58 protein-coding genes (2 of these 58 only partly in view) are annotated in these 54,895 nt (G+C 73.2%); 24 read left to right on the plus strand and 34 right to left on the minus strand.

The annotated features are described in order from the left end of the window. Positions 1-213: the 5' portion of a phage holin family protein gene (locus ACSNOA_RS01695; protein ID WP_436655489.1), read on the minus strand. The gene continues 171 nt to the left of window position 1, outside the view; only the first 213 of its 384 coding nucleotides appear in the window; it begins with the start codon at positions 211-213; its stop codon lies off the left edge, out of view. Positions 214-350: 137 nt separating this feature from the next. Here ACSNOA_RS01695 and ACSNOA_RS01700 point away from each other — a divergent pair, with 137 nt between their 5' ends. Then, positions 351-563, plus strand: a complete 213-nt coding sequence (locus ACSNOA_RS01700; RefSeq protein WP_436655491.1) for a hypothetical protein — start codon at positions 351-353, stop codon at positions 561-563. Between the two features lie 33 nt (positions 564-596). Here ACSNOA_RS01700 and ACSNOA_RS01705 read toward each other — a convergent pair whose 3' ends face one another. Beyond that, the gene (locus ACSNOA_RS01705) at positions 597-1,661 is read right to left on the minus strand and encodes an LCP family protein (protein ID WP_436655493.1); all 1,065 of its coding nucleotides are present in this window, start codon (positions 1,659-1,661) and stop codon (positions 597-599) included. Next, entirely contained in the window at positions 1,658-2,143 is a 486-nt protein-coding gene (locus ACSNOA_RS01710) for a SigE family RNA polymerase sigma factor (protein ID WP_436655495.1), read from the minus strand. Before ACSNOA_RS01710 ends, ACSNOA_RS01705 begins: the two co-directional genes overlap by 4 nt. A 180-nt stretch (positions 2,144-2,323) precedes the next feature. Here ACSNOA_RS01710 and ACSNOA_RS01715 point away from each other — a divergent pair, with 180 nt between their 5' ends. Further along, positions 2,324-3,901 (plus strand): LPXTG cell wall anchor domain-containing protein, encoded by a 1,578-nt coding sequence (locus ACSNOA_RS01715; RefSeq protein ID WP_436655497.1) that lies wholly within the window; start codon positions 2,324-2,326, stop codon positions 3,899-3,901. A 188-nt stretch (positions 3,902-4,089) separates the two neighbouring features. Continuing rightward, positions 4,090-4,803, plus strand: coding sequence for a DedA family protein (locus ACSNOA_RS01720; protein WP_436655499.1), 714 nt, complete (start codon positions 4,090-4,092; stop codon positions 4,801-4,803). 58 nt (positions 4,804-4,861) lie between these two features. On the opposite strand, the gene ACSNOA_RS01725 is transcribed toward ACSNOA_RS01720, so the two are convergent. From ACSNOA_RS01725 to ACSNOA_RS01765, 9 genes are all read right to left on the minus strand, one after another. Then, positions 4,862-5,239 (minus strand): ArsR/SmtB family transcription factor, encoded by a 378-nt coding sequence (locus tag ACSNOA_RS01725; protein WP_076468717.1) that lies wholly within the window; start codon positions 5,237-5,239, stop codon positions 4,862-4,864. Between the two features lie 57 nt (positions 5,240-5,296). Next, entirely contained in the window at positions 5,297-5,833 is a 537-nt protein-coding gene (gene pyrE, locus ACSNOA_RS01730; RefSeq protein ID WP_436655501.1) for an orotate phosphoribosyltransferase, read from the minus strand. 167 nt (positions 5,834-6,000) lie between these two features. After that, positions 6,001-6,807, minus strand: coding sequence for an SDR family NAD(P)-dependent oxidoreductase (locus ACSNOA_RS01735; protein WP_436655503.1), 807 nt, complete (start codon positions 6,805-6,807; stop codon positions 6,001-6,003). A gap of 10 nt (positions 6,808-6,817) precedes the next feature. Next, positions 6,818-7,459 (minus strand): hypothetical protein, encoded by a 642-nt coding sequence (locus tag ACSNOA_RS01740; RefSeq protein WP_436655505.1) that lies wholly within the window; start codon positions 7,457-7,459, stop codon positions 6,818-6,820. A 71-nt stretch (positions 7,460-7,530) separates the two neighbouring features. Then, positions 7,531-8,310 (minus strand): hypothetical protein, encoded by a 780-nt coding sequence (locus ACSNOA_RS01745; RefSeq protein ID WP_436655507.1) that lies wholly within the window; start codon positions 8,308-8,310, stop codon positions 7,531-7,533. An 85-nt stretch (positions 8,311-8,395) separates the two neighbouring features. Beyond that, the gene (locus ACSNOA_RS01750; protein ID WP_436655509.1) at positions 8,396-9,010 is read right to left on the minus strand and encodes a DUF4178 domain-containing protein; all 615 of its coding nucleotides are present in this window, start codon (positions 9,008-9,010) and stop codon (positions 8,396-8,398) included. A gap of 105 nt (positions 9,011-9,115) precedes the next feature. Beyond that, positions 9,116-9,496, minus strand: coding sequence for a hypothetical protein (locus ACSNOA_RS01755; protein WP_436655511.1), 381 nt, complete (start codon positions 9,494-9,496; stop codon positions 9,116-9,118). Between the two features lie 136 nt (positions 9,497-9,632). Then, positions 9,633-12,224, minus strand: a complete 2,592-nt coding sequence (gene clpB, locus ACSNOA_RS01760) for an ATP-dependent chaperone ClpB (RefSeq protein ID WP_436655513.1) — start codon at positions 12,222-12,224, stop codon at positions 9,633-9,635. An 84-nt stretch (positions 12,225-12,308) separates the two neighbouring features. Further along, entirely contained in the window at positions 12,309-12,965 is a 657-nt protein-coding gene (locus ACSNOA_RS01765) for a TetR/AcrR family transcriptional regulator (RefSeq protein ID WP_436655515.1), read from the minus strand. Between the two features lie 83 nt (positions 12,966-13,048). Here ACSNOA_RS01765 and ACSNOA_RS01770 point away from each other — a divergent pair, with 83 nt between their 5' ends. After that, positions 13,049-14,185, plus strand: coding sequence for an epoxide hydrolase family protein (locus ACSNOA_RS01770; RefSeq protein WP_436655517.1), 1,137 nt, complete (start codon positions 13,049-13,051; stop codon positions 14,183-14,185). Between the two features lie 70 nt (positions 14,186-14,255). Here ACSNOA_RS01770 and ACSNOA_RS01775 read toward each other — a convergent pair whose 3' ends face one another. Beyond that, the gene (locus ACSNOA_RS01775) at positions 14,256-14,519 is read right to left on the minus strand and encodes a hypothetical protein (protein WP_436655519.1); all 264 of its coding nucleotides are present in this window, start codon (positions 14,517-14,519) and stop codon (positions 14,256-14,258) included. A gap of 233 nt (positions 14,520-14,752) precedes the next feature. Between ACSNOA_RS01775 and ACSNOA_RS01780 the strand changes: the two genes are divergently transcribed. From ACSNOA_RS01780 to ACSNOA_RS01795, 4 genes are all read left to right on the plus strand, one after another. Further along, the gene (locus tag ACSNOA_RS01780) at positions 14,753-14,989 is read left to right on the plus strand and encodes a winged helix-turn-helix domain-containing protein (protein WP_436655521.1); all 237 of its coding nucleotides are present in this window, start codon (positions 14,753-14,755) and stop codon (positions 14,987-14,989) included. Between the two features lie 166 nt (positions 14,990-15,155). Further along, complete coding sequence (locus ACSNOA_RS01785) at positions 15,156-15,656, plus strand: cation:proton antiporter regulatory subunit (protein ID WP_436655523.1); 501 nt, start codon at positions 15,156-15,158, stop codon at positions 15,654-15,656. A gap of 7 nt (positions 15,657-15,663) precedes the next feature. Next, positions 15,664-16,869 (plus strand): cation:proton antiporter, encoded by a 1,206-nt coding sequence (locus ACSNOA_RS01790; RefSeq protein ID WP_436655525.1) that lies wholly within the window; start codon positions 15,664-15,666, stop codon positions 16,867-16,869. Between the two features lie 180 nt (positions 16,870-17,049). Further along, a complete protein-coding gene (locus ACSNOA_RS01795; RefSeq protein ID WP_436655528.1) occupies positions 17,050-17,481 on the plus strand; it encodes a hypothetical protein in 432 nt (143 codons plus the stop codon). A 102-nt stretch (positions 17,482-17,583) separates the two neighbouring features. On the opposite strand, the gene ACSNOA_RS01800 is transcribed toward ACSNOA_RS01795, so the two are convergent. From ACSNOA_RS01800 to dnaK, 5 genes are all read right to left on the minus strand, one after another. Continuing rightward, a complete protein-coding gene (locus ACSNOA_RS01800; RefSeq protein ID WP_436655530.1) occupies positions 17,584-17,766 on the minus strand; it encodes a hypothetical protein in 183 nt (60 codons plus the stop codon). Positions 17,767-17,882: 116 nt separating this feature from the next. Then, on the minus strand, positions 17,883-18,326 hold the full coding sequence (locus ACSNOA_RS01805; protein ID WP_436655532.1) for a heat shock protein transcriptional repressor HspR: 444 nt from the start codon (positions 18,324-18,326) through the stop codon (positions 17,883-17,885). A gap of 29 nt (positions 18,327-18,355) precedes the next feature. Next, entirely contained in the window at positions 18,356-19,543 is a 1,188-nt protein-coding gene (gene dnaJ, locus ACSNOA_RS01810; protein WP_436655534.1) for a molecular chaperone DnaJ, read from the minus strand. Between the two features lie 85 nt (positions 19,544-19,628). Beyond that, positions 19,629-20,384 carry a nucleotide exchange factor GrpE gene (grpE, locus tag ACSNOA_RS01815; protein ID WP_436655536.1) on the minus strand — a complete coding sequence of 252 codons (756 nt, stop codon included), beginning with the start codon at positions 20,382-20,384 and terminating at the stop codon, positions 19,629-19,631. Between the two features lie 42 nt (positions 20,385-20,426). Beyond that, the gene (dnaK, locus tag ACSNOA_RS01820; RefSeq protein ID WP_436655538.1) at positions 20,427-22,292 is read right to left on the minus strand and encodes a molecular chaperone DnaK; all 1,866 of its coding nucleotides are present in this window, start codon (positions 22,290-22,292) and stop codon (positions 20,427-20,429) included. Between the two features lie 221 nt (positions 22,293-22,513). On the opposite strand from dnaK, the gene ACSNOA_RS01825 reads away from it, so the two are divergent. The 3 genes from ACSNOA_RS01825 to ACSNOA_RS01835 are packed head-to-tail and all read left to right on the plus strand — an operon-like array spanning position 22,514 to position 27,276. Further along, positions 22,514-24,328, plus strand: coding sequence for an ABC transporter (locus tag ACSNOA_RS01825; RefSeq protein ID WP_436655540.1), 1,815 nt, complete (start codon positions 22,514-22,516; stop codon positions 24,326-24,328). A gap of 17 nt (positions 24,329-24,345) precedes the next feature. Then, positions 24,346-26,010, plus strand: a complete 1,665-nt coding sequence (locus ACSNOA_RS01830) for a GTPase (protein ID WP_436656186.1) — start codon at positions 24,346-24,348, stop codon at positions 26,008-26,010. 54 nt (positions 26,011-26,064) lie between these two features. After that, positions 26,065-27,276 (plus strand): hypothetical protein, encoded by a 1,212-nt coding sequence (locus ACSNOA_RS01835; protein ID WP_436655542.1) that lies wholly within the window; start codon positions 26,065-26,067, stop codon positions 27,274-27,276. Between the two features lie 127 nt (positions 27,277-27,403). On the opposite strand, the gene ACSNOA_RS01840 is transcribed toward ACSNOA_RS01835, so the two are convergent. The 3 genes from ACSNOA_RS01840 to ACSNOA_RS01850 form a co-directional block, all read right to left on the minus strand. Continuing rightward, on the minus strand, positions 27,404-28,027 hold the full coding sequence (locus tag ACSNOA_RS01840; protein WP_436655544.1) for a phosphatase PAP2 family protein: 624 nt from the start codon (positions 28,025-28,027) through the stop codon (positions 27,404-27,406). 46 nt (positions 28,028-28,073) lie between these two features. Further along, the gene (locus ACSNOA_RS01845; RefSeq protein WP_436655546.1) at positions 28,074-28,394 is read right to left on the minus strand and encodes a hypothetical protein; all 321 of its coding nucleotides are present in this window, start codon (positions 28,392-28,394) and stop codon (positions 28,074-28,076) included. 242 nt (positions 28,395-28,636) lie between these two features. Beyond that, positions 28,637-29,620, minus strand: coding sequence for a hypothetical protein (locus ACSNOA_RS01850; protein ID WP_436655548.1), 984 nt, complete (start codon positions 29,618-29,620; stop codon positions 28,637-28,639). Between the two features lie 522 nt (positions 29,621-30,142). Here ACSNOA_RS01850 and pdhA point away from each other — a divergent pair. The 6 genes from pdhA (at position 30,143) to ACSNOA_RS01880 (ending at position 38,945) form a co-directional block, all read left to right on the plus strand. Continuing rightward, positions 30,143-31,318 (plus strand): pyruvate dehydrogenase (acetyl-transferring) E1 component subunit alpha, encoded by a 1,176-nt coding sequence (pdhA, locus tag ACSNOA_RS01855; RefSeq protein WP_436655550.1) that lies wholly within the window; start codon positions 30,143-30,145, stop codon positions 31,316-31,318. Beyond that, the gene (locus ACSNOA_RS01860) at positions 31,318-32,316 is read left to right on the plus strand and encodes an alpha-ketoacid dehydrogenase subunit beta (protein ID WP_436655552.1); all 999 of its coding nucleotides are present in this window, start codon (positions 31,318-31,320) and stop codon (positions 32,314-32,316) included. The genes pdhA and ACSNOA_RS01860 overlap by 1 nt, the downstream gene beginning before the upstream one ends. A gap of 5 nt (positions 32,317-32,321) precedes the next feature. Continuing rightward, complete coding sequence (locus ACSNOA_RS01865) at positions 32,322-33,806, plus strand: dihydrolipoamide acetyltransferase family protein (protein WP_436656187.1); 1,485 nt, start codon at positions 32,322-32,324, stop codon at positions 33,804-33,806. A 223-nt stretch (positions 33,807-34,029) separates the two neighbouring features. After that, the gene (locus ACSNOA_RS01870) at positions 34,030-34,167 is read left to right on the plus strand and encodes a hypothetical protein (protein ID WP_436655554.1); all 138 of its coding nucleotides are present in this window, start codon (positions 34,030-34,032) and stop codon (positions 34,165-34,167) included. Between the two features lie 346 nt (positions 34,168-34,513). Continuing rightward, positions 34,514-36,985 carry an LppU/SCO3897 family protein gene (locus ACSNOA_RS01875; protein WP_436655556.1) on the plus strand — a complete coding sequence of 824 codons (2,472 nt, stop codon included), beginning with the start codon at positions 34,514-34,516 and terminating at the stop codon, positions 36,983-36,985. 127 nt (positions 36,986-37,112) lie between these two features. Continuing rightward, positions 37,113-38,945 (plus strand): NHL domain-containing thioredoxin family protein, encoded by a 1,833-nt coding sequence (locus ACSNOA_RS01880; RefSeq protein ID WP_436655558.1) that lies wholly within the window; start codon positions 37,113-37,115, stop codon positions 38,943-38,945. A gap of 60 nt (positions 38,946-39,005) precedes the next feature. Here ACSNOA_RS01880 and ACSNOA_RS01885 read toward each other — a convergent pair whose 3' ends face one another. From ACSNOA_RS01885 to ACSNOA_RS01895, 3 genes are read right to left on the minus strand one after another with little or no spacing between them, the layout of a single operon-like run. Beyond that, on the minus strand, positions 39,006-39,758 hold the full coding sequence (locus ACSNOA_RS01885; RefSeq protein ID WP_436655560.1) for a LamB/YcsF family protein: 753 nt from the start codon (positions 39,756-39,758) through the stop codon (positions 39,006-39,008). Beyond that, positions 39,742-40,608, minus strand: coding sequence for a biotin-dependent carboxyltransferase family protein (locus tag ACSNOA_RS01890; protein WP_436655562.1), 867 nt, complete (start codon positions 40,606-40,608; stop codon positions 39,742-39,744). The genes ACSNOA_RS01885 and ACSNOA_RS01890 overlap by 17 nt, the downstream gene beginning before the upstream one ends. Further along, positions 40,605-41,234 (minus strand): 5-oxoprolinase subunit B family protein, encoded by a 630-nt coding sequence (locus ACSNOA_RS01895; RefSeq protein WP_436655564.1) that lies wholly within the window; start codon positions 41,232-41,234, stop codon positions 40,605-40,607. Before ACSNOA_RS01895 ends, ACSNOA_RS01890 begins: the two co-directional genes overlap by 4 nt. 95 nt (positions 41,235-41,329) lie before the next feature. On the opposite strand from ACSNOA_RS01895, the gene trhA reads away from it, so the two are divergent. After that, positions 41,330-42,007: a PAQR family membrane homeostasis protein TrhA gene (gene trhA / locus ACSNOA_RS01900; protein WP_436655566.1), complete on the plus strand. Its 678-nt coding sequence runs from the start codon at positions 41,330-41,332 to the stop codon at positions 42,005-42,007. 153 nt (positions 42,008-42,160) lie between these two features. Here the strand turns inward: trhA and ACSNOA_RS01905 are convergent, their stop codons facing one another. Next, positions 42,161-42,448, minus strand: a complete 288-nt coding sequence (locus ACSNOA_RS01905) for a DUF6458 family protein (protein ID WP_436655568.1) — start codon at positions 42,446-42,448, stop codon at positions 42,161-42,163. A 113-nt stretch (positions 42,449-42,561) separates the two neighbouring features. On the opposite strand from ACSNOA_RS01905, the gene ACSNOA_RS01910 reads away from it, so the two are divergent. Next, positions 42,562-43,098, plus strand: a complete 537-nt coding sequence (locus tag ACSNOA_RS01910) for a SixA phosphatase family protein (RefSeq protein WP_436655570.1) — start codon at positions 42,562-42,564, stop codon at positions 43,096-43,098. Between the two features lie 39 nt (positions 43,099-43,137). Here the strand turns inward: ACSNOA_RS01910 and ACSNOA_RS01915 are convergent, their stop codons facing one another. The 4 genes from ACSNOA_RS01915 to ACSNOA_RS01930 all read right to left on the minus strand — a co-directional run bounded on the left by ACSNOA_RS01915 (position 43,138) and on the right by ACSNOA_RS01930 (position 47,526). Beyond that, the gene (locus tag ACSNOA_RS01915) at positions 43,138-43,407 is read right to left on the minus strand and encodes a DUF6458 family protein (protein ID WP_436655572.1); all 270 of its coding nucleotides are present in this window, start codon (positions 43,405-43,407) and stop codon (positions 43,138-43,140) included. 266 nt (positions 43,408-43,673) lie between these two features. Further along, on the minus strand, positions 43,674-45,530 hold the full coding sequence (locus tag ACSNOA_RS01920; protein ID WP_436655574.1) for an acyl-CoA dehydrogenase: 1,857 nt from the start codon (positions 45,528-45,530) through the stop codon (positions 43,674-43,676). A 126-nt stretch (positions 45,531-45,656) separates the two neighbouring features. After that, a complete protein-coding gene (locus ACSNOA_RS01925; protein WP_436655576.1) occupies positions 45,657-46,784 on the minus strand; it encodes a PP2C family protein-serine/threonine phosphatase in 1,128 nt (375 codons plus the stop codon). Between the two features lie 100 nt (positions 46,785-46,884). Continuing rightward, positions 46,885-47,526: a septal ring lytic transglycosylase RlpA family protein gene (locus tag ACSNOA_RS01930; RefSeq protein WP_436655578.1), complete on the minus strand. Its 642-nt coding sequence runs from the start codon at positions 47,524-47,526 to the stop codon at positions 46,885-46,887. A 185-nt stretch (positions 47,527-47,711) separates the two neighbouring features. Here ACSNOA_RS01930 and ACSNOA_RS01935 point away from each other — a divergent pair, with 185 nt between their 5' ends. Next, complete coding sequence (locus ACSNOA_RS01935) at positions 47,712-48,263, plus strand: phosphoribosyltransferase family protein (RefSeq protein ID WP_436655580.1); 552 nt, start codon at positions 47,712-47,714, stop codon at positions 48,261-48,263. Between the two features lie 135 nt (positions 48,264-48,398). Here the strand turns inward: ACSNOA_RS01935 and ACSNOA_RS01940 are convergent, their stop codons facing one another. Continuing rightward, positions 48,399-48,920 carry an alpha/beta hydrolase gene (locus ACSNOA_RS01940; protein WP_436655582.1) on the minus strand — a complete coding sequence of 174 codons (522 nt, stop codon included), beginning with the start codon at positions 48,918-48,920 and terminating at the stop codon, positions 48,399-48,401. A gap of 149 nt (positions 48,921-49,069) precedes the next feature. Between ACSNOA_RS01940 and ACSNOA_RS01945 the strand changes: the two genes are divergently transcribed. Beyond that, positions 49,070-49,486 carry an ASCH domain-containing protein gene (locus ACSNOA_RS01945; protein WP_436655584.1) on the plus strand — a complete coding sequence of 139 codons (417 nt, stop codon included), beginning with the start codon at positions 49,070-49,072 and terminating at the stop codon, positions 49,484-49,486. 117 nt (positions 49,487-49,603) lie between these two features. Here the strand turns inward: ACSNOA_RS01945 and ACSNOA_RS01950 are convergent, their stop codons facing one another. Then, positions 49,604-50,482, minus strand: coding sequence for an LLM class flavin-dependent oxidoreductase (locus ACSNOA_RS01950; RefSeq protein ID WP_436655586.1), 879 nt, complete (start codon positions 50,480-50,482; stop codon positions 49,604-49,606). A gap of 76 nt (positions 50,483-50,558) precedes the next feature. Between ACSNOA_RS01950 and ACSNOA_RS01955 the strand changes: the two genes are divergently transcribed. Together ACSNOA_RS01955 and ACSNOA_RS01960 are read left to right on the plus strand one after the other, a co-directional pair. After that, positions 50,559-50,879 carry a PadR family transcriptional regulator gene (locus tag ACSNOA_RS01955; protein ID WP_436655588.1) on the plus strand — a complete coding sequence of 107 codons (321 nt, stop codon included), beginning with the start codon at positions 50,559-50,561 and terminating at the stop codon, positions 50,877-50,879. Positions 50,880-50,890: 11 nt separating this feature from the next. Then, positions 50,891-51,994 carry a hypothetical protein gene (locus ACSNOA_RS01960; protein WP_436655590.1) on the plus strand — a complete coding sequence of 368 codons (1,104 nt, stop codon included), beginning with the start codon at positions 50,891-50,893 and terminating at the stop codon, positions 51,992-51,994. A gap of 80 nt (positions 51,995-52,074) precedes the next feature. Here ACSNOA_RS01960 and ACSNOA_RS01965 read toward each other — a convergent pair whose 3' ends face one another. The 3 genes from ACSNOA_RS01965 to ACSNOA_RS01975 form a co-directional block, all read right to left on the minus strand. Then, positions 52,075-53,253 (minus strand): CU044_5270 family protein, encoded by a 1,179-nt coding sequence (locus ACSNOA_RS01965; protein WP_436655592.1) that lies wholly within the window; start codon positions 53,251-53,253, stop codon positions 52,075-52,077. Further along, on the minus strand, positions 53,250-53,810 hold the full coding sequence (locus tag ACSNOA_RS01970; protein ID WP_436655594.1) for an RNA polymerase sigma factor: 561 nt from the start codon (positions 53,808-53,810) through the stop codon (positions 53,250-53,252). The genes ACSNOA_RS01965 and ACSNOA_RS01970 overlap by 4 nt, the downstream gene beginning before the upstream one ends. A 299-nt stretch (positions 53,811-54,109) precedes the next feature. Then, the gene (locus ACSNOA_RS01975; protein ID WP_436655596.1) at positions 54,110-54,484 is read right to left on the minus strand and encodes a hypothetical protein; all 375 of its coding nucleotides are present in this window, start codon (positions 54,482-54,484) and stop codon (positions 54,110-54,112) included. Between the two features lie 325 nt (positions 54,485-54,809). Here ACSNOA_RS01975 and ACSNOA_RS01980 point away from each other — a divergent pair, with 325 nt between their 5' ends. Then, a protein-coding gene (locus ACSNOA_RS01980) for a hypothetical protein (RefSeq protein ID WP_436655598.1) crosses the window boundary here: on the plus strand, positions 54,810-54,895 show its start. The gene runs 319 nt beyond the window's last position; 86 of the gene's 405 nt are visible here — the first part of the coding sequence; it begins with the start codon at positions 54,810-54,812; its stop codon lies off the right edge, out of view.

The following is a 54,895-nucleotide window of genomic DNA, read 5'->3' on the forward strand; positions in this document are numbered from 1 at the left end:
GAACAGGCCCAGAGTCAGCAGGTAGAAGATGCAGCCGACCACCTTGATCACCGGCTTGAGGACCGCGTTCACGATGCCGAAGATCACCGCGACCACGACCAGGGTGAGCGCCGTGTTGGCGCCGCCGCGGCCGCCGACGTCGACGCCGGGCACGACCAACGTGGTGATCCACAGCGCCACCGCGGTGATCGCCAGCCGGATCAGGAAGCCCACGCTCCCATCCTGGCATCGGCCGTACGCCCGGTGGTCCGATTCGGTCGACTCGACTTCGCCGCGCCGCGCCGAGCGCGCGGCGGGTGGAGCCCGTACGGTGTGTGGGGTAACCCGTCCGCCGAGATCAGGGAGGGACGATGGGGCAGCCCGGCGAGGACTTCGCGCCCAGCGACCACCTCAACCCGGAGGAACGCGACCTGGAAGCGGAGCCGGCCGACGCGATGGAGCAGGCCGTGGCCGTCGACCCGGTCGACGGCGAGGCCGAGCCGCACCGCGGCCTCGAGGTCGACGACTGGGACGCGATGGAGCAGGCACGCGTGGTCGTCGGCGACGAGGACGACTACCGCTGACACCGCGCCCGACGATTGGGCTCGGGAGCCCTCTCAGCGGGTCACCCGGTCCGGGTTCGCCGCGACCCACTGGGCCAGCCGGTCCTCCCGCAACGCGGTGAGGAAGGCCGGCGCCGTCCGCGGGTCGACACGCAGTCTGCTCGTGCTGCGCGTACCGGTTGCCTCCGGCCACCGCACCGGCAGGCTGAGCCCGACCGGATCGGCCGTCGAGAGTTCCGGCACCACCCGCAACAGGTCCGGCACCGACGCGCCGTTCGCCACCGTGAGCTGCGGTGCGACCGCGGCGAGAAGCCGGGACATCTTCATGGGGTCGGTCAGGACGTTCTGCTCGCCGGCCCGCCGCACCACGCCGGCCGCGAAGCGCTGCGCGTTGCGGTCGCGGTCCAGTGCGCCGTCCGGGAGCCCGTACCGCTGTCGCAGCAGGTCCAGGGAGGCGGCCCCGTCGAGGCGCTGGCACCCCGCCGCGAAGACCCGCCTGCTGTGGTGCGACCGGACCTCGCGGGGCAGGCAGACGTCCACCCCGCCGAGCGTGTCCGTCACCTTCCGCAGCGCGGTGAATGTGAGGACGACGCCGGCGTCGATGCGTACACCGGTCAGGTCGGCCACGACCCGGCGGGTCAGCTCGTACCCCTTGCCCCGGTCCGGGTGCGTGCTTCCGGCGCCGTACGCGAAGGCCGCGTTGAGCTTGTCCCGGTGGAATCCCGGGATGTCGACCTCCAGATCACGAGGCAGCGAGATCAGGTAGGGCCGGCTGCGGTCGGCCGGGATGTGCAGGATCAGCACCGAGTCGGCCAGCGGCGGGGCTTCCTCTGACCTCGTGTCGAGGCCGAGCACCAGCAGGTTCAACGCCCCGGCCGGTGCCTGCGACGCCGGCGCGGCGACCGTCGTGCTCTCCGGCGGAACGCGGTCGGGCGCGAACCGCGGTATCCCCACCCCGAGCGCGCCTACCACGGCGAGCGCGACGCCGGCGGCCCGGACCCGCTGCCGGCGGCGACGGCGCACGGCGGCCATCCGGTCGATCGCGGCACGCACCGGGCCCGCCGGCGGGGTCGACGCCTCGTGCCGGGCGAACGCGGCACGCAGCTCATCCTCGGTCACGAGAACGCCTCCACATACTCGGTACGAAGGGTTGCGAGGGCCCGCGAGATGGACGACCGGACGGTGCCGACGGCGCACCCGAGAATCTCGGCGATCTCCGCGTCCGGCAGGTCCTCGTAGTAGCGCAGGACGAGCGTGGCCCGCTGCCGGCGCGGCAGCCGGGCCAGCCAGGACCAGACCTGGTCCCGGTCCACCGCGGACTGGGCATGGTCCGTCGGCGCCGGCACCGTCTCGTCGGGCTCCGCGCGCAGCAGCACCCGACGCATCCACGACCCGCGCCGCCAGTCGATGTACTGGTTGGTCAACATCCGGCGGACGTACCGCTCGGGCGAGTCCGCCCGGGCGACCCGACGCCAGTGGAGCTGGACGCGCACCATCGTCTCCTGCACCAGGTCCTCGGCCTGATGCGGATCGCCGGTCAACATGACCGCGTACCGCAGCATCGCGGCCAGCCGCGCGTCGACGAACTCCTCGTACGTCACCACACCTCCCGGGGCTCCCTGCTCCTGACGACGGGTACGGGCAGCCGGAACGTTGCGGCGATGCTGATCAGCCGTTCGGCTGGTTCTGGCTGCCTGCGGCCGGTCGGGGCAGCGCGGAACCTTAACGGATCCTTAAGATCCCCTGGCTCCATCTTTCGTCCCCCGAAACGAGGGAACTCCATGCTCAAGCACTCCACCCGGCGTTGGCTCGCCGGGCTGGGCGTCGCAGGCGCGCTCGTCGCCGCCTCCGCCTCCCCCGCCGCGGCCGAAGAACCGGCCGTCCATCTGGGCATCTACATGAACGACACGACGGTCGCCGTCGGCAGCGAAGGCAAGATTGAATCACCGACGCTGTACGCGTCCGAGCCGGTCGTGGTGCAGGGGCTCACGGTCCGCTACGACTACCGCGACCTCGACGGCAAGGTGAAGGTCACTCCCGAGTTCGCCAGTGAGTGTGACGCCTCCGAGACGGGTGTCCTGGTCTGTCAGGACCCGTTCGAAATCGGCCTCGACGACTGGGGCAGCGGCGGCCTTTTCGGCGTGGTCATCAAGCCCACCGCGAAGGCGGTGGACGGCGACTCCGGCGACCTGAAGGTGACCGTGAGCGCTGAGGGCATGACGCCCGCCAGCCACACTGCCACCGTGAAGATCGGCGAGGGCGTGGACCTCGCCGGCGGCCCGGAGGTCAGCCTCACCGCCAGCCCGGGCGGCGGGTTCACCGCGCCGCTCGTGCTGAGCAACGTCGGTGAGACCGCAGCGAAGGGCGCCGTGGTCGTCTTCGACCACGACTACGCGATCCAACCCGGAAAGCACTACAGCAACTGCACGTACGAGGGCGACCAGCTGCGCACCTGCCGGTTCACGGACGAGGTCGCGAGCGGCGACACTCTCACCGCCAGCGTGCCGTACGTCCTCGGCAAGGACACGTACGCCCCGGGCCGGGAGTACGGCTACCACAACTGGATGACTCCCTCCGAGTTCGACGACTTCGTCGGCTACCTCGGCGACCAGGGCGTCACCATCGGCAAGCCCGGCACCGACGGTCCGCTGGTGCTCGCCAAGAAGTCGACGATGAAGGCCAGCTCGTTCCAGGCCGACGTCGACCCGAGCAACAACTGGTCCGGCATGGAGATCACGGTCACCGGCAAGAACGGGGCCGACCTCGTCGCGATCGGCGACAAGCTCACCGGCAAGGCCGGTGACGTGGTTACCGCCACGGTGGGCGTGCGCAACAACGGGCCGGCGTCGCTCGACTTCGGCCGCTCGGGGACGCCGGTCACGAAGATCGACGTCACCGTCCCGACGGGCACCACGGCCGTCGAGGTGCCGGGGGACTGCGTCCCGATGGACGGGGACGACGCGAACTGGGAGCAGGCGGGTGAGCCGGGCGCGAAGAAGTACCGCTGCTACCCCGACATCTTCATCGCCGCCGGCGAGGAGCAGACCGTCGAAATTGGCCTGCGGGTCGACAAGGTCGTCGCCGACGCGACCGGCACCGTGGTCATCAACGCCAAGTGCGAGTGCGAGGGCTTCACCGAGGACACCAACCCCGCCAACGACAGCGCCAAGATCCTGGTGAACGCCACCACCACCGGCAGCGGCGACGGCGGCCAGGGCGGCGGGAACGGTGACGGCGGCTCGCTGCCGATCACCGGTTCGTCCACCGGCCTGATCGCCGGCATCGGCGCCCTGCTGCTCGTCGCGGGCGCCGGCGGCTACCTGGTGGCCCGCCGCCGCAGGACCCGCTTCGTGGCCTGATCCGTACCACCACCCGGTGCCCCGCCGACCCGCACGGTCGGCGGGGCACCGTCGTTTCCGTGGGCGGGGGGATGGCGCGGCTGTGACGTCGAGCACCGGCCGTTCCCGACGGCCACCTAGACTACGGTCGTGCCGTCGCCGAGGGCGACCTGGCCACCAACCCCACTGGCAGACACCGGAGGTCGCTCGTGCCGACGCCCACCACCACCCTGGCCCTCGGGCCGGACTGGCTCGACCCGGAGTGGTTGATCTCGACGTTCGGGCTGCTCGGCATCCTCGCCATCGTCTTCGCCGAGTCGGGCCTGCTCATCGGCTTCTTCCTGCCGGGCGACTCGCTGCTGTTCACGGCGGGTCTGCTCACCGCCGACGGGCAGTACATCACCTGGCCGCTGTGGGTGGTCTGCCTGCTCATCACGATCGCGGCGATCGCCGGCGACCAGGTGGGGTACGCGTTCGGCCGCAAGGTGGGCCCGTCGCTGTTCCGTCGACCCAACTCGCGGCTGTTCAAGCAGGAGAACGTGCTCAAGGCGCACGAGTTCTTCGAGAAGTACGGCGCCCGCTCGATCGTACTGGCCCGCTTCGTGCCGATCGTGCGGACGTTCACGCCGATCGTGGCGGGCGTCAGCCGGATGAACTACCGCACCTTCGTGACGTACAACATCATCGGCGGGGCGCTCTGGGGCAGCGGCGTGACGGTGCTCGGCTACTTCCTCGGCCAGATCCCGTTCGTGAAGGAGCACATCGAGCTGATCCTGATCGCGATCGTCGCGGTGTCGGTGATCCCGATCGTGGTCGAGCTGCTCCGGGCGCGGATCGCGGCCAAGCGTGGCACGACGGCCGCCGAGCGCGCGGCGGCCGAGGAGGCGATCCGGGAGACCCGGCAGCACTACGGCAAGCACTGACCGGCCGGCCGTCCGGCGCCGTCCCTGCTCGGGGATGGCACCGGACAGTCGGTACGGGTCAGCGAGCCTTCTTCGTGGCCCGCTTCCGCGGCGGGGTCAGCAGGTCGGCGATCGTGGCGATCGCCGTCGGCACCAGCCGGTAGTACGCCCACACACCGCGCTTCTCCCGCTCCAGCAAGCCGGCCTCGGTGAGGATGCGCAGGTGGTGGCTGACCGTCGGCTGAGAGAGGCCGAGGGGCGCGGTCAGGTCGCACACGCACGCCTCGCCCTCGGGGGCCGACTGGATCAGGCTCAGCAGCCGCAGCCGGGCAGGGTCGGCGAGGGCCTTGAGAACCCCGGCGAGACGCTCGGCATCGGCACGTTCGATTGGCTCGCCGGCAAGCGGCGAGATCTGAGGCATAGTCATTTCAGCCAACGCAGTTCCCACGTTTTCCATCCTTCCACCAGCAGCATCGATCCGCCTGCATATCAGCAGATCCGAATCGGCAGACTTTTACGCCACAAGGCCGAGGTCAGCCAACGTATAGGCCGCCCGATACGGCAGTCCGGCGGCTCGCACCGCGTCGCCGGCGCCTCGATCAACAATAACCGCCACCCCCACGACGTCGGCCCCGGCCTCGCGGAGCGCTTCGACAGCGGTGAGCACACTCGACCCCGTCGTCGATGTGTCCTCCACCGCCAGGACACGGCGACCGGCCACGTCGGGACCCTCGATTCGTCGCTGCATGCCGTGCGCCTTGCCGGCCTTGCGCACCACGAAGGCGTCCAAGGCCCGGTCGAGCGGGGCAGCGTGCAGCATCGAGAGCGCGATCGGGTCGGCGCCCAGGGTCAGTCCGCCAACGGCGTCGTACTCCCAGTCGGCGGTGAGGTCGAGCATCACCCGGCCAACCAACGGCGCAGCCTGGTGATGGAGCGTGACGCGTCGCAGGTCGACGTACCAGTCCGCCTCGCGGCCGGAGGAGAGCACCACCCGGCCGTGGACCACGGCCAGATCAGTGATGAATTTACGCAGGTCGTCGCGGTCCCCCATGGCGATAGAGGGTACTGCGCAAGTCTGGGAGCCGCGTGCGGGGTCCACCCACCTCCCACCGGTGGGCGACCGATGGATGGCGATGTACGACTACTCTGAGCGACTGAGCCCGATCCGATCGCCACGGGCGCCGGAGCGACCGTCCGACGGCGACTCCGGCGAAGCGGTCAGGCTTCGTCGCGGCCGATCCGGCCGCGGGTGTCGCGGGCGACAGCCTGCAGCAGCCGGCGCGGCGCGTGGCGCAGACCGGCGACGGCCAGCTTGTACTTCCATGCCGGGACACTGACCAGCTTGCCTTTTCGCAGGTCACGCAGGGCCTCGGCGACCACGTCGTCGGCCCGCAGCCACATCCACTCCGGCGTCTTCGACATGTTGATGCCGGCCCGATCGTGGAATTCGGTGCGGGTGTAGCCGGGGCACAGCGCCATCACGCGTACGCCGAACGGCCGCGCCGACTGGCCCACGGACTCGCTGAAGTTGGTGACCCACGCCTTGCTCGCCGAGTACGTCGAGCCGGGCATGACCGCCCCAAACCCCGCGACGGAAGAGACATTTATCACTGCCCCGCGTCGCCGCTCGGTCATCGGTCGCAGCGCGGCGAGGGTCAGCCGCATCACCGCGTGCACGTTGAGGCGCAGGAGCCGGGCCTCGTCGTCCGCCGAGGATCGCAGGAACGGCTTGTTGAGGCTGATCCCGGCGTTGTTGACGAGCAGGTCGACCGGGTTGCCCGAGGTCAGCCGGCCCTCGACGAGCGCGCAACCGTCGTCGGTGGACAGATCGGCCGAGATCGTCTCGACCTCCCGGCCGTGCCGGCCCTTCAGCTCGGCCGCCATCCCGGCGAGTCGGGCGGCATCCCGGGCCACGAGGACGAGGTGCCAGCCGTCGGCGGCCAGCCGGCGCGCGAACGCTGCACCGATGCCGGCGGTCGCACCGGTCACCAGAGCCCGCTGCTCGGCCGTGGTGGAGTCGGGCATCGGGCGGTCCTCAGCTGGGCGGGTACGGGGTCATGGGCGGCTGGTGCGGAGCGGGCGGAAACGCGGGTGGGGCGGCCGGCGCGGACGGGCGCCGGCGGAACCAGGCGTTCGCCGCCGGCAGCGCCAGCAACGTGGCTACCACAAGGTAACCGAGCGCCTGGCCTACCGAAAGCCCTCCGTTCAACGGGATCCACCACGACGGGTAGGCGTCGCCGACGAGGCCCAGCAGCTCCCCGGTGGCGCGATCACCGTCGCCCAGTTGGAGCGGGGCGGCCCGCTGCCCGACGAGGAGCGCCAGGGCGCAGCAACCGCACAGCAGCCCGAGGCCGCAGACGACCCAGGTCGCGACCCGTGCCCCCGGCCGGCCACTGCCCAGACCGATGGCGAGGCCGGCGAGGAGGAGAGCGGCCAGCACGGACAGCACGGCGGACAACACCGCGGAGGCCCGCAGCAGCGCCACCACGCCGTCGACCTGCTCGGCCGTGGCGGCGGCGCCGGTCGCGGCGGACCGGAACCGGTCCACCGTGCCGCCGAGCACGAGCAGGCCGGCCACGGCGTACGCGAACGCGACGACCGCCATCAGCAGCAGGACCGCCGTCGCGAGCGCCACCACGCCGGGACGGCGGGCCGGCGCCTGTTGCGGGTACGACACGACGGATCCCTCCGGTAGGCGTCGGCTTGCAACCTACTCGGAGGGATCCTCGACGTCGTCGTCGTCCCGGATCAACTCCCCGACGGCGGGGTCGGGCCCGGCCGGTCCGACCCGGACGGCTGGTCGCCCGGCTGGCCGGGCTGACCCGGCGGCGGGTAGCCGGGGGTCGGCGGGTAACCGGGCTCGGCCTGCGAGTAGCCGGGCTGGCCGGGCACCTGCGGGTAGCCGGGAGTCGACGGGTACGCGCCGCCGGGAACCGGCGGCTCCCATCCGGCCTGCGGCTTGCGGAAGAACTCGTTCGCCTTCGGCAGCGCCAGCAGGATCAGCGCGGCGAGCAGCGCGAGCACGCCGATCACGCCGAGCAGGGTGTTCACCGGGTTGAACCAGCCGGGAAGCGCCTCGTCGAGGCGGCGCTGGATCTCGTCCGGGCTCGGCGCGTCACCGGTGCTGCTGCTGCCGCCCGCAGCGCCGCCGAAGCCACCCGCCGCGCCGCTGATCAGGCCGCCACCCGTGCAGCAGACCAGGATGCCGCCGAGGATCCAGGTGGTGATCCGGGATCCGTTCTTGCCGCGGTTGTTGAGCACGGCCAGCACGACCAGCACGATCGAGAGGAGCAGGATGAAGATCGCGCTGCCGATGCCGATGGCGAAGGTGACGTCGGCGACCGTGTTGGCCGCGTTGGCGGAGGTGCCCTGGTACGCGTCACGCATCACGTCGCGGATGGTGCCGATGGTGGTAAGCGTGATGATCAGGCTGATGACCTGGACGACGGCGAAAAGTATCAGCAGGTAACTGGAAATCGTCACCACGCTCGGCCGTGTCCGTGCCGGCGTGCTGTGGGGATCGACCACGATGCTCCTTCCCTAGATCGCGCCCACACCGTATCGGCAACGGGCCAATCCGGCAGGCCGCGACGCGGCCCGCATCGGGGAAGGGCTACTTCTCGCCGCTCCGCGGGCGGACGACCACCTCGGCGGGGTCCAGCACCTCGCCCCGGGCCACCTCCCAGCCCGCCTCGCCGTACGCCTCGAAGGAGAGCCGGGCGCCGCCGGCCGACTGGTAGTCGTGGTACCGCATCGTGCCGGACGGCTCGCGGCCGGTGCCGTCGGTGGCCGTGTAGCGCGCCTCGCCCGACTCGATCCAGCCGTAGCGCTGCCCCGCGAGCGCGATGGTCGGCGCGCCCGGGGTGACGGTCGCGCCGGGCTCAGCGGCCCACAGCACGAGTTCCAAATCCCGGTCCTCCTCGACCGAGAGCCGGCGCCGGACGCCGTCGGCGTCGTCGAGCAGGTGCTCCGCCCAGCTCCAGCCCCCCTCGACCAGGCGGATCGTGCCGCGGACCGGATGGGGCACGCCGCGGATCTCGACGACGTCGCCGGGGCTGATGCCGCGCAGGGCGTCCCCGTCGGTCGGCGTGCGGCCGCTCCCGGTGGACGGGCGGCCGCTTCCCCGGGCCGGGCCGGGCCGGGAGCGGCGCACCACCGCCACGACGATCGCGGCCACCACGACCAGGCAGGCCAACGCCACCGCCAGGTACGCCAACCACCCGTTCACCCGGCCACCCTCCCCTGGTCCCGCCGGCGCAGACGCTAACAACCCTGTGCACCGGGACGTACCTGTCGACCGCGAAGTGAGCGCCCGGTCACCGGCGACCGGCCGTCACGCCCCGGCGAGGCGCTCCGCGGCGTACGTTCCGAGCGCGGACCGACCCATCACGCACCCCGTGAACGTGGTGAACTCGCCTGGGTCGTCGCGCAGCGCCGTCCACGCCTCCCGGCCGGCCGCCGGGTCGAGGTGTTCCAGCAGCGTCGCCGCGTACGCCCGGCCGGCCGGCGAGCCGCGGTCGAGCAGCCGGTCGACGTGCCCGCGTACCTCCTCGGGACGCGCGCCCAGCGCGGCCTCGACGCGTTGGTACGCCTCGGTCACCGGCAGCACCGTCCCCGCGAAGCCGACGCCGCCGAAGGCGAGCGTGTCCGCCCGCGCGAGTTCCTCGACGGCGTCCTCGATCTCCCGATCCCGCCTCTTCCCGAGCCCGAACATGTCCCACCCTTTCCCCGCGACGCCCGCTCTCACCCCTCCGAGCCCGTCCTCGGCCGGTCGATCATGAGGTTGACGGCGACGATGAAGATCGAAGCCGCCGTCAACCTCATGATCGACGCGATCAGGGAGTGCCGGGTCAGGCGGGGGTCACCGTCAGGGTGTTCTGGTCGGCCGAGAGGTCGACCTTGACCGTGTGGCCGTCGCGGATCTGGCCGGCCAGCAGGGCCTTGGCGAGCTGGTCGCCGATGGCGGACTGCACGAGCCGCCGCAGCGGACGCGCCCCGTAGATCGGGTCGTACCCGTGCTCGGCCAGCCACTGGCGGCCGGCCTCGGTGATGTCCAGCGCCAGCCGGCGGTCCGCGAGACGCTTGCGCATGCGGTCGAGCTGGATGTCCACGATGGCCCGCAGGTCGTCCCCGCGGAGCGCGGCGAAGACCACCACGTCGTCGAGCCGGTTGAGGAACTCCGGCTTGAAGTGCGACCGGACGACCGTGAGCACGCCCTCACGGCGCTGCTCCTCGGCGAGCGTCAGGTCGCTGATCACCGACGACCCGAGGTTCGAGGTGAGGATCAGGATCGTGTTGCGGAAGTCGACCGTACGACCCTGACCGTCGGTGAGCCGACCGTCGTCGAGCACCTGGAGCAGGATGTCGAAGACGTCCGGGTGGGCCTTCTCCACCTCGTCCAACAGGATCACCGAGTACGGCCGGCGGCGCACCGCCTCCGTGAGCTGCCCGCCCTCCTCGTAGCCGACGTAACCGGGCGGCGCACCGACGAGGCGCGCCACGGAGTGCTTCTCGCCGTACTCGCTCATGTCGATGCGGACCATGGCGCGCTCGTCGTCGAACAGGAACTCCGCGAGCGCCTTCGCCAGCTCCGTCTTGCCGACACCCGTGGGGCCGAGGAACAGGAAGCTGCCCGTGGGCCGGTCGGGGTCCGCGACACCGGCACGCGCGCGGCGTACGGCGTCGGACACCGCGGCCACGGCCTCGCGCTGGCCGACCACCCGGGCCCCCAGCGAGTCCTCCATGCGCAGCAGCTTCGCCGTCTCGCCCTCCAGCAGGCGGCCGGCCGGGATGCCCGTCCAGGAGGCCACGACGGCGGCGATGTCGTCCGCGCCGACCTCCTCCTTGAGCATGGCGCCGTCGGCCTGCAGCCGGGCCAGCTCCTCCTCGGCCTGCTTCAGCTCGGCCTTGAGGGCCGGGATCCGGCCGTACCGCAGCTCGGCGGCGCGCTCCAGCTCGCCGTCGCGCTCGGCGCGCTCGGCCTCGCCGCCCAGCCGCTCCAGCTCCTCCTTGGCGCTGGAGAGCTTGGTGATGTGGTCCTTCTCCAGCTTCCAGCGGTCGGCGAGCGCCGTGAGCTGCTCGCGCTTGTCGGCCAGCTCCTTGCGGAGCCGCTCCAGCCGCTCGGCGGAGGCGTCGTCCGGCTCCTTGGCCAGCGCCATCTCCTCGATCTCCAGCCGACGGACGGCGCGCTCGATCTCGTCCACCTCGACCGGACGGGAGTCGATCTCCATCCGCAGCCGGGACGCGGACTCGTCCACCAGGTCGATGGCCTTGTCCGGCAGGAAGCGGTCGGTGATGTAGCGGTCGGAGAGGGTGGCGGCGGCGACCAGCGCGGCGTCGGTGATGCGTACGCCGTGGTGCACCTCGTAGCGCTCCTTGAGCCCGCGCAGGATGCCGATGGTGTCCTCGATCGTCGGCTCGCCGACCAGCACCGGCTGGAAGCGCCGCTCCAGGGCCGGGTCCTTCTCAATGTGCTCCCGGTACTCGTCGAGGGTGGTCGCGCCGACCATCCGCAGCTCGCCACGGGCCAGCATCGGCTTGAGCATGTTGCCGGCGTCCATCGAGCCCTCGCCCTTGCCGGCGCCCACCACGGTGTGCAGCTCGTCGAGGAACGTGATGACCTGCCCGTTGGAGTTCTTGATCTCCTCGAGCACGGACTTCAGCCGCTCCTCGAACTGGCCGCGGTACTGCGCGCCGGCCACCATGGCGCCCAGGTCGAGCGAGACGAGCTTCTTGTCCCGCAGCGACTCCGGCACGTCGCCGGCGACGATCCGCTGGGCCAGCCCCTCGACGATCGCGGTCTTGCCCACGCCCGGCTCGCCGATGAGCACGGGGTTGTTCTTCGTACGCCGGGACAGCACCTGGATCACCCGGCGGATCTCCGAGTCCCGGCCGATGACCGGGTCGATCTTGCCGTCGCGGGCGCTCGCGGTCAGGTCGACGCCGTACTTGGCCAGGGCCTGGTAGGTCTGCTCCGGGTCGGCGGTCGTCACCCGACGGTCCCCACCACGGACGGTCGGGAACGCGGCGACCAGGGTCTCCTCGGTGGCCCCGGCCGTCTTCAGCGCGTTGGCCACCGCGCCGCCCACCCGGGCCAGACCGGCCAGCAGGTGCTCGGTGGAGGTGTACTCGTCACCGAGCGGCCGGGCGATCTGCTCGGCGGCGCCGATGGCGTTGACGAACTCCCGGGCCAGGGTCGGCTCGGCGATGCTGGAGCCGCGTGCCGCGGGAAGCGCGTCGACCGCGCGCTGGGCGGCCCGGCGCAGCTCGGCGGGGTCGGCCCCGACGGCGCGCAGCAGGCCGGGGGCGGTCGAGCCCTCGGTGTCGAGCAGTGACAGCAGCAGGTGCCAGGGCTCCACGGTGGCGTGGCCGCGCTGGTTCGCCAGCGCGACGGCACCGGTGATGGTTTCGCGGCTCTTGGTGGTGAGACGTTCCGTGTTCATGACTCCCCCGGATCGACAGGTCCGCTAGGAAGGACACAACCAGAGTTGAGCCTATTCCGCTCAACCCTAGCGCTGTGACCCCCGTCACTCCCGACGCCGCCAGCGCCAGTCGAACTCACCCGCCGCGGGCGGCGGCCCCGGCAACGGCTCGGCGTCCGCGCCGACCGACAGGCCAGCCAGCAGCACCGCGAGCTGACGGCGGCGTAGCTGCCGGGTGCGGTCCGGATCGGGTACGCGCACCGCGGCGCACGCCTCCAGCAGCAGGCCGAGATCCTGCACCACCACGTCGGGCCGGAGCCGTCCGCCGGCGTGCGCCCGCTCGACCAGTTCGGCGGCCAGCTCGTTGGCGCGGACCGCGTCCCGGCCCATCTCCTCCGTCGGGGTGAACGTGCCGGCCAGGTGCACGGTCAACGAGTGCACGTCGGCGTCGACCACCCGGGCGAGGAAGCCGGTGAGGGCCCGCCACGGGTCCGGCTCGGCCAGGACCGCCTCGGCCTCGGCGACGTACCGCCGCAGCCCGTCGTGGCAGAGCCGGCGCAGCAGGTCCTCCTTGCCCGCATACCGCCGATAGAGGGCGCTGATGCCGACGCCGGCGCGCTCGGCGACGGCGGCGATGGGCGCCTTCGGGTCGGCGAGGAAGACGGCGCGGGCGGCTTCCAGGATCACCTCGTCGTTGCGGGCCGCCTGGGCGCGGCGCCCGGCGAGGGGCCCGGCGACGGGGCCTGCGGTCGGGTTCGACATGCCTCCAGGTTACCAGTGGAACGGATCGTTCCGGTCTGCTATGTTAAAGCAGAACGAAGCATTCCGTTCCGAAGGAGTGAGCCATGACCGGCACCGCGATCCGCCCGTTCCGCGTGGAGGTCCCGCAGACCGCCCTCGACGACCTGGCCGACCGGCTGCGCCGGACCACCTGGCCCGGAGATCTGCCCGGCGCCGGCGACGCGTACGGCATGCCCACCCGCCGGGTCCGCGACCTGGTCGAGCACTGGCTGGAGCGGTTCGACTGGCGGGCCGTCGAGGCGCGGCTGAACGCGCACCCGCAGTTCGTCACCGAGATCGACGGCGCGGAGCTGCACTTCCTGCACGTCCGGTCCTCAAGGGCGGACGCCACCCCGCTGGTGCTCACCCACGGCTGGCCGGGCTCGGTCGTCGAATACCTCGACGTGATCGCGCCGCTCACCGAGCCGACCGACCGGGCGGCGCCCGCCTTCCACCTGGTCATCCCGTCGCTGCCCGGCTTCGGCTTCTCCGGCCCCACCCGCAGCGCCGGCTGGAACCGCTACCGCACCGCCCGCGCCTGGAAGGAGCTGATGAGCCGGCTGGGGTACGAGCGGTACGGCGCGGTCGGCAACGACGCCGGCTCGATGGTCGCGCCGGAGCTGGGCCGGATCGACCCGGAACACGTGCTCGGCGTGCACGTCACCCAGCTCTTCTCGTTCCCCTCCGGCGACCCGGCCGAGTTCGCCGGCCTCTCCGCTGCCGACCAGGCGGCGCTCGCGCACCTCCAGTGGTTCTACGAGAACAAGTTCTCGTTCAACCAGGTCCACAGCCAGCAACCCCAGACCCTCGCGTTCGGGCTGGCCGACTCGCCGGTGGGGCTGCTGGCCTGGAACGCCCAGCTCTTCGACGAGAGCCTGGACGCCGACTTCGTCCTCGCGAACGTGGCGCTCTACTGGTTCACGGGCACCGCCGCCTCGGCGATCCGCTTCTACTGGGAGGACGCCCACGCCGACGAGCAGCCCAGCGGGCCGACCACCGCGCCCACCGCGCTCGCCATGTTCCCCGGCGACTTCCGGTCGATCCGCCGCTTCGCCGACCGGGACCACGCGAACATCGTCCGGTGGACGGCGTACGACGCGGACGTCGACGGGCGCGGCGACGTCGGCGGTCACTACGCCGCCCACCAGGCCACCGAGGTGCTGGTGGGCGACATCCGCGAATTCTTCGCCAGCCTCCGCTGACCGGTGCCGCCTCGGTTGCCCGCCCCCGCTTCCCGTTGGGCCGGGCACCGGCGCCGATCCCGTCGGAGCCTCATCCGGGAGATCGACGGGGCAGGCGCGGGGTGCAGGGAGTTACATGCTCGGCCCGCAGGACGCAGCGCCGGCCGTCGTCCAGCCGGCGGTCGCAGAAGACCCAGTGCCGTACCCCCTGGTTGTCCTCGGTCGAGACGGTTATCCCGCCGAGGTCGACGGCGGCGAGGAAGGCCAGCGCCCGCCCGGCCGTTCGGCCCAGGATCTTGGCGCGCGCCACGTCCGGCGCAGCGACTGGAAGGTGGATGACATAGCGCCCGGTCATCACGGGACCGTTCGGCATTCCACAGCGTGGTCCCTTCTGGCCATGGCGTTGCTCGGTCACGGACACCGACCAGGGAAACGGTTGCCTACCAGGACTTCCGCCGGCCGGTGTCCGCCCGGTCAACATACAATGCAAAGCATTCGAACACAACAAGTAAGCATGCTAAGCACGCGAAGTGTTGGCCGACCGGTGACCTGCGTGGGAAGATCTTGGGGCCTACCAGGAGTGCCGACATGCCCCGAGTTTCCGATCGTCAACGCATCGCGCAGGACATCCGCGACAAGATCAGCGCCGGCGAGTACGCGCCCGGCGACAAGCTTCCGTCGCTGCGGGAGATGGTCGCCCACTACGGCGTCTCCGCCGAGCCGGTGCGCTCCGCCCTCCTGATCCTCCAGGCGGAGGGGCTCGTCGAGGGGCACCAGGGCAAGGGCACCTACGTCCGACCGCGCTCCTCCTCCGGGTCTGACTGACGCTCGAAAGATCGACACGACATCGGGGATCTGGCGGGGTCGGACGCGGCGGGACACCGCCACATCGGCGGACTGGAGTCGATCACCCGGCGCCGGCCGGCGGGCGGGGATAGGCCACGATCACGCTACGGGGATCGACGGGCGCGCACGCGGTAGCGTTGCCCGGGTGCGAGTACGTGTCGAACAGACCGCGCTACCGGGGATCGGCGTACGTCACGAGCTGGTGACGGAGTCGGGGCGCCGGCTGGGTGTGGTCTCCCACCGCAACGGTCGTCGTGACCTCGTCCTCTACGACCCGGACGATCCCGATTCCTGCCAGGCCGACATCCCGCTGACGGACGACGAGGCCGAGGCGCTCGCCGACATCCTCGGCGCGTCGCTGATGCTCGGCCAGCTCTCCGGGCTGCGGGAACAGGCCGCCGGGCTGCTCACCGAGCAGGTCGCGATCCCGGCCGGCTCCCCGTACGTCGGTCGGAAGCTCGGTGACACCAAGGCGCGTACCCGCACGGGCGCCTCCATCGTCGCGGTGCTCCGCGAGAAAGAGGTGATCGTCTCGCCGGACCCGGCCTTCCGCTTCGCGGCCGGTGACGTGGTGGTCGTGGTCGGGACCCGGCAGGGTCTCGACGGGGTGACCGCCATCCTCGCCGACACCGACCCGGACGGCTGAGGCGCGGATGCACGAAACCACCACACTGCTCATCGAGGTCGGCGCGCTGCTCTTCCTGCTCGGTCTGCTCGGCCGGCTGAGCCGCCGGATCGGCCTCTCGCCCATTCCGCTCTACCTGCTCGCCGGGCTCGCCTTCGGGCACGGCGGGTTGCTGCCGCTCAACGCCAGCGAGGAGTTCTTCGCCGTCGGCGCCGAGATCGGCGTGATCCTGCTGCTCGTGATGCTCGGCCTGGAGTACTCGGCCAACGAGCTCGTCGGCAACCTCCGCTCCGCGGCCCCGGCCGGGCTCATCGACGGGGCCCTCAACGCGCTGCCCGGGGCCGCGTTCGCGCTGCTGCTCGGCTGGGACTGGGTGGCCGCCCTGGTGCTCGCCGGCATCACCTGGGTCTCCTCCTCCGGCGTCATCGCCAAGGTCCTCGGCGACCTGGGCCGGCTCGGTAACCGCGAGACCCCGGTCATCCTCTCCGTCCTCGTGATCGAGGACCTGGCCATGGCGCTCTACCTGCCGCTCGTGACCGCCGTGCTGGCCGGCACCGGCCTGCTGGGCGGAGGCATAGCGCTCGCCGTCGCGGTCGGCACCGTCCTGGTCGTCCTCGCGGTCGCCATCCGCTACGGCAGCGCCATCTCGACCTTCATGTCGGCGAAGGACCCGGAGGCGCTGCTGCTCGGGGTGCTCGGCATGACGCTGCTGGTAGCCGGCTTCGCGGCCAAGCTCCAGGTCTCGGCGGCGGTCGGCGCGTTCCTGGTCGGCATCGCGCTCTCCGGTCCGGTCGCGCACCACGCCACCGAGCTGCTCTCGCCCCTGCGGGACCTGTTCGCGGCCGTGTTCTTCGTCTTCTTCGGCCTGACAACCGACCCGCGGGAGATCCCACCCGTCCTGCTGCCGGCGCTCGCCCTGGCGGTCGTCACCATGGCGACCAAGACGCTCACCGGCTACCTGGCCGCCCGCCGCATCGGCATCGCCGAGCCCGGCCGGTGGCGCGCCGGCCTCGCACTCGTGCCCCGGGGCGAGTTCTCCATCGTCATCGCGGGGCTCGCCGTGGCAGCCGGCAGCGTCGAGCCGCGGCTGGCCGCGCTCGCCACGGCGTACGTCCTCATCACCGTGGTGACCGGGCCGATGCTGGCGCGACTGCCGGACTTCCCCTGGTTCAAGCGCTGGCTGCGCCAGCGCGCGTCGGCGCAGCGGCGGAAGCCGCTGGCGGTCCCGGACTGACACTGGTCACTGCCCTTCCGGGCCGGGTCCGCCGTACGGCCGATCCGGCCCGGCCGAGGGTCGAGTAATTGGTCCCTGGAGGGTCTACCGCTACTCGCCGGTACCGCGTTACCGTGTCGCCCCAGCAGCCAGGTCCGCGGGTGGCCGTGCCAACTGTGGGCGATAGCGGAAGGTTGGCCGGTGAGCGTGCAGGAGTCGACGTTCCACGGCTTCGCCAACCCCGTCGACCCGTCTCCGGCGGAGTTGCGGGCGTGGGCCTACCACCCGGATTCGGTGCCACTCGCCTCGATGCCGCCCGACTGGGATCTGCTGGTCTCCGGTGACCGGCTGGTGACGACGCTGTTCGACCTGGCCATGGACCCGTCCTGCCCGGCCCGCCGGTTCGCCCTGCACTGCCTGTACATCTACGCGGCCGACGGCATCCGCACGAACTTCCGCGCGCACCCCAAGCGCCGCTTCCGGAAGCTCGTCGAGCAGGCCGAGAAGAACGGCGACGAGCTGATGCGGGTCTGGGCGCACAACAGCCGTGTGCTGCTGGCCCGGCCCGACCTCTTCGTGTACCGCGACTGGTGCGAGGGCGGCCTGGTCCGGGAGAACCGCCGCCTGGCCTGACCCACCCCACCCAGCGCGGGCGCGCACGAACGGGCCGGGACCCCCCGTGGGTCCCGGCCCGTTCGTCGGCGTCGGGGTTCCGCCCGGCGCCCGGCTTTCCGGCTAGGCCTCCGCCCGCCGCTCGTCCACCTGGCCGGCGAAGCGCCCCTCCTTCACCACGTCGGTGAATCGTGCCTTGGTGATCTTCGCGAACCGCGCCCGGAGCGTCTCGGCGATCGCGTCGAGCCGCTCCTCCGCCCGCTGGGCCACCTGCTGCGCCGCCTCCGTCATCGCTCCCCCTGCCATGCCGGTAGGTCTGGATTGCGCGGAAAAGACCTCATTTGCAGGTTAACCAGAACGGCCCGGCCCGCGCCGGGAAACCGGCGAGCGGACCGGGCCGTCGGGCGCCGGAGGACGCGGGGTCAGCGGTCGGTGCCGCGGCGGGGGCGCCAGACCACGAGCGCCGTGGAGGTGCGGTTGGTCGGGACCAGGTCGCGGCCCGGGAAGCGGGCCAGCGACTCCAGCTCGGCGATCCGGCGGTACGCGGCGTCCAGCTCCGCCTCCAGGCGGGCCACCCGCTGCTGCGCCTCCTCGAGCAGCCGCTCCAGGCCGATGATGCGCTTGACCCCGGCCAGGTTGATGCCGTCGTCCTGGCTGAGCCGCTGCACCTCGCGGAGCAGCACGACGTCCCGGACGCTGTAGCGGCGGCCACCGCCGGCCGCCCGCCCGGCCTGCACCAGGCCGAGCCGGTCGTACTGGCGCAGCGTCTGCGGATGCATGCCCGCCATCCGCGCCGCCACCGAGATCATCAGCACCTTGGCCTCGTAGGCAGGGTCACCCGACGACCTGGAGAACCCGTCCGACATCCCGCTCACCTCCGCGTCCATTCACCGCGTCAACCGACTCGACGCACCCGCGCGTCGAGATGTTCCCGGGCCGCCGGCGGCGTGTGCTCGGTGAACGCCTCCAGCGCCGCCCGCGCCTCGTCCGACACCCGCGCGGGCACCACCACGTCCAGTGTCACCAGCAGGTCGCCCGCCTGACCATCCCGGCGGACCACACCCTTGCCCCGGGCCCGCAGAACCCGCCCGCTCGGCGTACCCGGCGGAACGCGCAGGGTCACGGCGCCGTCGAGGGTGGGCACCCGCAGGTCGGTCCCCAGCACGGCCTCCGCGAAGGTGACCGGCACGGTCAGGGTCAGGTCGTCGCCGCTACGCCCGAACAGCTCGTCCGGCCGTACCTTGACGTGGACGAACAGGTCACCGGCCGGGCCGCCACGCTCGCCGGGCTCACCCCGCCCGGCCAGCCGGATCCGCTGGCCGTCGGCCACCCCGGCCGGGAACCGGACGTTCATCGTCCGGGTCTTGGTCACGCCACCCGTGCCGTGGCACTCCGGGCACTTCTCCTCGACGACCGTGCCGACGCCCTGGCAGTTGCGGCACGGCTCGGAGAAGCTGAACGAGCCCTGGTTGCGCGTGGTCACCCCGGCGCCGTGGCACACCGGGCAGGTGCGCGGCTGGGTGCCGGGCTTCGCCCCGTTGCCCCCACAGGTGTCGCAGACGCCGGGGGCGCGCAGGGTCAGCGGCAGGGTCACGCCGCGGACCGCGTCGCCGAAGTCCAGCGCCACCTCGGTCTCCACGTCCCGCCCGCGGGCCGGGCCGGTCGGCGTGGTCGGGCCGCCGGGGCCGCCCGAGAAGAGCGAGCTGAACAGGTCGGAGAAGCCCGCTCCGCCGAAGCGGCGGTCCCCTCCGCCCCCGGCCGTCGCGCCGCCGAACAGGTCGGAGACGTCGAACGGCATGCCGCCCGGCTGGCCCCCACCCCGGGCGTTGCGGCGGAAGGCGCCCGAGCCGAAGAGCGAGCGCATCTCGTCGTACTCCCGGCGGCGGCCGGGGTCCGACAGCACGTTGTACGCCTCGGACGCGGCCTTGAACCGCTCCTCGGCCTTCGGGTCGCCCGGGTTGTGGTCCGGGTGCGACTCCCGGGCCAGCTTGCGGTACGCCTTCTTGATCTCGTCCGCGGAGGCGGCCTTGTCCACGCCGAGCACGGCGTAGAAGTCCTTCTCGATCCAGTCCTTCGAACTCACCGGTCCACCCCCTCCCCACCGGTGTCCCCAGGTCGCCCCGCCCACCGTCGTACGGCGGGCGGGGCGGCCGGGTCACTGCTTGGCACTATTCCGGGTCCGCGACCGCGACCAGCGCCGGCCGCAGCAGGCGCTCACCGAGCTGGTAGCCGCGCCGCATGATCTGCACGCACGTCGGCTCGGTCACGTCGGCGGAGGTCTGGTGCGCCACCGCCTCGTGCAGGGTCGGGTCGAACGGGTCGCCCTGTTCGCCGAACGGGGTCAACCCGAACTTGCCGAGCGCCGCGGTGAGCTGCTCCGCCACCGTTCCAAACGGCCCGACCAGGTCGCCGTGTTCCCGGGCCCGGTCGAGGTCGTCGAGGATCGGCAGCAGCGCGGCGAGCACGGTGCCGGTCGCCTGCTCGGCGACCACGCCCCGGTCCCGCTCGACCCGCTTGCGGTAGTTGGCGTACTCCGCCGTCACCCGCTGCAGGTCACGGGTCCGCTCGTCGAGGTCGGCGCGAAGCGCCTCCAGCTCGGCACCGAGGGTGGAGCTGGTCGCCGCGTCCACCGGCTCGGCGGGCGCGTCCACCACCGGCGGGCCGGCGGGGGTCGCCCCGTCGACCGTGCCGGCCTCGACCTCGATCTCGTCGACGACGACCTCCGCGTCCTCGACGAGCCCCTCGGCCGGGACGTCGGTCCCGGCGTCGGCGGCGGCCCCCTCCGGCTCGGCGGGCTGGCTGATCTTGCGGTTGTTGCGGATGACGACCCGCGGCGCGTCACCGGTGGCCGGCTCGGCGGGCGCGGAGCCACCCGGCGCCGATCCGGTGTCGCCCGGGTCGGCGGCTCGTGGCTTCTCCGTCATGCGGCTACCTCATCCCTTCGCCGTGAGCCCGTGGGGCGAGCGTCACTTCTTGTCCTCGTCCACGATCTCCGCGTCGACGACGTCGTCGGCGCCACCGGCACCGCCGGCCTGCGCGCCACCGGTCGCCCCGGCACCCGGGCCGGCCTGGCCGCCCGCCTGCTGGCCCTGCTCGGACTGCTGCGCGTAGAGCAGCGAACCGGCCTGCTGGGACACCTGCGCCAGCCGCTCGTGCGCCGACTTGATCTTCTCGATGTCCTGGCCGCCGAGCGCGCTGCGCAGCTCGCCGAGCGCCTCGTTGAGCTGGTCCCGGTTCTCGCTGGGCAGCTTGTCGCCGCTCTCGGCGAGGAACTTCTCCGTCTGCCACTGGAGCGCCTCGGCCAGGTTGCGGGTCTCGGCCTCGTCGCGGCGGCGCTTGTCCTCCTCCGCGTGCTCCTCGGCGTCGCGGCGCATGCGCTCGATGTCATCCTTCGGCAGCGAGGAGCCGCCGGTGATGGTCATCTTCTGCTCCTTGCCGGTGCCGAGGTCCTTCGCGTGGACGTTCACGATGCCGTTCGCGTCGATGTCGAAGGTGACCTCGATCTGCGGCACGCCACGCGGCGCCGGCGGGAGGCCGGTCAGCTCGAAGGTGCCGAGCTTCTTGTTGTAGGCCGCGATCTCGCGCTCACCCTGGAAGACCTGGATCAGCACCGACGGCTGGTTGTCGTCCGCCGTGGTGAAGACCTCGGAGCGCTTCGTCGGGATGGTGGTGTTGCGCTCGATCAGCTTGGTGAAGATGCCGCCCTTGGTCTCGATGCCCAGGCTCAGCGGGGTCACGTCGAGCAGCAGGACGTCCTTGACCTCGCCCTTGAGCACACCGGCCTGCAGCGCGGCGCCGACGGCGACGACCTCGTCCGGGTTGACGCCCTTGTTGGGCTCCTTGCCGGTGAGCTGCTTGACCAGGTCGGTGACGGCCGGCATACGGGTCGAGCCGCCGACGAGGATCACGTGGTCGACGTCCGAGACCTTGATCCCGGCGTCCTTCACGGCCTGCTCGAACGGGCCCTTGCAGCGGTCCAGCAGGTCCTGCGTCATCCGCTGGAACTCGGCGCGGCTCAGCGTCACGTCCAGGTGCAGCGGGCCCGCGGCGCCGGCCGTGATGTAGGGCAGGTTGATGTTCGTGGTGGTGGCGGCGGACAGCTCGATCTTGGCCTTCTCGGCGGCCTCCTTGAGCCGCTGCATGGCCATCTTGTCCTGCGCGAGGTCGATGCCGTGCTCGCCGCGGAAGGTCTTCACCAGGTGGTCGATGATGCGCTGGTCCCAGTCGTCACCACCGAGGTGGTTGTCACCGCTGGTCGACTTGACCTCGATGACACCCTCGGCCAGCTCCAGCAGGGAGACGTCGAAGGTGCCGCCGCCGAGGTCGAAGACCAGGACGGTCTGCTCCTTGGAGCCCTTGTCCAGCCCGTACGCCAGCGCGGCCGCGGTCGGCTCGTTGACGATCCGCAGCACGTTGAAGCCGGCGATCTCACCGGCCTCCTTGGTGGCCTGGCGCTGGCCGTCGTTGAAGTAGGCCGGAACGGTGATCACCGCGTCGGTGATCTGCTCGCCCAGGTACGCCTCGGCGTCCCGCTTGAGCTTCATGAGCGTCCGGGCCGAGATCTCCTGCGGCGTGTACTTCTTGCCGTCGATGTCCACCGACCAGTTGGTGCCGATCTCCCGCTTGACCGACCGGATGGTCCGGTCCGGGTTCGTCACCGCCTGACGCTTGGCGACCTCACCGACGAGCACCTCGCCGTTGCGGGCGAACGCGACGATCGACGGGGTCGTCCGCGAGCCCTCAGCGTTGGCGATGACGGTGGGCTCACCGCCCTCGAGAACGCTGACGCAGGAGTTCGTCGTGCCGAGGTCGATACCGACCGCACGTGCCATCTTCGCTTCCTCGCTTCGTAAGGTTGAGCAGGTGGCGGGCACCGCCCGCCCGGCTGCCTGGCGGGCACCGCCCGCAGCGGACCCGACCACAAGTTGAGTGAACTTGACTCAATAGTGCCACGCCTCCACAGATCGTCAAGTCGAGGTTGAGTCAACCCGACGCAACCCCGGTTGCTACTGATCGGTTGTCTTCCCTTGCGTCGGTCGGGCACGCTTTAGCGGTGACGACGCACGGCGACCCCGCCACCCAGCCCGGCGCGCCCGCCGTCGCAGCCCGCACCGGCCCGCCGGACGCCGCGGAGGACCCGACCGCCACCACCGGGGACGAGAGCCTCCCCGCCGCCCTCGGCGCCCTGCGGGCCGCGATCGAGGCGGCGCGGTTTCCGCTGGCCCTGCCGACGGCAGAGCCGGCCCGGCGCGCCGCCGGCGCCCTGACCGACCAGCTCGACGACTACCTGCTTCCCCGGCTCGCCCGGCTGGACGCACCCCTGCTCGTGGTGGTCGGCGGCTCCACCGGGGCCGGCAAGTCCACCCTCGTCAACAGCCTGGTGAAGGCCCGGGTGAGCGCCGCCGGCGTGCTCCGGCCGACCACCCGCTCACCGGTGCTCGTGTGCAGCCCCGCCGACGCGTCCTGGTTCCGTCAGGGCGACCTGCTGCCCGGTCTCACCCGCCGCACCGAGCCGAGCGACGATCCGCGCACGCTCCAGCTCGTCACCGCCCCGGCTCTCCCGCCCGGGCTGGCCTTCCTCGACGCCCCCGACATCGACTCGGTGGTCGACGCCAACCGGGCGCTCGCCGGGCAGCTGCTCGCCGCGGCCGACCTCTGGCTCTTCGTCACGACCGCCGCCCGCTACGCCGACGCCGTCCCGTGGGAGCTGCTGCGCAGCGCCCGGGCCCGGGGCACCGTGATCGCCATGGTGCTCGACCGGGTGCCCGCCGAGGCGGGCGACGAGATCGCCGCGCACCTCACCGAGATGCTCGCCGACCAGGGGCTCGACCAGGCGCCGCTCTTCGTCCTGCCGGAGACCTGGGTGGACGGGCAGGGGCTGCTGCCCGAACGGGTCACCGCCCCGCTCGCCGACTGGTTCACCCGGCTGGCCGCGGACGCGGAGGCCCGCGCCGCCGTCGTCCGGCAGACGCTGGACGGGGCGCTGGCCGCGCTGCACCCCACCGTCGACGGGCTCGCCGAGGCGGCCGAGGAGCAGGCCGCCGCGGCCGACGCGCTCGACGACCGGGTCCGGGCCGCGTACCGGGGGGCGCACCGGACGGTCGAGGAGGGGCTGCGCGACGGCCGGCTGCTCCGCGGCGAGGTGCTCGCCCGTTGGCAGGAGTTCGTCGGCACCGGCGAGTTCTTCCGCACCCTCGAAGCCCGGATCGGGCGGCTGCGCGACCGCATGGTCGCCGCCCTCACCGGCCGCCCGGCACCGGCCGCCGAACTGCGTACGGCGATCGAGTCCCAGCTCGTGACACTGCTGCGCGGGGTCGCCGCCGAGGCCGCCGAGAACGCGTACACGGCCTGGAAGGCGCATCCGGCCGGGGCCGCACTGCTCGAGCCGGAGCTCGCCCACCCCGCCGACGACCTGCCCGAGCGCGCCGAACGGATGGTCCGGGACTGGCAGCGCGGCGTGCTGGAGCTGGTCCGCGTGGAGGGGGCCGACAAGCGCTTCGTGGCCCGCACCGCCGCGTACGCGGTGAACGCCACCGGCCTCGCCGTGATGATCGCCGTCTTCGCCTCGACCGCCTTCATCCCGACCGGGCTGGAGGTGGCCACCGGGGCGGGCACCACGGTGGCCGCGCAGGCCGTGCTCCAGGCGATCTTCGGTGACCAGGCCGTGCGTACCCTCGCCGCCCGGGCCCGCGCCGACCTCCTCGACCGGGTGCGGACGCTGCTGGACGACGAGGCCGACCGCTACCTGACGCGGAGCGCGGCCGCCCGGCCCGGTCCGGAGACCGCGGACGCGCTGCGCGCCGCCGCCGAACGCGTGGAGAGCGCGCGTCGCCGCAGCGGCCTGACCGCAGAGGGGCCGACCGGGTGAGCAACGTCGTGGGCCGGATGCGGGAGGCGTTCCGCGGCGGCGACCAGCGGGTGGACCCGGACCTGCTGCTCGGCCGCCTGGACGCGGTGCGCCGGTTCCTCGCGGCGGCGGACGGCCGCCTGCCGGACGCCCAACTCGTCCCGGCGCACACCCTGGTCGAGCGGGCCGGTGCCCGGCTGGCGCTGTCCCGGGACCACACCGTGGTGGCGCTCGCCGGAGCGACCGGCAGCGGCAAGTCCAGCCTGTTCAACGCGCTGGCGCGCCTGGAGCTGTCGCCGGTCGGGGTACGCCGCCCCACCACCGGCGTGGCCCACGCCTGCGTCTGGGGCCCGCAGGAGGGCGCCGCACGGCTGCTCGACTGGGTCGGGGTGCTGCCCCGGCACCGGTTCGTGCGGGAGAGCCCGCTCGACGCCGACGACGAGGCGGCGCTGCACGGCCTCGTCCTGCTCGATTTGCCCGACTTCGACTCGGTGCAGCGGTCCCACCGGTTGGAGGTGGACCGGCTGCTCGGCCTGGTCGACCTCGTGGTCTGGGTGGTCGACCCGCAGAAGTACGCCGACCGGGTGATCCACACGAGCTACCTGCGCGAGTTCCACCGCCACCGGGACGTCACGCTGGTCGTGCTCAACCAGGCCGACCGACTGCCCCCGGCCGAGCTGCCCCGGGTCCAGGCCGACCTGCGCCGGCTGCTCGACGCCGACGGGCTCGACGGCGTGCCGCTGCTCGCCACCACGGCCACCCACCCCGACGGCATCGCCGAGCTGCGCGCCGCGCTGGAACGCACCGTCGCCGAACGGCAGGCGGCGCTGCGTCGGCTCGCCGGAGACGTGGACGGTGTGGTGGCCGGCCTCGACGAACTGGTCGGCACCGCGCGGCCGGGTGGCCCCGACGACGCGACGGCCGACGAGCTGACGCGGGCGCTGGCGGGGACGGCCGGGGTGCCGGCGGTGACCGAGGCCGTGCAGCGGGCGTACCGGCACCGGGCGGTGGCGAGCACCGGCTGGCCGCTGGTGCGGGGTTGGCGTCGGTTGCGGCCCGACCCGCTGCGCCGGCTGCACCTGCCCGGCCCGACCGGCGACGCCGCCGATCCCGCCGAGAGCCTCGTGGCGGCCACCTCCGTGCCGGACCCGACGGCCGCGCAGCGGTCCGCGCTGGGGCTCGCGATCCGGGCTGTGGCCGACCACGCCGGGGCCGGGCTGCCGGCGGGCTGGCCGAACGCGGTGACCGACGCGGCCCGATCACGGCTCGGCGACCTGCCGGACGCGCTGGACCGCGCGGTGGCCGGCAGCGACCTCGGGCTGAACCGGCGGCCGTTCTGGTGGCGCCTGGTCGGGACCGTCCAGTGGCTGGTCACCCTGGCGGCGGTCGCCGGGCTGGGCTGGCTCGTGCTGGGCTACGCGCTGCGCGCGCTCGGCCTCCCCGAGCTGGACAACCCGCGGGTGGGCGAGGTGCCCCTGCCCACCCTGCTACTGCTCGGGGGCCTGCTCGCCGGGCTGCTGGTCGCGGCACTGACCCGGCCCGTGGTCCGCTGGGCCGCCCGGCGGGCCCGGCGACGCGCCGAGCAACGCCTCAACGCGGCCGTGGCGGCGGTGGGCCAGGAGTACGTGCTCGCACCCGTCCGGGACGTGCTCACCTCGTACGACGAGGCGCGGGACGCCCTGCGGGACGCCGCCCGCCGCTGATCCGCCCGCATCGCAACCGGTGTCCCGCGTGGCGGCGCGGCGTAGGGTCGGGGCATGGCGACGCCCCCGACCCCGTACGACGCGGTCCTGCACGCCGCGCGCGACGTGACCCGGCTGGACTCGGCCCTGGACGCCGAGATGCTCGGCGCCGCGCTGCTCGGCAGCGTCTACGCCATCGCGGAGGCCGACCGCAGCGAAGCCGTACGCGAGTTCGTGGGCGGTTTCCTGGCCGCGACCGCCCGGCGGCGCACCGCCGCCGCCACGACCATCCGCTCCGTCTTCGCGGCGCTCGTGCCCGACGCCGAGGGCGCCGCCCGGGTCCGCCCCGGGAGCCAGGCGCCGGCCTGGTCGGGGCAGCTCGGCCGGGTGCACCTCACCGGCACCTGGGCGTACGGCGACGTCTACGGCGACCAGACCTCCTACCTGGCCACCTTCGCGTACGACGAGGAAGCCGGTGGCCCCGAGCACGCGCTGGTGGCGCTCGTGGACCACAACATCGGCATCACGAAGGACGTCTTCGTCGGCGGGCCCGCCCGGCGGATCCTCGCGCAGGTCCGGCAGATGTGCGCGGCCGACGAGCTGACCTGGTTCCGCGAGGAGGACCCGGCGCGGATGCGCGACGAGGTGGCCCGCCACCTCACGATCACGGACGACCTCAGCGAACTGCCCGGCGAGGGTTCGCTCGCCACCGACCGGGCGCTCGTCGGCGCCCGACTCGCCGTGCTGCCCGCCGCGGCACCCGCCCGCCGGGTCGCCGAGCCGCTCTCCGCCGCCGGCCGGACGGACCTGGTCCGCCGCTTCCTTGCCTCACCCGAGGCCACCCGGGCGGGGCTGGACGCCATCGACGGCCCCGAGCTGGCCTCGCTGCACTTCTGCCTCAGCCTGCTGCTGGACCACGCGGCCAGCTTCCCCGACGCCGACCCGCTGCGCTGGAGCCCGACTGTCGCCGGCCTGTTCCTGCTCGACTGGGTGCACCGGCGGGCCGTGCTCGACATGGACGACGCCGCCATGCTGCCCCGGGTGCTGCGGGCCTGGGCCCGGTACGCGGCGCGCAAGCGGGGACTGCCGGAGAGCGCCGCGGCCCAGACCGACACGGCGATCGAGGAGATGGTGCCGGAGTTCGCGCGCCTCTACAGCACGGGCGAGCGGCGCAGCCCGGCCACGGCGGCGGTGGCCCAGCTGATGGCCGAGGGCGTGGATCCGGACGACCCCGCCGCCCTGGACGCCTGGATCGAGGCGAACCGCCACCGCCTGACCGACGACTGACGCCTCCCGCTCCCGGATGGGCCGAGTCCGCCGGGGTGGCGGTCAGCGCAGGGCGGCGGTCAGCGCAGGACGGCGGTCAGCGCAGGACGGCGGTCAGCGCAGGGCGGCGGTCAGCGCAGGGCGGCGGTCAGCGCAGGGCGGCGAAGACCAATCCGGCGACCAGGCCGCCCACCAGGCCTCCGGCGAGCACCTGCGGCACGGTGTGGTCGCCCACCCGCACCCGGGACCAGCCGACCAGCGCCAGCAGCGGTGCGGTGAGAAGGAGCCGGGCGCCGAACGTGAGGACCAGGATCACCACGGTGCCCGCCGCGACGGCCGCGTGGATGGACATCTTCCACCAGTGGCTCACCGTCACGGCCACCACGAGACCGACCACACCGGCAGCCACCAACGCGAGCACCGGACGGGGCGCCCCGAGCCCCGCCAGCAGGGCCAGCCCGGCGGTGACCGAGCAGAGGCCCACGAGCAGTGGCACCCGGCGCTGCTCGCGCAGGCCGACGTGGTGGTCGGTGAGCCGGCCCCGGCGTACGCCGCCCAGGATGTAGGCGAACGGGATGCCGCTCACGAAGAGCGCGGCGAGCAGGCCCCAGCCGATCCCCCGCGCGCCACGCGTGCTATGCCAGGCGACGGCGAGCATCAGCACCGAGACCAGCACGGCGGGGGCGGTCAGCTCGGTGACCAACCGGGCCAGCCGTAGGCCCGGACCGGGTCGGGGCAGGGTGGCCGTACGAGGTTCCGCGCCGCCGCCCACGCCGTCTCCTCCACGTGCACCTGCCGGCCGAACCGGGCCGGGCGACTCAGCCGCTCCTCGTCGTCACCGTACCGGCCGTGCGGTCTGCGGGTGGCCGGTCGGCGCGGCCGTCAGCCGGAGCGGCGATCGTCCGCCGGTTCCTAGGCGCCGGCGGAATGTCGACGCCGGCGCCTTTGATCCACACCGTTGCGCCGATCTGCCGGTATCCCGACGCCCCGGACACCGCCACTTCGGCGACATGGTGACGATCAAGACCGCAGGAGACCACCGAGATCAACTCGACTTCACGGAAGGCGCGGTGTCGAGCGCCGGTAGACACCGCGACATCAATGAGGCCGAGTCGATCAAACCGGCCCGCCGCCAACACGGGCGGCCGTGAACGGGCTCTCGGTCACACCCGGCGTCCCTGGGCGAGCGCGCTTGATCGACACCGCTTCGCCGATCTGGCGGTGTCCCGTTGCCCCGGACACCGCCACTTCGGCGAAACGGTGACGATCAAGTCGGCAGAGCGCCCGGTCCGGGCCGGTTCGCGGCCCGGTCTGGTTCGCGGCCCGGTCTGCTTCGCGGCCCGAGGGCCTGCGGCGCGACCTTCAGCTGGCGCGGCCGCTGTCAGCCGGCGCGGCGGTCCTCTGCCGGTTCCCGGGCCGAGAGCACCCCGACGCCGGTTGGCCGGGGGCGGACGCCGCTCGGCGGGACGGCGCGAGTCGACTCGGGCACCACGACACCGGGACCCGGGCGGCGGCCGGCCGCCGGACCAGCCACGGCCGCCGGACCAGGCACGGCCGCCGGACCAGGCACGGCCGCCGGACCAGGGACCACCACCGGACCGGGGACCACCGTCGGGTCGGGGGCGGTCGTCGCGCCCGGCATGGCGGCCAGGGTCGGTGACGGGTCGGCGGACGGCGGATCGGTGGGCTCCGGGGTGCCGCCGGGCGGCGCCGGGTCGGTGCCGTCGGAGGTCGGGGTGGGGGTGGGGGTGGGCTCGGTGGGCGGCGCCGAGATCGTGCCCGACGGCGACGGCGTCGGGCTCGGGCTGTCCGTCGGCGTGGCGCTCGGCGAGACGCTGGGCGTCGGGGACGGCGGAGGTGGGGGCGCGCTGCTCCGGGTGGGCCGGGGCGCGGGTGACCCCGTACGCGGGATCGGTGCGGGGACGGCGGGCCCCGGGCGGGCCTCGCGGGCGTCGCCGCTGCCGTCACGCTGCGGCGGGGCCGGCCGGTCGGGCTCGCGCAGCGGGAAGTCGGCCGACCAGCCACTGACCGCCGACGGGCTGCCGGCGGGCCGGGCGGGCGGAACCGCGGGCTGGCTGGTGCTGGGGAGCGGGACCACGACCGGGCCCACCGACGGTGTCGGGATGAACGGGGTGCCGCTGTCCGGCAGCGCCGTGCTGCCCACCGTGGCGGAGCCCGCACTGATCGCCGCGAGGATCGGCATGGAGGCCGTGCCGGCCAGCAGCGCGACCGTGAAGAGGTAACCGCGGGTGGGCGCGGCGGTGCCGGGAGCGCGGTGCGCGCCCACCACACGGCGGTAGCCACCGTTGACGGCCCGGTGCCGGCCGAGCAGCGGGGCACCCGGACCGTCGGCTGGCTCGGACACCGCGTCTCCCTCGTCGTCGATAGTGGACGCTCCGGGACGGCGGGCCGCACCCGGAGATGCGGCAAACCGCCCGTACCCGACGATCCCCGCGCCAGCCAGCCTGCCGCAGTCACGCTCCGTTCGCCATACCTCCACAGCGTGTCGACACGCCTATCTGCCCGAACGGTGAGAAACCGACACCGGATCGTCGGTGGGCGCGCCACGGGCCGATGTTGACAAATGCCATGAACCATCGAGGGCCCGAACGAGCAGGCCGGGCGTACTGTGGGCGCCCTCACCTCCTCTGCGAATATGGAGCGCGACGGCAACGCAGCCGCGACCTCCGCGCACCCCCGCGGCAGGCGGCGGACGCCGGCGCTCCCGATCCGGGTTCGGCCAACTGAATCCGGCTCACGCCGCGCGGCAACCCCCACCAGGGCTAGGCGCGGCCGCCAGTAACTTGTCCGGCACCGCCGGGCAGGCACAGGATTTGCGCGGCCGGGTGACCCCCCGGGCCGACGCAGACATGACAGGGAGAGACGGATGGCAAAGGGCGACCCCGGGGTCTCCACCCGCAGCAGGCGGGCCGCACCCCGCTCCAGGAAGGGCGCGGTGGGCGACCCGGAACTTGTACAGCTGCTCACCCCCGAGGGTGAGCGCATCGACAGTGTCACCGGGCCGGACGGCACCGTGTACCGCGTCGACCTCACCGACGAGGAGTACCGCGGCCTCTACCGGGACCTCGTGCTCGTACGGAAGCTGGACGCCGAGGCCACCGCCCTCCAGAGGCAGGGAGAGCTGGGCCTCTGGGCCAGCCTGCTGGGGCAGGAGGCGGCGCAGGTCGGCTCCGGGCGCGCGCTGCGTACGCAGGACATGGCCTTCCCGACCTACCGGGAGCACGGCGTCCTCTACTGCCGGGGCATCGACCCGATCATGCCGCTCGGCCTGTTCCGCGGCGTCGACCAGGGCGGCTGGGACCCGAACGAGTTCAAGTTCAACATGTACACGATCGTGATCGGGGCGCAGACCCTGCACGCGACCGGGTACGCCATGGGTGTCGTCATGGACGGCAAGACCGGCACCGACGACGGCGAGGCGGTGATCGCCTACTTCGGCGACGGCGCCACGAGCCAGGGCGACGTCAACGAGGCGTTCATCTGGGCCAGTGTCTTCAACGCGCCGCTGGTGTTCTTCTGCCAGAACAACCAGTACGCGATCTCGGAGCCGCTGGAGCGGCAGACCCGCGTTCCGCTCTACCGGCGGGCCGGCGGTTTCGGCTTCCCCGGCGTACGGGTGGACGGCAACGACGTGCTGGCCTCGTACGCGGTGACGCGGCACGCGCTGGACAGCGCCCGGCACGGGCAGGGCCCGAGCCTCATCGAGGCCTACACCTACCGCATGGGCGCGCACACCACGTCGGACGACCCGACCCGCTACCGGATCGCCAGCGAGGTGGAGGCGTGGCAGGCCAAGGACCCGATCGCCCGGGTGAAGGCCTTCCTGGAGAAGCAGCAGATCGCCGACGCGGACTTCTTCGCCGAGGTCGACGAGCAGGCCAAGCGCGAGTCGGTGCACCTGCGGGAGCGGGTGCTCGCCATGCCGGACCCGGAGCCCACCAGCTTCTTCGACCACGTCTATCCCCACGGGTCCCCGCTGATCGACGAGCAGCGGGAGCAGTTCAGCCGGTACCTGGAGTCGTTCGAGGGGAGCGCACACTGATGGCCACGGAGATGCTCACCCTCGGCAAGGCCCTCAACGCGGGCCTGCGCAAGGCCCTGGAGAACGACCCGAAGGTCGTCATCATGGGCGAGGACGTCGGCAAGCTCGGCGGCGTCTTCCGGATCACCGACGGGCTCCAGAAGGACTTCGGCGACCAGCGGGTGATCGACACGCCGCTCGCCGAGTCCGGCATCATCGGCACCGCGGTCGGCCTGGCCATCCGCGGCTACCGGCCGGTCTGCGAGATCCAGTTCGACGGCTTCGTCTACCCGGCCTACGACCAGATCGTGTCGCAGGTGGCGAAGATGCACTACCGCTCGCGCGGCAAGCTGAGCATCCCCATGGTGATCCGCATTCCGTTCGGCGGCGGCATCGGCGCGGTGGAGCACCACTCGGAGTCTCCCGAGGCGTACTTCTCGCACACCGCCGGCCTCAAGGTGGTCTCCTGCGCGAACCCCGAGGACGCGTACGTGATGATCCAGCAGGCGATCGCGTCGGACGACCCGATCGTCTTCCTGGAGCCGAAGCGGATCTACTGGGACGGCCGGGAGAAGAGGCCTGTCGACCTGGACGCGCCGCTCGCCGACGCGTACCCGCTGCACGCCTCGCGGGTCGTTCGGCCCGGCACCGACGTCACCGTGCTGGCGTACGGCCCGATGGTGCGCACCTGCCTTGAGGCGGCGACCGCCGCCGCGGAGGACGGCCGCGAGCTGGAGGTCATCGACCTGCGCACGCTCTCCCCGCTCGACCTGGGCGTCGTGTACGAGTCGGTGCGGCGCACCGGCCGGGCCGTCGTCGTGCACGAGGCACCGTCCAACGTGGGCCTGGGCGCCGAGATCGCCGCCCGGATCACCGAGCAGTGCTTCTACTCGCTGGAGTCCCCCGTGCTGCGGGTGACCGGCTTCGACACCCCCTACCCGGCTGCCCGGGTGGAGGAGGAGTACCTGCCCGACCTCGACCGGGTGCTCGACGCCGTCGACCGCACCTTCGGCTGGTGAGCGGCATGTCGCGGATCAAGGAGTTCAACCTGCCCGACCTGGGCGAGGGCCTGACCGAGGGCGAGATCCTCAGCTGGCTCGTGAAGGTCGGCGACGTCATCGAGCTGAACCAGCCCATCGTCGAGGTGGAGACGGCCAAGGCGGCCGTGGAGATCCCGGCGAAGTGGGCCGGCCGGGTGCAGACGATCTTCCATCCGGAGGGCACCACCGTCGAGGTGGGCAGCCCGATCATCGCGATCGACACCGACCCGGACGCCGGGCCGCTGGACGCTCCGGTCGCGCCGTCGACCACCGGCCAGCCGAACGGCGACCTGCCCACCCCGTCGGCCGCCTCGCTGGCCGCGGTCGAGGTGGCGCCGTCCGAGGGCATGGTGGAGCCCGGTCTGGTCGGTGGCCCCGCTCCCGCTGGGCGGACCCCGGTGCTGGTCGGCTACGGCCCGCGCAACACCGCGGCAAAGCGCCGCCCGCGCAAGGGCGCCGTCCCGGCGCAGGCGACCACCGCTGCGGCGGCTCCGGCCCCCGTCGCGGCGGCGCCGGCGGTTCCGGCGCCCGCCCCGGCGCCGGCGCCGGCCGTCGTGCCGGACCGCAACGGTCACGGCGGTACGGCGGGCGTGCTGGCCAAGCCGCCGGTGCGCAAGCTCGCCAAGGATCTCGGCGTCGACCTCGGCACGCTGACCGGCTCGGGCCCGCTGGGCTCGATCACCCGGGAGGACGTGCAGCGCGCCGCGTCGGCCGCCGCCGAGCCCGCGTCGCTTCCCGCCACGGTCACCGCCGCGGCGAGCTTCGGCGCGGACCGGGAGCAGCGCATCCCCGTCAAGGGGGTACGCAAGCTCACGGCCGAGAACATGTCCCGTTCGGCGTTCACGGCCCCGCACGTGACGGAGTTCCTGACCGTCGACGTCACGCGGACCATGAAGGCGCTGGACCGGCTCCGCAACCGGCGGGAGTGGCGCGACGTCCGGGTCTCGCCGCTGCTGCTGGTCGCCAAGGCCGTCCTGCTCGCGGTGAAGCGGCACCCGATGGTCAACTCGACCTGGGCGGGCGACGAGATCGTCGTCAAGGAGTACGTCAACCTGGGCATCGCGGCGGCCACGGAGCGCGGCCTCATCGTGCCGAACATCAAGGACGCGGGGCGGCTGTCCCTCCGCGAGCTGGCGGACGCGCTGACCGACCTGGTGCAGACGGCCAAGGCCGGGCGCACCTCGCCGGCCGACATGTCCGGCGGCACGCTGACGATCACGAACGTCGGAGTGTTCGGGGTGGACACCGGCACGCCGATCCTGCCCCCGGGCGAGTCGGCGATCCTGGCCTTCGGCGCCGTCCGGGAGATGCCCTGGGTGCACAAGGGCAAGGTCCGGCCGCGACAGGTCACGACGCTCGGCCTCTCCTTCGACCACCGGATCATCGACGGTGAGCTCGGCTCGAAGTTCCTCCGGGACGTCGGGGACTTCCTCGCCGACCCGGAGGCGGCGCTGCTCGCCTGGACCTGACCGGTCCGCCGCACCAGCCACGGCCGGTGTGTCAGGGGTTAACCCCCGGCACACCGGCCGTGTCCGTTGGGCGACGAAACCGTCGGTCGGCAAGGCAATCTACCTTTGATTGTTAGGCTCGTGTCGCAGCTCACCTAATAATCGATGGAAGTTGGGGTCCAGATGCGGTTGAATGGAGGCATCAAGGGGTCGACAACCGAATAGCCCAGGAGGAGAGACCACCATGAGCATGATCGACCGGATCCGGACCCGCCGCGACGCCAGCCGCCGCGCTCGCGCCATCGAGCACGCGCTGCGTTCCGCCAACTCGCCGGCCGTCCGCGAGGAGATCCTCGCGATCGCCCAGCGTCACATGAGCTGACGCACCACGACATTCCTCACCTCCTCCAGATCGATGACCCGCCCGGGCGCCTCGGGCGGGTCATCGGCGTTTCCAGCCCATTGGCACCGGGATTCCACCTCGCCGCAGCGCCCGGTACGGTGGGCTTCGGTCGTCGCCCCGCGACCGCGACAGGTCCGAGCCGATAGAAGCGGTTCGACATCGTCCGGGCACGGGCAGTGACGACCGGTGCTCCCCGACGGCCGTAGGCGGGTCACCGGATACGGTGCGGGGAGCCCGGCACGGCCGGTACGCCGGCAACGCCGGCAGCCATGCCGAGTAGACCGATCGGCACGGGCGGCCGACATGTGATGGAGGAGGCGCACCGATGACGTCCGAGGGCCCGCACCACCCCGGCCAGGAGCCGGATGAGGTGTCGCCGGGCGCCGGCGGACCGGCGCCGTACGGCGACCGCCCGGCGCAGCCGGGCAACGGCTACGGCGCCACCGGCCCCGACCTGGGTTGGGCGCCCCCGCCGCCAGCAGGTTCCCCCAACCCGTCCGCCCCGGCCTGGGCGGCTCAGCAGGACCAGCCACCCGCGTGGGGCGCGGCGCAGACACCGCCGGCCACGGAGCCGGGGCAGCCCGCGCCGTGGGGCGCGACCGGCGCTCCGCAGGCCGCCTGGGGCGGCGCGGCCGAGCAGCCCGCGTGGGCGCAGGCGCAGCCCGGCGCCCGGGGTGCGGCTCAGGTGCCCGCGCCCGCGGCGCCGCCGCAGGGCTGGCCCCAGGACGACTCCGCCCGCTCCGGCGGGTGGCCCCAGCCGGAGCCCGGCGCCGCGGCGTCGCAGGACGACCAGGCCGGCGCGGGCTGGCCCCAGTCGGGCCAGGCGAACGGCGGCTGGGCCGCCGGGGGGCACCCGGGCGAGCAGCCGGCGAACGGTGGCTGGGGCAACGGCGCGCCGGACAACGCTTCCGCCGCCTGGGCCGGTGGCCAGCAGCAGACCGACCAGCCCGCCTGGGCGCAGGCCGACCAGGGCGCGCCGGGATGGGCACAGGCCGAGCAGAGCGCGCGCGGCGCGGCGCAGGTGCCCGCCGCGGACGACCCGGGCCGCGGCGGCTGGGCTCCCCAGCAGGACGCGGCGGGGGCCGGCGGGTGGCCGGGGGGCGCCGCGAACCAGCAGGATGCGCCGGGCGCCGGCGGCTGGCCGGGCAGCGCCACGAACCAGCAGGACGCGCCGGGCGCCGGCGGCTGGCCGGGCGGCGCCGCGAACCAGCCGGCCGGCGCCGGCCAACCGGCGGGATGGGGTGCCGCCCCGACGCCCGACGACCGGCCGCGCCAGCAGCCCGACTGGCTGCTCAACCAGGACCAGGACCGATCCCCCGACGACACGGGCTCGGCCGGCTGGGGCGGCTCCGCCGGCGACCCGAACCGTTCCGGCGGTTGGGCGGCCGAGCCGGGCACCGCCCCCACGCGGGCCAGCGCGGGAGCGCCCGGCACCGGAAGTCTTCCGCAGCGGAACCCCGCCGACCGGTCCTCGGTCCCGGACGTGGAACCGTGGGCGGCCGGCGAGGCTTGGGGAGCCGCGGCCGACCCGGCCCGCCCGGCCGAGGAGCCTCCGGTCTACCAGCCCGGCCCGGCGCCGGGGATCTCACCGGCGAACGCCGTGCCCCTGCCGCCGCAGGAGCAGCGGGTGCCCGGCGCCAGCCTGGCTGCCGCGCCGCCGGCCGACTACGGGTCACCGGCGGAGGTCCAGCCGGCGACCTACGGCACGCCGTCCGAGCGGGGCGACTGGCCGCAGGCCGACCAGCCCGGCCCGGCCTACGAGTCGGAGCCGGCCGTCTGGGGGCAGCAGGCGGACGCCCGCGGCGACGAGCCCTCCTCGCCCGCCGGCCCGGTCGTGCCCGCGCCGCGCACGTCGCCCGAGTCGGGCGCGGCGCTGCCGGACTCGGCGGCCGGTCGCGCCACGGCGAGCGCCGCCGTGCCGCTGGCCAGCCGCGTGGTGCCCCCGAACGACCAGGCCATGCCGGCCGCTGCGCCCGCGCCGCAGCCCCGGGTGTACGGCCGCCCCGCCCGACCCGAGCCGGCGGACGAGCCGGAGCAGGCCGAGCCGGACGGGTACGGCGTCGAGCGGCGGCCCGAGCCGGGTCCGGATCCCCGGTTCGACGACCGCATGCAGGCGCCGAGCGGCTACGCGGAGGCGGCCCCGCCCGCGCCGCCGGCCTTCCCTCCGGGCCTTCCGTCCTTCGCCGACGCGCCGAGCAGCAACCGGCCCGTCAACGGTGTGCGCCCGCACCCGGGAGCCGAGCGGCCCGGCGACCCGTTCGGGCCGCCACCCGGTGATCCCGGCGTGCCGGGAGTGCCGCCGGGCTACGGCCCGCCCCCGGTGCCGGAGCCCACCAGCGCCTTCCCGCCCGCCTTCCCCCCGCCGCCCCAGCAGCAGCCGGGTCCGTCCTGGCCGCAGGCCGAGCCGGCGGGCGAGCAGAACCGGTTCGACGCGTTCAAGCCGGACGAGGAGCCGAAGACCGAGGCGCCGGCGCCGAAGGTCCGCAACGGCCGGGTGCTGGCCGCGGTGCTGACCGCCGCCGTGCTGATCCTCGCCGTGCCCCTCGGCCTGCTCTTCCTGCTCGGCAAGGTCGGCGGCAGCCAGGAGCCGGACTTCAACCCGGCGGTAGGCACCTGCGTGAAGAAGTCAGGCGAGGGCGCGGCCCCGGCCGACTGCGGCGAGGCGGACGCGTTCACCGTCGTGTCGAAGGTCGACAGCAAGGACAAGTGCGGCGACCCGGCCCAGCCCCAGGTGGTGCTGCCGGGTGACGGGCCCAACCGGGTGCTCTGCCTGAAGCCGGCCGCGGCCGGCCAGTAACACCGGAAACGCCGGCGGGGCCACGGGACGACCGTGGCCCCGCCGGCGTTTTCGGTGGCCGCAGGTGTGATCGACCCCGCTCGGGGTACCGCCCGGCGCAACCCTCCCGGTCCGGCAGACTGGGCACATGAGCGCACGAGTACGGGCTCCCGAGCTGCGCGGCCGGGGCTGGTTGAACACCGGCGGCCGCGATCTCACCCTCGCGGACCTTCGCGGCAAGATTGTGATTGCCGACTTCTGGACCTTCTGCTGCATCAACTGCCTGCACGTGCTCGACGAGCTGCGCCCGCTCGAGGAGAAGTACGGCGACGTGCTCGTGGTGATCGGGGTCCACTCGCCGAAGTTCGAGCACGAGAAGGACGCGGCCGCGCTGGCGGCGGCCGTCGAGCGGTACGGCGTGCACCACCCCGTGCTCGACGACCCCGAGCTGGACATGTGGCAGCAGTACGCGGCCCGCGCGTGGCCGACCCTGTCGGTGATCGATCCCGAGGGGTACGTGGTGGCCACCATGGCCGGCGAGGGGCACGCCGAGGGGCTGGCCCGTCTCGTCGACGAGCTGATCGCCACCCACGAGGCGAAGGGCACCCTGCACCGGGGCGACGGCCCGTACGTCCCGCCGGCCGAGCCGGAGACCACCCTGCGCTTCCCGGGCAAGGCCGTGGTGCTGGAGAACGGCAACCTGCTGGTGTCCGACTCGGCGCGGCACTCGCTCGCCGAACTCGCGCCGGACGCCGAGACCCTGGTCCGCCGGATCGGCTCGGGCGAGCGGGGGCGGGCCGACGGGCCGGCCGGGGCGGCCACCTTCTCCGAGCCGCAGGGGCTCTGCCTGCTGCCGCCGGCCGTGGCCGAGGTGGCCGGCTACGACCTGGTCGTCGCGGACACCGTCAATCACCTGCTGCGCGGCGTGCGGCTGGCGACCGGCGAGGTGGTCACGGTGGCCGGAACCGGACGGCAGTGGCGCTCGACGGTGGACGACCACGCCCACGACGCCCGCGCGGTCGACCTGTCCTCGCCCTGGGACCTGGCCTGGTACGACGACCGGGTCGTCATCGCCATGGCGGGCATCCACCAGCTCTGGTGGTTCGACCCGATCAAGCGGACCGCCGGCATGTACGCGGGCACCACTGTCGAGGCGCTGCGCGACGGCCCGCTGTCCGAGGCGTGGATGGCCCAGCCGTCCGGGCTGTCCGTGTCCGCCGACGGCGTCCGGCTGTGGGTGGCCGACAGCGAGACCAGTGCCATCCGGTACGTCGAGGACGGGAAGATGGGCACGGCGGTCGGGCAGGGCCTCTTCGACTTCGGCCACGTCGACGGGCCGGCCGGGTCGGCGCTGCTCCAGCACCCGCTCGGCGTGTGCGCGCTGCCCGACGGCTCGGTGCTGATCGCCGACACGTACAACGGCGCCGTGCGCCGCTTCGACCCGGCGACCGACCAGGTCTCCACGGTGGCGGGAGGCCTGGCCGAGCCCAGCGACCTGGTGCTCACCCCGGACGGCGAGGTGCTCGTGGTGGAGTCCGCCGCGCACCGGCTCACCCGGCTGGCGCCGGGCGCCCTCTCCGCGGCCGGCGCGAGCACGGTGGACGGGCCCCGGCACCGCACCGAGCGAAAGCCGACCGATGTGGCGGCCGGCGAGGTGACCCTGGACGTCATTTTCACCCCGGCGCCCGGGCAGAAGCTGGACGAGACGTACGGACCGTCGACCCGGGTGGTGGTCTCGGCCTCGCCGCCCGAGCTGCTGCTCGAGGGCGCCGGCACGTCCACCGAGCTGTCCCGCCGCCTCGTGCTGAACGGCGAGGTGACCGGTGGGGTGCTCCAGGTGACCGCCCAGGCGGCGACCTGCGACGTCGACGTCGAGCACGCGGCCTGCCACCTCACGCGGCAGGACTGGGGTGTGCCGGTCCGGGTCGTCGACACCGGCACGGCCCGCCTGCCGCTCGTGTTGCGCGGTATGGACGCCTGACACCCTGGTGGCGGGCGACCGCCGCACGCCGGCCCCGGTGCGTGAGCGCCGGGGCCGGGTTCACCCGGTGAACGCGCCCAGCGGCACGCCCGCGTCGATGAGCGCGGCACGCACCATCTCGGCGGAGGCGACCGCGCCGGGGCTGTCCCCGTGCAGGCAGATCGACTCGACCGGGCAGGGCACGACGGTGCCGTCGACCGCCACCACGGTCCGCTCGGTGGCCATCCGCACCGCCCGTTCGGCGACCTGGTCCGGGTCGGTGACCAGCGCGCCCGGCGCGTTCCGGGGCACGAGGGTGCCGCTGGGCAGGTAGCCGCGGTCGGCGAAGCCCTCGGCGACGACCCGCAGCCCGGCGCCGACCGCGAGCTGGGCCAGGGTCGAGCCGGGCGAGCAGAGCAGCGGCAGCTCGTGGTCGTACTCGCTGACCGCCGCCACCACGGCCGCGGCCTGCGACTCGTCGTGCGCCGCCGCGTGGTAGAGCGCGCCGTGCGGTTTCAGGTACCGCACCCGCGTGCCGAACACGCGGCAGAACGCCTCCAGGGCGCCGAGCTGGTAGGTGATCTCGTCGCGCAGCTCCGCGAAGTCGTACGCGATGTGCCGGCGGCCGAACCCGGCCAGGTCCCGGTAGCCGACCTGGGCGCCCACCGCGACCCCGCGCCGCGCCGCCTCCGCGCAGACCCGCCGCATGGTGGGCGCGTCGCCGCCGTGGAAGCCGCAGGCGACGTTCGCGGAGGTCACGAGGCTCAGCAGCGCTTCGTCGTCGCCGAGTCGCCAGATGCCGAATCCCTCACCCAGGTCAGCGTTGAGGTCCATGGAACCTGACGGTAGTGCCTGGGCGGGCCTGCGCGAGCGGGGTCACGTCGTCCACCACCCCGATGACCGGGTAGCCGCCGGTGGTGGGGTGGTCGGCGAGGAAGACCAGCGGTTGGCCGTCCGCCGGCACCTGCACCGCGCCGAGCACGATCCCCTCGCTGGGCAGTTCGCCGGTGACCGCGCGGGGCAGGGCCGCGCCGGCCAGTCGCGCGCCGACCCGGTTGCTCAGGGAGCTCACGGTGTACGGCGTGCCGAGCAGCCGGTCGAGCGCGGCGGACGTGAACCAGTCCTGTCGCGGGCCGAGCCGGACGACAAGCCGCAGCTCCTCGGCGGGCGGTGGCGTGACGGTCAGGTCGACCCCCGGGGGCGGCCCGGTCGGGGCGCCGAGGGGCAGCCGGTCGCCGTCGCGCAGTGGGGGCGGGCCGAGCCCGGAGAGCGTGTCGGTGGCCCGGCTGCCGAGCACGGGCGGCACGTCGATCCCGCCGGACACGGCCAGCCAGCTGCGTACGCCCCGGCGGGCCGGCCCGACGCGCAGCACCGCTCCGGCCGGCACGGCGAGCGGACGGCCGGTGTCGCCGGGGCGCGGGCCGATCCGGACGTCGGTCTCGGCGCCCGTGACGGCCACCGTGGCGGCGCGGGTCAGTCGCAGCGCGCAGCCGGTCAGCGTGATCTCCAACCCGGCGGCGTCCTCGGGGTTGCCGACCAGCCGGTTGGCCAGCCGCAGCGCGGCGGGGTCGAGCGCGCCGGCGCGGGGCACGCCGAGGTGCGCGTAGCCGGGCCGGCCGAGATCCTGCACGGTGGTGAGCGCTCCGGCGGAGAGCACGTGGAGGTCGCCGCTTCCGTTCGTCACGCGGGCACCAGCCGGACGCGGGTGCCCGGAGTGAGCCGGGCGGGCGGGTCGGCCGCGACGTCGAAGAGGACCATCCGGGTCCGGCCGACCAGCCGCCACCCGCCGGGGGAGGCGCTCGGGTAGATCCCCGCGTACGGGCCGGCGAGGGCCACGGAGCCGGCCGGCACCCGGGGTCGCGGGGTCGGCAGCCGGGGCAGCGCGAGCGCGGCGGGCAGACCGGTGAGGTAGGGGAACCCGGGGGCGAAACCGCAGAACGCCACCCGGAATTCGGTGGCCGTCAACCGGTCCACGACGTCCGGGACGCTGGTGGCCCAGTGCTCCGCGACGGCCGGCAGGTCCGTGCCGTCGTACGTGACGGGCACCTCGACGAGGTGGGTCGCGCCGGCGACGGTGACCGGGTCCGGCGTCCAGCCGGCGATCAGCCGGGCGGCGGCCGCCGGGTCCGGCACGCCGTCGAGCAGGACGGTGGCCGCCGCCGGGACGATTTCCACGGCGGTCAGCTCGCCCCGGTCGCGCCGGCGGGCCAGCTCCGCCCGCCACGCCTCGACCCGGCCGGCCACGTCGCTCTCCCCGGGCTCGCCGCAGTCGAGCAGCAGGGCGTACGCGCCGACGCGCCGGATCCGCATCCCGCCATCTTGGCCGACCCGCGGGTCGGTGAACACCGCCCGCGTGACGCGATGCACTACCTACAGGTAACCTACGGTGCCGTAACCTGATGGGCGTGACCACCTCCGCACCGCTCCGCCTCAAGCCGGCCGACATCGGCAAGCCCCGGATGCGCGGCTGGCTGCACGCGTACGCCTTCTTCGTGGCCCTGGTCTGCGGCATCGTGCTCTGCTCGATCGCCGCCACCCGGCCCGGCTGGGCCCCGTTCGTGAGTTGCGTCGTCTACAGCCTGACCGTGTGCGGGCTCTTCGGCACCAGCGCGCTCTACCACCGTCGCGTGTGGTCGGAGCGCGGCTACCAGATCATGCGCCGGATGGACCACTCGATGATCTTCGTGTTCATCGCCGGCACGTACACCCCGTTCTGCGTCCTGCTGCTGGACCGGCGGTGGGCGACCATCATGCTCTCCGTGGTCTGGGGCGGCGCGCTCGCGGGCGTGGCCGTCAAGATGATCTGGCCGCACGCGCCGCGCTGGGTCTCCGCACCGCTCTACCTGGCGCTCGGCTGGGTGGCCGTGGCCATGCTGCCGCAGATCCTGCACGAGGGCGGCGTGACGGCTCTGGTGCTGCTGCTCGCGGGCGGCGCGGCCTACAGCGCGGGCGCGGTGTTCTACGCGCTGCGCCGGCCGAACCCCTGGCCCACGGTCTTCGGCCACCACGAGTTCTTCCACGCCTGCACCCTGGTGGCCGCCATCTGCCACCACGTGGCCATCTACTTCGCCCTCTTCGCCTGAGCCTCGCTGGCCGCCGTGCCGGAGGGCGGTGCTCGGCCGCCGTGGCGGAGGCGGCGCGCGGCCGCCGTGCCGGAACGGCGACCGGGTGCGGCCGGCCTCGGACACGCACCGAGGGCCCCGCAGCGCCGCGGGACCCTCGGAGGGTGGCTGGGGTCAGACGGTGGGGCCCGGCCGCCGCACCTCGCGGTACTCCTGCACCACCCGGTCCTGCGCCGGCACGACGCGGTCGGTCACCACGCGGTCCTCGCGGACCGGCGCCGTGGTCACCACGGTGCGCCGGCGGTTGTTCCAGAAGTAGAGGGTGACGAGCAGGCCGGCGACGCCCGCGAGCATCAGCACCCACCCGACGACGGCCAGGTTCAGCCAACCGAGGTCGGCCTCCACGGCGAACGCGAAGATCGCACCCAGTGCGATCAGGAAAATGCTGCCACCAATGCCCATCGTCGCCTCCTCGGCTCTCTGCTGGCGCTACTTCCCGCCGCGGCCATCGGTGAGGTTGCGGCATCCATCGACTTACCCCGGCACCGTGATCGCCAATCGGGCAAGCTGGTGCCATGACGGACGCGTACGCCGAGGGACGCACACTGGTGCTGCTGCGGCACTCGAGGGCCGAGCAGGCGGAGGACGTGCCGGACGCGGATCGTCCGCTCACCGCCCGGGGGCGGGCCGACGCGGAGGCCGCCGGCGCCTGGCTCGCCAAGCACGGGCTGCTGCCGGACGTCGTGCTCTGCTCGACCTCCCGTCGCACGCGGGAGACCTGGCACGGTGTGGCGATGGGGATGACGGGTGCGCCACCCGAGGGCGGCTCGGCCGGTCCCCGCCCGGAGGTCCGGTACTCCGAGGACGCGTACGAGGCGCACCCGGAAGATCTGCTGGCGCTGATCCGGCGCGTGGACCCGTCGGCCCGTACGGTGCTGCTTGTCGCGCACAACCCCGGCATCTCGCTGCTGTCCGCCCTGCTCGACCCGCAACGGGCCGACCCGGACGGGTTGCGCACGACCGACCTCGCGGTGCACCGGAGCGCGCCCGGGTGGGCCGACCTGGACCGGGGTGGCGCGGACCTCACCGACCGGTACACCGCACGCAGCTGAGCCACCCGCCGGTCGGCGGATGGCTCAGCGGTGGGTGGCTCAGGACGGCGGCGCGGTCGGCGGCGGCGGGTCGGGAGGCGGCGGCATCATCGCGCTGGGGTGCGACAGCCGGTTCTCCTCGACGATCAGCGTGCGGGCGCGCTTGCGCCGGTCCTGCCAGAACCAGAGCGTGGTGAGCAGGACGGCCAACCCGGCCAGGATGAACACCCAGCCGACCGCGCGCAGGTCGACCCACCAGACGTTGGCTCTGATGGCGAAGGTGAGGATCGCGCCGATCGCGATCAGGAAGATCCCACTTCCAATGCCCATGTCCGTTGGACTCCCCCGTGCGATGGGTCCGGGCGTGTTCCGTGGTGGTCCCGCGCGGGTTACCCGCCACGACGGCCGGCTACCCGGAGACCCCGCCCCGAATAACACCCCGACCTCACCCCGGACCCCGTCCCCCACCCCCGCGATCTTGCACTTTCGGCCCCCGTTATGGGCGTTTCATGCCCTAAGGTCCGGGCCGAAAGTGCAAGATCGACGGGGACGTGCGGGACGGGGGTCTACGCCCGTCCGCACTTGGACGGTGGGGATCAGAAGGCCTCTTCGGGGAGGTCCATGATGTCCAGGTCGGCGTTCTCGATGATCCGCCGGTCGGCGCCGATGCGGGGCAGCACCTCACGGGCGAAGAACCGGGCGGCGGCCACCTTGCCGGTGTAGAACGCCTTGTCGGCGGCGGAGACCTCGCCGTTCAGGGCCCGGAGCGCGACCTCGGCCTGCTTCTGGAGCAGCCAGCCCACGACCAGGTCGCCGATCGCCAGCAGGAACCGGCGGCTGCTGAGCCCCACCCTGTAGAGGGCCCGCGCCTCGCCGGCCTGGGCCTCACCCAGCCAGCCGGTCATCACGCCCAGGATGGTCTGGACCTCGGTCAGCGCCTTGCCGAGCGCCTGCCGCTCCTCCTTGAGCTGCCCGTTGCCACCCTCGGAGGTGATGAACTCCTGAATCTCGCCGGCGACGGCCATGAGCGCCCTGCCGTTGTCCCGGACGATCTTCCGGAAGACGAGGTCGAGGCTCTGGATGGCCGTGGTGCCCTCGTACAGCGTGTCGATCTTGGAGTCGCGGACGTACTGCTCCAGCGGGTAGTCCTGGAGGAAGCCGGAGCCACCGAAGGTCTGCAGCGCCTCGTGGCCGAGCAGCTCGTACGCCCGCTCCGAGCCGACGCCCTTCACGAGCGGGAGGAGCAGGTCGTTGACGCGCTTGGCGAGCTTGGTCGCCTTCTCGTCACCGGCCGCCTCGGCGATGGCCACCTTGTCCTGCCAGGACGCGGTGTAGAGCACCAGCGCCCGCAGGCCCTCGGCGTACGACTTCTGGAGCAGCAGCGAACGCCGCACGTCCGGGTGGTGGGTGATGGTGACCCGCGGGGCGGTCTTGTCGGCCTGCTGGACGAGGTCAGCGCCCTGGACGCGGTTCTTCGCGTACTCGAGCGCGTTCAGGTAGCCGGTGGAGAGGGTGGCGATCGCCTTGGTGCCGACCATCATCCGGGCGTACTCGATGATCATGAACATCTGTCGGATGCCGTCGTGCTTGTCGCCCAGCAGCCAACCCTTGGCCGGCACGCCGTGCTCGCCGAACGTCATCTCGCAGGTGTTCGAGACCTTGATGCCCATCTTGTGCTCGACGTTCGTGGCGAAGACGCCGTTGCGCTCGCCCAGCTCGCCGGTCTCCTCGTCGAAGTGGAACTTCGGCACCACGAAGAGCGACAGCCCCTTGGTGCCCGGGCCGCCGACGCCCTCGACGCCCACCGGTCGGGCCAGCACATAGTGGACGATGTTGTCGGTGAGGTCGTGCTCACCCGAGGTGATGAAGCGCTTCACACCCTCGATGTGCCACGAGCCGTCCGGCTGCGGGATGGCCCGCGTACGGCCGGCGCCGACGTCCGAGCCGGCGTCCGGCTCGGTGAGCACCATGGTCGAGCCCCACTGCTTCTCGATGAAGAGCTTGGCCCACCTCTTCTGCCGCTCGGTGCCCTCGACGTGCAGGACGTGCGCGAACGACGGGCCGGACGCGTACATCCAGATCGGGGCGTTCGAGCCGAGCACCAGCTCGGCGAGTGCCCACCAGAGGGCCCGGGGCGCGTTGGTGCCGTTCAGCTCCGGCGGGAGGTCGAGCCGCCAGAACTCCGACTCCATGAACGCCCGGTACGACTTCTTGAACGCCTCGGGCAGGGGCGCCGTGTGGGTGGCCGGGTCGAAGACCGGCGGGTTGCGGTCGCTGTCCGTGTAGCTGGCGGCCAGGTCCTCGCGGGCGAGGCGGTCGACCTCGGCGAGGAAACTGCGCGCGGTGTCGACGTCGAGCTCGGAGTAGGGCTCCCGACCGAACGCCTGGTCCGCGCCGAAGACCTCGAAGAGGTTGAACTCGAGGTCCCGCAGGTTGCTCTTGTAGTGCGTCATGCTCGCTGGCCCCGCTTCCGGACACGTGTTACCGATCAGTAACCGCGACTCTATTACCCACGGGTAGCCAGCGACAAGATGATCGGCGAAGTGACAGCGATCTCACACTTCCGGTTTCCGCGCCCGTCAACTCTCGGCCGCGCCGACCTCCCAGCTCGGCACGGCCGTCGTCGCACCGGTACGCGGGCCCGCGTACTCCATGAGGACCAGCGCGATGTCGTCGTCGAGGCGGCCGTGCACCCACTCGACCAGCGCGGTCTCCAGCGAGGCCAGGCCGTCGGCGACCGTACCGTGGCCGAGCAGCCGCCACGCCCGGTCGGCCGTCGGGAAGAACTCGCCGTCACGGCGGGCCTCGCCGAGCCCGTCGGTGAAGAGCAGCAGCCGGTCGCCGGGCTCCAGCCGTTCGACCCGCGGCCGCACCACGGGCATGAAGCCGAGCGGCGGCGCCGGCGCAGGCGGTTCCAGCGGGATCACCGCGCCGCGCCGCAGCAGCAGCGGCGGCGGGTGTCCACAGTTGACGATGGTGAGCGTGCCGCCCCGCTCCTCGACCAGCGCCGCGGTCACGAAGTCCTCGTCGCCGACGCTGCGGGCCACCGCCCGGTCCAGGTCGGCGACGATGGCCCGCAGGTCGGCCCGCTCGTACGCCACGTGCCGGTAGGAGCCGAGCACGATGCTGGCCAGCCGGACCGCCTCCAGCCCCTTGCCCCGCACGTCACCGATGATCATGCGAACGCCGTACGGGGTGTCGATCGCCTCGTACAGGTCACCGCCGATCTCCGCGGTGGCGGTGGACGAGATGTACCGGCCGGCCACCGAGAGCGTGCCGACCTGCGGACCGAGCGGACGCAGCACCGCCTGCTGCGCCACCGCCGCGAGCTTGGACAGCTCGGCGATCTGCTCGGCCTGCCGCTGCCGCACCGAGGCCACCGCCGCCGCGATCCCGGTGGCCAACGCGATGCCGGCCACGTTCACCCCGTTGACCAGGGAGATCGACCAGTCGCAGACCGCGAAGGTGGCACCGATCGCGGTGGCCGCGACGCCGACGCCGAGGACCACCCGCCAGGACGCCAGCGCGGCGGCCAGGAAGGGAGCGGCCACCATGAGGGCGATGTAGTGCGCCGGCCGACCGTCCGCCAACTCGACCGCGGAGACGATCGCGAGCAGGACGAGGGCCGCGCCGAGACCGGCGCGGGATCCGGGGCTCAGCGGGCTACGGCCCGACTGGAAGGGATGCGTACGTACGAGGGACAGCATGCCTGATCGACGTGAACGGGTGAATGAACCTGGCCCGTCGTCCGAGGAGGTTCTGTCCGGCCGGTCCGTCACCCGGACCGGATCGACGTCCGGCATCCGTTCAGCCGAGAACCTCGTACCGCACGGTCAACGCGCCCACGTCCACGGAGGCGATGCTCGCGAACGCGGCCCGGGACAGGTCGAGGCAACGGCCGTCGACGAACGGGCCCCGGTCGTTGATGCGTACGGTGACCGACTTGCCGTTCGCCGGGTTGGTCACCCGGACCTTCGTGTCGAACGGCAGGGTCTTGTGCGCCGCGGTCAGCGCGTCCGGGTTGAAGTTCTCCCCGTTGGCCGTCAACTGACCGTCCGAGTAGAAGGACGCGCCACAGGAACCGCTGTCCACGACGCTCGGCTTCGGCGTGGTCTTCGTGGCCGACGGCTTCGGGGCGGCCGTACGCGCCTTGCCCCGGGAGGCGGCCTGCGGGGAGCGGGTGGCGCTCGGGGTCGTACTCGGGCTGGCGCTCGCGCTCGGGGTGGCGCTCAGGCTCGGCGACGTGGCCGGCGAGCTGGGGGCCGCGGCGCTGCTCGCCACGGTGGTGGGCGTGAGGTCGACGGCGACCGGCCGGGACGCCGACGTACCCGAGGTCAGGTGCACGGCGCCGACCGTGCCGCCGACCGCCAGCGCGACGCCGACCGCCGCGGTCGCCGCGATGCCGGCCGGCGAGAGGTTCCTGCGGGTACGGGAGTGCCTACCAGCCACCGGCCCCGTCCTTTCGTCCGTCGAACAAGCCGGGTCGGACCGTAACGAGAGAAGTACTTCCGAAGTCAACGTGATCATCGTGGTATGCCCGCATTTGCTCGCATACGTGTAGCCGATCATCCGATGCTTGATCAGCCGGCCGGCCCGGTGGTACGCGGGATGCGCCGTGGGCGGAGGATGGGCGGGTGCCCGCTGAGCTGAGGAAACGTCTCGTCGAGCTGTTGCGGTGGATCGATCCCGGGCCGGCCGCCAGCCACCTGGTCAGCGACGTCTCCGGCTGGTGGCGCGACCCGGAGGTGCTGGCGGCGCTCGGTCCCGCTCTCGTGGAGCCGTTCCGCGCCGCCCGGCCCACCGTCGTGGTGGCACCGGCCGTCACCGGCCTGCTGGTCGGCCCGCTGGCCGCCACCGCGCTCGGGGTGGGCTTCGTGCCCGCGCACAAGCCGGGCGACGGGCGGCTGCCGGCCGGCCCGCTCACCTGGGCACAGAGCCCGCCCGACTTCCGGGGCCGCCGCGTCGACCTGGCCGTACGGGAACGGCACCTCGGCCCCGGCGACCGGGTCCTCGTCGTGGACGACTGGGTAGCCACGGGCGCCCAGGTGCGCGCCCTGTACGACATCTGCGCGGCGCGCGGCGCCGAACCCGTCGGCACGGCCGCCGTCGCGGTCGACTGCCCGCCCGAGACCGCGACGGAACTGCGTGTACGCGGTCTGCTCACGGCCGCCGACCTGGAGAATTGACCTCAAGGACGGTTGAGGTCTGAGGATCGCCGCATGGACGACGGGATCCTCGACGAGGCGTACGAGGACGCCGTGCCGGACGCCCACGCCGCCGCCGGCGACGAGTGGATGCTGGTTGCGACCGGGCTACGCCGCTCAGATGATTCGAGCGAACTCCTCGATCCCGGTGCAGATCCGGCCCAGCGCCTCGGCGGACCGGGCCAGCGGACCCGGCAGCATCAGCGAGTGGTCGGCCTCGTGGATCTCCACGAGGTGCGGCGTGAGGCGGCGGGCGGCGGAGGGATCCCAGGACGGGTCTCCCGTGCCACCGATCAGCAGGAACGGAGCGGTGGCGCGGGCCAGCGCCTCGATCACCTCCGGCTGGTGCAGCAACGGCGTGAGCCAGACGGCCGGCAGCCTGCGATCCGCGGCGACGCCGGAGGCGCAGGTGCCGAGCGACTTCCCGACGAGGAGGTCTGTCGGTGCGTCCAGGGCCGGGGCGACCTGGTCCGCCACCCAGGCCGTGGCACTGTCCTGAGCGAGCCCGGATGGCACCGTCCAGGTGATCTCGTGGAGGTCGTACCCGGCGCGGCGCAGCGCCTCGCCGGCGTACGCGAAGAGCGGGGCCCGGGTGTCGTAGGCCCGACCGGGGATGAGCACCGCACGCCGGTCCGCCATGGCCGCCTCCTGCCCTTGCCGTCTGCCCTCCGGGTCACCGTAACCCGGCCGGCGTCCACCACGTGGCCCCCGCGCGCGACCGGCGGTCCCGGCGACCGGGCGGTGAAAAGCGGCGGCGCGGCGGCGGGTGCTCGCCTAGCCTCGGCAGGATGTGGCCTCGGATCGGCGGACTGCGCACCCTCGCCCTCGGCACCCCCGGTGAGCTGCGGAGCACCCTGAACTCGCTGGTGCTCGCCGGTGTGAAGACCGCGACGGCCGGGCTGCGCAGCGAGTACGCCGCCGAAGGTGAGGAGCTGGAGCACGTCGGCGAGCGGCTGGTCCTCGTCGACGACGACGACCACCTGGTGGGTGTCGTGGAGGTCACCGGCGTCGAGGTGGTCCGCTTCGCGGACGTGACGTGGGACTTCGCCCGCTCCGAGGGCGAGGGGGACCGGTCGATCGAGGACTGGCGCAGCGGCCACGCCGCCTACTGGGCGCGCCTCGGCACCCCGGTCACCGACGACACGGACGTCGTCTGCATACGCTTCCGGCTCCAGCCCACCGACGACGGTGTGATCGGCACCTGAGGGGCCGTGCGAGGCCGCCGGCGCCAGGGCCATGCGGGAGGCCGGCTCCGGTGCCGGGGCCGCGCGCGAGGCTGGCTCCGGCGCCAGCCGCCGTCGGCGTATGGCCCTGGTCGGCCGTCAGCCGCGCAGCTCGGGGAGCAGCCGGGCCGCCACTTCCTCCAGGACCTTCTCGTCCCCCGCGTACCAGCTGCTGGCCCGCGGCCAGTGCGTGACCACGTCGGTGAAGCCCAGGTCGGCGGCGCGGCCGACCTGGTCGGCGAAGAAGTCGGCACTGCTCAGTGAGAACACCGGGGCGGCGTCCAGCGAGAGGTAACGGTCCATCGTGGCCGGGTCGCGACCGGTCTCGGCGAGCGTCCGGTCCAACCGGGCGGTCAGCTCGCTCACCCCCGCCCACCAGCCGTCGAGGTCGTCGCCGCCGGTGCCGGTGGTGACCCAGCCCTGCCCGAAGCGGCTCACCAGCCGCATCGAGCGCGGGCCGTTCGCGGCGACCACGAAGGGCACCCGAGGGGTCTGCACGGAGCCGGGGTTGCTCCGGGCGTCCACCGCGGCGTACCACTCGCCGCGCCAGGTGGTGCCGTCCTCGCGCAGCACGAGGTCGAGCAGCTCGGTGAACTCGGCGAAGCGGTCCACCCGCTGCCGGGGCGGCAGCGTCTCGCCGCCGAGCACGGCGGCGTCGAAACCGATGCCACCGGCGCCGATGCCGAGAAGCAGCCGCCCACCGGAGACGTCGTCCAGCGCGGTGATCTGCCGGGCGAAGGCCGCCGGGTGGCGGAAGTTGGGCGACGCGACCAGCGTGCCGAGCCTGATCCGCGAGGTGACGGTCGCCGCCGCGGTGAGCGTGGTCATCGAGTCGAACCAGGGGCCGTCGACGAGGTCGCGCCAGCCCAGGTGGTCGTACGTCCAGGCGTGGTCGAAGCCCCACTCCTCCGCCAGCCGCCAGCGTCGCTGCGACTCGGCCCAGCGCTGGTCGGGAAGGATCACGATGCCAATCCGCATGATCGGAGCCTAGCCCCCCGTTCCGACGCCCTTGACCATGTATCGATCATCGACATATCGTTCCGGGGTGGCACCGATGCGTGAGCCCACGTTCCTGATCCTCACCGCGCTCGCGGGCGGGGCGCGGCACGGCTACGGCATCATCCGCGAGGTCACCACGCTCTCCGAGGGTCGGGTGACGCTGCTGCCCGGCACCCTCTACACCGCGCTGGATCGGCTGACCGCCGAGGGCCACGTCGTCCACGACCGGGACGAGACCGTCGACGGGCGGCTGCGCCGGTACTACCGGCTCACGCCCGACGGACGACGAGCCCTCGAAACCGAGACCGCCCGGCTCCGCCAGCTGGCCAGCGCGGCCGAGACCCGACTGGGCGCCCTCCGCCCGCGTACCACCTGAAAGGGACGGCCATGCCGCCGACCGGCGATGCCCTCGCCCGCCGCTACCGGCGGCTGTTGATCGGCTACCCGCGCTCCTGGCGGCGGGCCCGCGCCGACGAGGTCGTGGCGGTGCTGCTCGACGCGGCGCCACCGGGTCGCACCCGGCCGACCGTCCGCGAGGCGGTCAACCTGCTCCGGCACGGCTTGCGGGCACGGCTCGGCCGCCCGGGCAGCCGCACGGTGGTCGCCTGGGCGGCACTCACGGCCGTCATCTGCGGGCTGTTCAGCGCCGCGCTGGCCAGCTGGGCCGCCTGGCAGACCGCCCGGCCGCTGCCGGGCCGCGCGGAGACCACCGCGATCGTCGCCGAGGTTCTGCCGGGGTACGAGGTCGGCGAGATCCGGCCCGGGTCCGCGCTCTTCACCTTCTACACGCAGCCGTTGCGCCCTCGGAACGTGGACTCGCTGCTGTTGGGCGACGGCGGCGAGTACCAGCAGGGAGCCACCGAGGCCGCCGCGACGGGCACCGCCCCCGCCACGCAGCAGGAGATCATCGCGCTCGCACAACGCCGGCTCGGGGAGACCGGGTGGCGGGTGTACGCGCCGCACGTCGTGCCCGAGGCCGCCTGCGTGGTGGGTGGCTGCGCCTCGACCGGCGGGCCGCGCGACGTCAGCCTCATGGCCCGCCGGGGCGACACCGGGTTCCAGCTGTGGTTGCCCGCAGAGCGGTCGGTCAACGACACGTACCTCACGGTGAGCCTGTCGCGGGCGGCACCACCCGCGGCGCTGCCCGCCGGGATCGCCGCCGGTTTGCTCGGCGCCGCGGCCGGCTGGCTGGTGTTCGGCTGGGCCAGCCGGCGGACCGGACGACCGCACCGGGCCGCCAACGCGGTCAGCGTCCTGCACACGTTCACCCTGCTGCTCTGGTGGTCGCCGGTCCTGCTGGCCGCACCGCAGACACTCCGGCACCACCTCGACGAGCCGCACCCGGTGTGGCATCCGCTCTGGGAGTGGCTCGGACAGCCCTCCCTCCTGCTCTTCTTCGTGGTGGGCGCGGCCTGCGCGCTCTGCGGGTTGGGGCTCGCCGCCCTGCCCCGCCGTGACGCCGACCCCCTGCACACGACAGCGCTCGACTGACCCGGCGCCCAGCAGCAGCGAAGCCCGGCCGAGACTGTCGTCCCGACCGGCGCCTTCGCTGCTGACGAGTTTCGAGGAGGTCAGTCCACCGTGGGCGGATCCTCGTCGGTGCCCTTCGATGCCAGCACCAGGTCGTACGTGTACAGCGCGCCCGGCGCCATCCACGACCACGAGCCACGCGGCTCCACCACGCGCGTCTCCTCGGCCAGTGCCTGCCCGGTGTCCGGATCGATGATCAGACGCACCTCGAGACCGTTGCGGTGGCCGGCAGGCGCGAACGCGATCGCCTGCCCGGCTCGGCCGCGCACGTCGTGGACGACTCCCAGCCCACGCACCCCGGGCATCGTGGCGAGCATGCGGTACGCGCCCGCACGGACCCCGTTGCTGACCGGCAGGTCGATCAGCACGTGGACGGCGACGGTGAACAACCACTGGTCACGGTCCGCGGGCATGTCGCCGCCTCCGCCGTCGAAGCGGCCGAGCAGTACGCGGCGGAGGGCGCCCGGATCGGTCGGCAGCGCGTCGAGCTCCGCCTGGGACACGTTCCGGTCACCGAGGGCGAAGAGGTGTGCCGGGTCGACCAGCTCGCGGTGGACCTCACCAGCGGCAGTCCGGAGGTCGTGCGGCTTCGGTTTGGAGATCGAGATGACGGCCGGGGATCCGTTGCGACGCCAGGCGGCCTCGTCGCTCGGTGTGGCGGGCGAGGCGCCGAGCGACTGCGAGAACACCCAACTCTCGTCCGCGCCGGAGCGGGCCAGCCAATACTGGCCGCCGGTCCGGCCGAACATGGTGTACGTGCCGCCCGCGGCCTCCACGGGCACCGCGTAGCCGTTCTCCGTCTGGAGGGTCAGATAGCGCCCGCCGGTCTGTGGGGCTCTCTCGCTGCGTTCGGCTGCCACGAGCAGCAACCGGTTCGAGTCCATCGGCGCCTGCCCGGCGGGCGATGCGGCGTCCGGCACGGCGGGCGATGCGGCATCCGGTGCGGCGTTCGGCGCCTCGCGCGGAGCGGCGCCGGGTCCCGTCACCGCCACGACGACAGCGGCGACGGCCGTCGCGGTCGCCGTCACCGTGGCGACGAGCGCGACCCGTGGACGCCGGCGCCGGCGGCGCTGACCAAGCACGGCGCGCCCATCGGCCGCCGGAGCGTTCGCCACGATGTGGGCGACGGCCTGTGCGGGATGCGCGACCCCATTCGCGGGCGGGTCCAGTCGTGCGGGCCGGGCCTTGGCAAGCAGCTCCATGACATCGTGTCGGCTCATCGGGTCGACTCCTTCGGGACGAGCGTGGCGGCGGGTCGGGACCGCTCCGGTTCGGTGGCGGCAGCCATGGCGTTCTTCAGGTGACGGCGAGCGCGATGCAGTCGCACGTAGTACGTCGCCGTCGAGCAGCCGAGGACCCGAGCTGCCTGGTCCGGCGCCAGCCCGTGCCAGGCGACCAGCGTCAACAGTTCGCGGTCGTCGTCGGACAACCGGGCCAGCGCGGCGAGCACCGCGGCCCGCTCGGCGACCCCGTCCGCCACGTCGGCGACGGACAACTCCTCGTCGGTGATCCACGCGCGCAGCTCGGCAGCGACGGCCTGCTGCCGTTCCTCCGCGCGGTACCGCTCGCCGACGATGTTGCGGGCGACGGCAAGCAGCCACGGCAGCGGCGTCGCCCTCGGCAGGTCCGGCAACCGCCGCCAGGCCACCAGGAACGTCTCGGCGACTACCTCGTCGGCAAGCTGACGTCCGGCTCGCGTGACGGCATACCCGTACACCTGTCGGTGGTGCGCCCGGTACAGGGCGGTGAAATGATCGTCCGGTTGGGGCTCTGGCACTGGCTTCGGCCCTTCCTGTCGGGGTTACTCCGTCACCAGGAAATGGCCCCGGCACGCCGTTTCTTACACCCCTGCGGTGGATCCCCGTTGCCGACCGGATATCGCCGTCGTCCTCGAAGGACAGCTGCCAACCGCCTGGCTCGTCGGGAAGCCCACCTCAGTCCGTGGATGCCCGGCCATTCGTGCGTGGCCTTGTGCGGATCAAGAACTCGATCACGGGAGCATCAGCGCCCGTTCCGCTTGGAAGGGCCGTCCGCCTGCGGTGCAGCCACGGCATCGGCACGGACCATCCGCCGCGCTCACCCGAGGTGAGGATTCGAGGCTTGGAGGTTGGGCACCAGTGAGCCGTCGCTCCGGGATAGCTCCTGCCCGGCCGGTGTTTCCACGATCGCCAGGCCGTCGTCTCGGTTCTCCCACCCGCGGTCGGAGTAGTCCCAAACGGCAGGGTCGGCCAGAAGGCCAGGCAGGTCGGCTGGCGATATGACCTCGTAGGTGCCGACCACATCGTTCTCGGGCGTGAACCGGCGCACTTCAACGAGGCCCTCGTCGACCAGGGCGATCAAGACTGGGGCGAGCTCCGTGGGCGCCAGAGTCAGCCTGATCGTGAAATCGAGATCAGTGCGCCAGTCGTAGAGCACACCCGAGAGCAAGTCGTGCTCCCGCGCGTTGACCATGAGGCACTGCTCAGCGTGGCTCAACTGGCCCCATGTCCGCATCGGGCGATGTTGACACGGCCGGAGCCGCTGGCGCGGCCGGCCGCAGCAACATCGAAGGCCCTGGCGGGGACCGTCGTCCTGGCCAGGGCCCTTCGCGTGGAGCGGGTGACGGGAATCGAACCCGCACTGTCAGCTTGGGAATCGGGTTAAGTGGCGGCCCTCGAGCGTGGTGCCGGCTGGTCATCACGGCACGGGCAACACAGCCAAGCTCTGCGATGGACCGCCGCTGGCCGGTGTTGACCGTTGCATCGGGCACGCAGACACCATCGCTAGGCTGCGCGTCATGATCACACGACCCACCGCAAAGTGGGGCCGCGAGGTGCAGGACCAGAGACGCCGCATCGCCGCAGGAACCCTTGCTGAGGATGA

Origin of the sequence: Micromonospora sp. URMC 103 (genome assembly GCF_051386435.1) — a bacterium.
Classification (GTDB): Bacteria; Actinomycetota; Actinomycetes; order Mycobacteriales; family Micromonosporaceae; genus Micromonospora.

What these genes read in the sequence shown, in the direction of transcription:
- clpB (WP_436655513.1), bottom strand. Translation starts at nt 12,224, where the DNA reads ATGAACACGGAACGTCTCACCACCAAGAGCCGCGAAACCATCACCGGT.
- ACSNOA_RS01920 (WP_436655574.1), bottom strand. Translation starts at nt 45,530, where the DNA reads ATGACGCACTACAAGAGCAACCTGCGGGACCTCGAGTTCAACCTCTTC.
- ACSNOA_RS01955 (WP_436655588.1), top strand. Translation starts at nt 50,559, where the DNA reads ATGCGTGAGCCCACGTTCCTGATCCTCACCGCGCTCGCGGGCGGGGCG.
- ACSNOA_RS01765 (WP_436655515.1), bottom strand. Translation starts at nt 12,965, where the DNA reads ATGTCGAACCCGACCGCAGGCCCCGTCGCCGGGCCCCTCGCCGGGCGC.
- ACSNOA_RS01800 (WP_436655530.1), bottom strand. Translation starts at nt 17,766, where the DNA reads ATGGCAGGGGGAGCGATGACGGAGGCGGCGCAGCAGGTGGCCCAGCGG.
- ACSNOA_RS01965 (WP_436655592.1), bottom strand. Translation starts at nt 53,253, where the DNA reads ATGAGCCGACACGATGTCATGGAGCTGCTTGCCAAGGCCCGGCCCGCA.
- ACSNOA_RS01885 (WP_436655560.1), bottom strand. Translation starts at nt 39,758, where the DNA reads ATGGACCTCAACGCTGACCTGGGTGAGGGATTCGGCATCTGGCGACTC.
- ACSNOA_RS01975 (WP_436655596.1), bottom strand. Translation starts at nt 54,484, where the DNA reads ATGGTCAACGCGCGGGAGCACGACTTGCTCTCGGGTGTGCTCTACGAC.
- ACSNOA_RS01960 (WP_436655590.1), top strand. Translation starts at nt 50,891, where the DNA reads ATGCCGCCGACCGGCGATGCCCTCGCCCGCCGCTACCGGCGGCTGTTG.
- ACSNOA_RS01865 (WP_436656187.1), top strand. Translation starts at nt 32,322, where the DNA reads ATGTCGCGGATCAAGGAGTTCAACCTGCCCGACCTGGGCGAGGGCCTG.
- ACSNOA_RS01700 (WP_436655491.1), top strand. Translation starts at nt 351, where the DNA reads ATGGGGCAGCCCGGCGAGGACTTCGCGCCCAGCGACCACCTCAACCCG.
- pdhA (WP_436655550.1), top strand. Translation starts at nt 30,143, where the DNA reads ATGGCAAAGGGCGACCCCGGGGTCTCCACCCGCAGCAGGCGGGCCGCA.
- ACSNOA_RS01805 (WP_436655532.1), bottom strand. Translation starts at nt 18,326, where the DNA reads ATGTCGGACGGGTTCTCCAGGTCGTCGGGTGACCCTGCCTACGAGGCC.
- dnaK (WP_436655538.1), bottom strand. Translation starts at nt 22,292, where the DNA reads ATGGCACGTGCGGTCGGTATCGACCTCGGCACGACGAACTCCTGCGTC.
- ACSNOA_RS01715 (WP_436655497.1), top strand. Translation starts at nt 2,324, where the DNA reads ATGCTCAAGCACTCCACCCGGCGTTGGCTCGCCGGGCTGGGCGTCGCA.
- ACSNOA_RS01725 (WP_076468717.1), bottom strand. Translation starts at nt 5,239, where the DNA reads ATGGAAAACGTGGGAACTGCGTTGGCTGAAATGACTATGCCTCAGATC.
- ACSNOA_RS01770 (WP_436655517.1), top strand. Translation starts at nt 13,049, where the DNA reads ATGACCGGCACCGCGATCCGCCCGTTCCGCGTGGAGGTCCCGCAGACC.
- ACSNOA_RS01780 (WP_436655521.1), top strand. Translation starts at nt 14,753, where the DNA reads ATGCCCCGAGTTTCCGATCGTCAACGCATCGCGCAGGACATCCGCGAC.
- ACSNOA_RS01775 (WP_436655519.1), bottom strand. Translation starts at nt 14,519, where the DNA reads ATGACCGGGCGCTATGTCATCCACCTTCCAGTCGCTGCGCCGGACGTG.
- pyrE (WP_436655501.1), bottom strand. Translation starts at nt 5,833, where the DNA reads ATGGGGGACCGCGACGACCTGCGTAAATTCATCACTGATCTGGCCGTG.
- ACSNOA_RS01945 (WP_436655584.1), top strand. Translation starts at nt 49,070, where the DNA reads ATGTGGCCTCGGATCGGCGGACTGCGCACCCTCGCCCTCGGCACCCCC.
- ACSNOA_RS01870 (WP_436655554.1), top strand. Translation starts at nt 34,030, where the DNA reads ATGAGCATGATCGACCGGATCCGGACCCGCCGCGACGCCAGCCGCCGC.
- ACSNOA_RS01895 (WP_436655564.1), bottom strand. Translation starts at nt 41,234, where the DNA reads ATGCGGATCCGGCGCGTCGGCGCGTACGCCCTGCTGCTCGACTGCGGC.
- ACSNOA_RS01880 (WP_436655558.1), top strand. Translation starts at nt 37,113, where the DNA reads ATGAGCGCACGAGTACGGGCTCCCGAGCTGCGCGGCCGGGGCTGGTTG.
- ACSNOA_RS01925 (WP_436655576.1), bottom strand. Translation starts at nt 46,784, where the DNA reads ATGCTGTCCCTCGTACGTACGCATCCCTTCCAGTCGGGCCGTAGCCCG.
- ACSNOA_RS01915 (WP_436655572.1), bottom strand. Translation starts at nt 43,407, where the DNA reads ATGGGCATTGGAAGTGGGATCTTCCTGATCGCGATCGGCGCGATCCTC.
- ACSNOA_RS01830 (WP_436656186.1), top strand. Translation starts at nt 24,346, where the DNA reads ATGCGGGAGGCGTTCCGCGGCGGCGACCAGCGGGTGGACCCGGACCTG.
- grpE (WP_436655536.1), bottom strand. Translation starts at nt 20,384, where the DNA reads ATGACGGAGAAGCCACGAGCCGCCGACCCGGGCGACACCGGATCGGCG.
- ACSNOA_RS01950 (WP_436655586.1), bottom strand. Translation starts at nt 50,482, where the DNA reads ATGCGGATTGGCATCGTGATCCTTCCCGACCAGCGCTGGGCCGAGTCG.
- ACSNOA_RS01835 (WP_436655542.1), top strand. Translation starts at nt 26,065, where the DNA reads ATGGCGACGCCCCCGACCCCGTACGACGCGGTCCTGCACGCCGCGCGC.
- ACSNOA_RS01905 (WP_436655568.1), bottom strand. Translation starts at nt 42,448, where the DNA reads ATGGGCATTGGTGGCAGCATTTTCCTGATCGCACTGGGTGCGATCTTC.
- ACSNOA_RS01790 (WP_436655525.1), top strand. Translation starts at nt 15,664, where the DNA reads ATGCACGAAACCACCACACTGCTCATCGAGGTCGGCGCGCTGCTCTTC.
- ACSNOA_RS01940 (WP_436655582.1), bottom strand. Translation starts at nt 48,920, where the DNA reads ATGGCGGACCGGCGTGCGGTGCTCATCCCCGGTCGGGCCTACGACACC.
- ACSNOA_RS01860 (WP_436655552.1), top strand. Translation starts at nt 31,318, where the DNA reads ATGGCCACGGAGATGCTCACCCTCGGCAAGGCCCTCAACGCGGGCCTG.
- ACSNOA_RS01755 (WP_436655511.1), bottom strand. Translation starts at nt 9,496, where the DNA reads ATGTTCGGGCTCGGGAAGAGGCGGGATCGGGAGATCGAGGACGCCGTC.
- ACSNOA_RS01735 (WP_436655503.1), bottom strand. Translation starts at nt 6,807, where the DNA reads ATGCCCGACTCCACCACGGCCGAGCAGCGGGCTCTGGTGACCGGTGCG.
- ACSNOA_RS01875 (WP_436655556.1), top strand. Translation starts at nt 34,514, where the DNA reads ATGACGTCCGAGGGCCCGCACCACCCCGGCCAGGAGCCGGATGAGGTG.
- ACSNOA_RS01910 (WP_436655570.1), top strand. Translation starts at nt 42,562, where the DNA reads ATGACGGACGCGTACGCCGAGGGACGCACACTGGTGCTGCTGCGGCAC.